This window comes from Enterococcus sp. DIV1368b (assembly GCF_050529595.1).
GTDB classification, from domain to species: Bacteria; Bacillota; Bacilli; order Lactobacillales; family Enterococcaceae; genus Enterococcus_B; species Enterococcus_B mundtii.
The window spans coordinates 2,891,348-2,940,000 of record NZ_CP172883.1; the positions used below are offsets into that span (position 1 = coordinate 2,891,348).

General features: G+C 38.5%; 25 protein-coding genes, 25 tRNA genes, 1 riboswitch and 1 other annotated feature (2 of these 52 running past the window's edge). Of the genes, 4 read left to right on the forward strand and 46 right to left on the reverse strand.

Annotated elements, in window-relative coordinates:
- A protein-coding gene (locus tag IGJ19_RS13300; RefSeq protein ID WP_071867530.1) for a UDP-N-acetylmuramoyl-L-alanyl-D-glutamate--L-lysine ligase crosses the window boundary here: on the forward strand, positions 1-654 show its end. 849 nt of this gene lie to the left of the window's left edge; only the last 654 of its 1,503 coding nucleotides appear in the window; its start codon lies beyond the left edge, outside the window; it ends in the stop codon at positions 652-654.
- A 948-nt stretch (positions 655-1,602) separates the two neighbouring features.
- Here the strand turns inward: IGJ19_RS13300 and IGJ19_RS13305 are convergent.
- The 12 genes from IGJ19_RS13305 to IGJ19_RS13360 all read right to left on the reverse strand — a co-directional run bounded on the left by IGJ19_RS13305 (position 1,603) and on the right by IGJ19_RS13360 (position 24,331).
- Entirely contained in the window at positions 1,603-3,327 is a 1,725-nt protein-coding gene (locus IGJ19_RS13305; protein WP_430604206.1) for a hypothetical protein, read from the reverse strand.
- A gap of 112 nt (positions 3,328-3,439) precedes the next feature.
- The gene (locus tag IGJ19_RS13310) at positions 3,440-4,333 is read right to left on the reverse strand and encodes a hypothetical protein (protein WP_086335575.1); all 894 of its coding nucleotides are present in this window, start codon (positions 4,331-4,333) and stop codon (positions 3,440-3,442) included.
- Positions 4,334-4,480: 147 nt separating this feature from the next.
- Entirely contained in the window at positions 4,481-5,260 is a 780-nt protein-coding gene (locus IGJ19_RS13315; protein WP_115358337.1) for a cyclase family protein, read from the reverse strand.
- Positions 5,261-5,746: 486 nt separating this feature from the next.
- Entirely contained in the window at positions 5,747-7,102 is a 1,356-nt protein-coding gene (gene celB, locus IGJ19_RS13320; protein ID WP_086335574.1) for a PTS cellobiose transporter subunit IIC, read from the reverse strand.
- Positions 7,103-7,621: a hypothetical protein gene (locus tag IGJ19_RS13325; RefSeq protein ID WP_071867525.1), complete on the reverse strand. Its 519-nt coding sequence runs from the start codon at positions 7,619-7,621 to the stop codon at positions 7,103-7,105.
- A 21-nt stretch (positions 7,622-7,642) separates the two neighbouring features.
- Positions 7,643-7,963 (reverse strand): PTS cellobiose transporter subunit IIA, encoded by a 321-nt coding sequence (locus tag IGJ19_RS13330; RefSeq protein ID WP_071867524.1) that lies wholly within the window; start codon positions 7,961-7,963, stop codon positions 7,643-7,645.
- A 12-nt stretch (positions 7,964-7,975) separates the two neighbouring features.
- On the reverse strand, positions 7,976-9,955 hold the full coding sequence (locus tag IGJ19_RS13335; RefSeq protein ID WP_430604207.1) for a BglG family transcription antiterminator: 1,980 nt from the start codon (positions 9,953-9,955) through the stop codon (positions 7,976-7,978).
- A gap of 20 nt (positions 9,956-9,975) precedes the next feature.
- Complete coding sequence (locus IGJ19_RS13340) at positions 9,976-10,290, reverse strand: PTS cellobiose transporter subunit IIB (RefSeq protein ID WP_010734143.1); 315 nt, start codon at positions 10,288-10,290, stop codon at positions 9,976-9,978.
- Between the two features lie 156 nt (positions 10,291-10,446).
- Entirely contained in the window at positions 10,447-14,217 is a 3,771-nt protein-coding gene (locus IGJ19_RS13345; protein WP_430604209.1) for a hypothetical protein, read from the reverse strand.
- 673 nt (positions 14,218-14,890) lie between these two features.
- Positions 14,891-18,940, reverse strand: a complete 4,050-nt coding sequence (locus tag IGJ19_RS13350) for a hypothetical protein (RefSeq protein WP_430604210.1) — start codon at positions 18,938-18,940, stop codon at positions 14,891-14,893.
- A 583-nt stretch (positions 18,941-19,523) separates the two neighbouring features.
- The gene (gene leuS / locus IGJ19_RS13355; RefSeq protein ID WP_260697820.1) at positions 19,524-21,938 is read right to left on the reverse strand and encodes a leucine--tRNA ligase; all 2,415 of its coding nucleotides are present in this window, start codon (positions 21,936-21,938) and stop codon (positions 19,524-19,526) included.
- A gap of 91 nt (positions 21,939-22,029) precedes the next feature.
- Positions 22,030-22,242 (reverse strand) — a binding site (T-box leader).
- A gap of 70 nt (positions 22,243-22,312) precedes the next feature.
- Positions 22,313-24,331: a LysM peptidoglycan-binding domain-containing protein gene (locus IGJ19_RS13360; RefSeq protein WP_430604211.1), complete on the reverse strand. Its 2,019-nt coding sequence runs from the start codon at positions 24,329-24,331 to the stop codon at positions 22,313-22,315.
- Between the two features lie 365 nt (positions 24,332-24,696).
- Between IGJ19_RS13360 and IGJ19_RS13365 the strand changes: the two genes are divergently transcribed.
- From IGJ19_RS13365 to IGJ19_RS13375, 3 genes are read left to right on the forward strand one after another with little or no spacing between them, the layout of a single operon-like run.
- A complete protein-coding gene (locus IGJ19_RS13365) occupies positions 24,697-25,353 on the forward strand; it encodes a phosphatase PAP2 family protein (RefSeq protein ID WP_430604212.1) in 657 nt (218 codons plus the stop codon).
- Positions 25,353-26,315 carry a TIGR01212 family radical SAM protein gene (locus tag IGJ19_RS13370; protein WP_071867919.1) on the forward strand — a complete coding sequence of 321 codons (963 nt, stop codon included), beginning with the start codon at positions 25,353-25,355 and terminating at the stop codon, positions 26,313-26,315. Before IGJ19_RS13365 ends, IGJ19_RS13370 begins: the two co-directional genes overlap by 1 nt.
- Positions 26,309-26,884, forward strand: coding sequence for a class I SAM-dependent methyltransferase (locus IGJ19_RS13375; protein WP_071867918.1), 576 nt, complete (start codon positions 26,309-26,311; stop codon positions 26,882-26,884). The genes IGJ19_RS13370 and IGJ19_RS13375 overlap by 7 nt, the downstream gene beginning before the upstream one ends.
- An 807-nt stretch (positions 26,885-27,691) precedes the next feature.
- Here the strand turns inward: IGJ19_RS13375 and IGJ19_RS13380 are convergent.
- The 34 genes from IGJ19_RS13380 to IGJ19_RS13545 all read right to left on the reverse strand — a co-directional run.
- Positions 27,692-29,461 carry an ABC transporter ATP-binding protein gene (locus IGJ19_RS13380; protein WP_086335567.1) on the reverse strand — a complete coding sequence of 590 codons (1,770 nt, stop codon included), beginning with the start codon at positions 29,459-29,461 and terminating at the stop codon, positions 27,692-27,694.
- Positions 29,462-29,463: 2 nt separating this feature from the next.
- The gene (locus IGJ19_RS13385) at positions 29,464-31,176 is read right to left on the reverse strand and encodes an ABC transporter ATP-binding protein (RefSeq protein WP_071867916.1); all 1,713 of its coding nucleotides are present in this window, start codon (positions 31,174-31,176) and stop codon (positions 29,464-29,466) included.
- 344 nt (positions 31,177-31,520) lie between these two features.
- A complete protein-coding gene (locus IGJ19_RS13390) occupies positions 31,521-32,063 on the reverse strand; it encodes an acyl-CoA thioesterase (protein ID WP_430604213.1) in 543 nt (180 codons plus the stop codon).
- 6 nt (positions 32,064-32,069) lie between these two features.
- Entirely contained in the window at positions 32,070-32,861 is a 792-nt protein-coding gene (locus IGJ19_RS13395; protein WP_071867915.1) for an alpha/beta hydrolase, read from the reverse strand.
- Positions 32,862-32,918: 57 nt separating this feature from the next.
- Entirely contained in the window at positions 32,919-34,397 is a 1,479-nt protein-coding gene (locus IGJ19_RS13400; protein WP_071867914.1) for an MDR family MFS transporter, read from the reverse strand.
- Between the two features lie 185 nt (positions 34,398-34,582).
- On the reverse strand, positions 34,583-35,776 hold the full coding sequence (metK, locus tag IGJ19_RS13405; protein WP_071867913.1) for a methionine adenosyltransferase: 1,194 nt from the start codon (positions 35,774-35,776) through the stop codon (positions 34,583-34,585).
- Positions 35,774-35,854: riboswitch (SMK box riboswitch) on the reverse strand. It overlaps the preceding gene by 3 nt.
- 171 nt (positions 35,855-36,025) lie before the next feature.
- Positions 36,026-38,803, reverse strand: coding sequence for a hypothetical protein (locus IGJ19_RS13410; protein ID WP_430604214.1), 2,778 nt, complete (start codon positions 38,801-38,803; stop codon positions 36,026-36,028).
- A 362-nt stretch (positions 38,804-39,165) separates the two neighbouring features.
- Positions 39,166-42,027 carry a hypothetical protein gene (locus IGJ19_RS13415; protein WP_430604215.1) on the reverse strand — a complete coding sequence of 954 codons (2,862 nt, stop codon included), beginning with the start codon at positions 42,025-42,027 and terminating at the stop codon, positions 39,166-39,168.
- Positions 42,028-42,180: 153 nt separating this feature from the next.
- Positions 42,181-44,982 carry a hypothetical protein gene (locus IGJ19_RS13420; protein WP_161642679.1) on the reverse strand — a complete coding sequence of 934 codons (2,802 nt, stop codon included), beginning with the start codon at positions 44,980-44,982 and terminating at the stop codon, positions 42,181-42,183.
- Between the two features lie 1,459 nt (positions 44,983-46,441).
- A tRNA-Glu gene (locus IGJ19_RS13425) sits at positions 46,442-46,513 on the reverse strand.
- A 20-nt stretch (positions 46,514-46,533) separates the two neighbouring features.
- Positions 46,534-46,607 (reverse strand) — tRNA-Ile (locus tag IGJ19_RS13430).
- An 11-nt stretch (positions 46,608-46,618) separates the two neighbouring features.
- A tRNA-Gly gene (locus IGJ19_RS13435) sits at positions 46,619-46,689 on the reverse strand.
- 4 nt (positions 46,690-46,693) lie between these two features.
- Positions 46,694-46,766: transfer RNA gene (locus tag IGJ19_RS13440), tRNA-Phe, on the reverse strand.
- A 3-nt stretch (positions 46,767-46,769) separates the two neighbouring features.
- Positions 46,770-46,842: transfer RNA gene (locus IGJ19_RS13445), tRNA-Asp, on the reverse strand.
- 18 nt (positions 46,843-46,860) lie between these two features.
- A tRNA-Met gene (locus tag IGJ19_RS13450) sits at positions 46,861-46,934 on the reverse strand.
- Between the two features lie 12 nt (positions 46,935-46,946).
- Positions 46,947-47,036, reverse strand: a tRNA-Ser gene (locus IGJ19_RS13455).
- A gap of 13 nt (positions 47,037-47,049) precedes the next feature.
- Positions 47,050-47,121, reverse strand: a tRNA-Glu gene (locus IGJ19_RS13460).
- Positions 47,122-47,135: 14 nt separating this feature from the next.
- Positions 47,136-47,223, reverse strand: a tRNA-Ser gene (locus tag IGJ19_RS13465).
- A gap of 24 nt (positions 47,224-47,247) precedes the next feature.
- Positions 47,248-47,321, reverse strand: a tRNA-Ile gene (locus IGJ19_RS13470).
- A gap of 12 nt (positions 47,322-47,333) precedes the next feature.
- Positions 47,334-47,404 (reverse strand) — tRNA-Gly (locus tag IGJ19_RS13475).
- A gap of 1 nt (position 47,405) precedes the next feature.
- Positions 47,406-47,481, reverse strand: a tRNA-Asp gene (locus tag IGJ19_RS13480).
- An 18-nt stretch (positions 47,482-47,499) separates the two neighbouring features.
- A tRNA-Met gene (locus IGJ19_RS13485) sits at positions 47,500-47,573 on the reverse strand.
- 11 nt (positions 47,574-47,584) lie between these two features.
- Positions 47,585-47,674, reverse strand: a tRNA-Ser gene (locus IGJ19_RS13490).
- Positions 47,675-47,696: 22 nt separating this feature from the next.
- Positions 47,697-47,770 (reverse strand) — tRNA-Ile (locus IGJ19_RS13495).
- 14 nt (positions 47,771-47,784) lie between these two features.
- A tRNA-Met gene (locus IGJ19_RS13500) sits at positions 47,785-47,858 on the reverse strand.
- A gap of 28 nt (positions 47,859-47,886) precedes the next feature.
- Positions 47,887-47,959, reverse strand: a tRNA-Ala gene (locus tag IGJ19_RS13505).
- Positions 47,960-47,976: 17 nt separating this feature from the next.
- Positions 47,977-48,050 (reverse strand) — tRNA-Pro (locus IGJ19_RS13510).
- A 9-nt stretch (positions 48,051-48,059) separates the two neighbouring features.
- Positions 48,060-48,133: transfer RNA gene (locus tag IGJ19_RS13515), tRNA-Arg, on the reverse strand.
- 10 nt (positions 48,134-48,143) lie between these two features.
- Positions 48,144-48,229 (reverse strand) — tRNA-Leu (locus IGJ19_RS13520).
- A gap of 17 nt (positions 48,230-48,246) precedes the next feature.
- Positions 48,247-48,318: transfer RNA gene (locus tag IGJ19_RS13525), tRNA-Gly, on the reverse strand.
- A gap of 10 nt (positions 48,319-48,328) precedes the next feature.
- A tRNA-Thr gene (locus IGJ19_RS13530) sits at positions 48,329-48,401 on the reverse strand.
- 26 nt (positions 48,402-48,427) lie between these two features.
- Positions 48,428-48,509, reverse strand: a tRNA-Leu gene (locus IGJ19_RS13535).
- 7 nt (positions 48,510-48,516) lie between these two features.
- Positions 48,517-48,589 (reverse strand) — tRNA-Lys (locus tag IGJ19_RS13540).
- Between the two features lie 3 nt (positions 48,590-48,592).
- Positions 48,593-48,653 (reverse strand) — tRNA-Val (locus IGJ19_RS13545); it runs 12 nt beyond the window's last position.

A 48,653-nucleotide genomic window follows, 5' to 3' on the forward strand; every position in this document is an offset into this window, starting at 1 on the left:
AATCAAACACAGGCGTTTCAATTGATCACACATGGTTCTGATTTACCTGTTGAAGCGGAGTATGAGATCAAATTAGCTGGTGGCTTCAATCAAGAAAATGCAGCTAGCGCAATCATTGCGGCGACTTTAGTCGGTGCCTCGATCACCGATGCCCAACAAGGCCTGAGAGAAGCTAGAGTACCGGGACGCATGGATCAGTTGACCCATAAGAACGGCGCCCATGTTTACGTTGATTATGCCCATAACTATTTAAGTTTAAAAACACTTTTAGCATTTGCTAAAAGTGAACATCCCAATGGTCGTGTGATCGTCGTTCTAGGAAGTCCAGGAAACAAAGCGATTTCCCGCAGAAAAGACTTTGGAGAAGTCTTGTCAGAAACAGCCGATATCGTTTTCTTGACTGCAGATGATCCTGCTTTTGAAGATCCACAAAAAATTGCAGAAGAAATCCACGCAGCAATCACCAATACAGCGCTTGCTGTTCATTATGAAATGGACCGTCCCACTGCGATCCAACTAGCATTAGCAGAAAGCCATCCAGAAGACTCTGTTGTGATTGCTGGTAAAGGCGTGGATGCGTATCAAAAAGTTGGTGGCGTAGATGAACCTTATGAAGGTGACTATGACATAGCAAAACGCTTGATCGAACAATGATTGCTTTATAGAAGAACCAGATTTTCTAATTTAGACAGCTAACACCAACTAAAAAGCCAACTCATCATGAGCTTTCCTTTTTTATGATGAGTTGGCTTTTTTATATGGTTATCTCTGTATTTTTTGAAGTGAGAGTAAGTGAATGATTTTTTCTTTAGATTTCTCACCTTTCAATCATTTTTTTATGAATCTTTGCTTTCAAGTTATTGAGAGATGGTCATTTCGAAGCACTGTATTAGGTCGTGCTTTAACGATTTTTTATTCTAAAAAAACGACTATTTCTTTTAATGCAACCTACTAGCGAAAAATATAGCGCAGTTCTTTACACGTATAATCACTTTCGTAATGTCCATAACAATTTTTCTCAGAGATATTGTGCATATTCAGTTTGTCTAGTACAACATATATCCTAAGATTAGAATAGTGGATGGCTATTTCAATGCTGTTTTTACACTCTCTTTCGACAGGCTTATTAAATATTTTTTCTTTTTATACTTGTTGCGATAGTAAAGTGCGCCCTTTTCCACGAATAATCGTCTTTCAAACACCACTTTTTTGAATCTATTCAACAAGCGATTTTTAGGGTTCCATTGCATACACTGCCAGTATCTTTTCCAATGCGGTCGATACTTATGTTCTTCTGCTAATAAGCTAGGCCACACTTTCTCAAATTCTTGCAACTCTTCTACAGTCTTAAATTTTTTTCTAACACTTTACTAACGATCCATTCATATAGCCCTTTATTGTAGTGATCAATGGCATATGCCGATGAGTTTAGCTCTGTCAGAATAGGAGATCCTTTCAGTGTCACTTTTCTCAAATTACACCTTGGTAAAATAGTTTTCGCTGCTCATCCATCCCAAATCATAAAAGGTACACTTTGTCTGTATCTCTTCCACTATCCCACTTTCTTAAACTTAATCATTTACACGTAAATTGATGTTCCTCTTACTTTTCTACCCGAACGGAATGTCTCCTTACTTTTGTTTGAGCTTGTTGTCTGATCCTCTGTTCATTTAGCGCACTTGCCTGTTTGCCAAACATTTCTACTTTTTCCCGAAAGGCTGGATTCATATCTTTTCTCATTTTTTTGACCGTTTGTATGATATTCTCGTCATGAATTGTCTGTATTAATTTATTCATTCGGTTTACTTTTGTCAGAGAAGAGGGGATATTTTTCTGTTCCAGTTTATTTTTTTTACGCTCAAAATATCTTTGCCACTCTAGAACAAATGCGCCCTTGATCCAAGGTGGAGCTACTCTTTTTCCGTTTTCAAAGAAAGTAACTTTCTCCCCTAGTTCTGAATAATTCCGGTAAATTTGTCGGAGTGCACGTAGCAAAAGCTCATTTTTAAGGACCTTCTTAGGGAGTAAATCCACATTGTGTTTTTGAAGTTTAAAACATATCCCACGCAGGTCAATACCATCTAAGGAAATATAAATCGGGATATTCTCTTTTATAGCCATATCCACTGCAATCTCATAAGCTTGTATTTCAAGCTCTTTTACAGGCGCTCTCATTTTATGATCTTTATAACAGTAAAATTCATAATATAGTTTTTTTCCATCTGTTTTTAAACTACCGGGTGATGTTTTGGTAAAAAACACTCCCATTATTTTATTTAATCGATTGAATTGATCTCCCCTCTCTAACCCCATCGTTCGAAGATACTCAGGTACATGTACTAGCTTTTCGCTTTGTGATTCCAACAAAGAAGGTAATTTATTAGAAAAAGTCTCCCAATGTTCCTTGGTTATCAGTTTCCCTTCCTCAACATGTCCCATGATCAACTTTTCGATTGCTTTATTACAAGCGTCAAACATATGCGCCTTATAGTCCTTGTTGACGAGTTTCTCCTCTATTTCAGGGGTTTTAGCTAACGATTCACAGGCGCTTTCATGACCAAAAAATAATATTTTTCTATTATTTATTGGTTCTTGATTCGTTTCTGATTCTGATTTTTTCGTGTCAATTTCTTGCTTAATGTAAGCTTGCCAATCTTTGATATAATTTCCATCAATCCAAGGTGGTGGCACACTTTCTATGTTGTTTATAAAAAGAAACTTTTCTTTAAAATTTTTTAATTGCGAAAATTCTCGATAGATATAGTGAATCGATTCGCGAAAAATAGCTGTTTCAGAGCGGTTTAAAAAATCGTAATCGCTGATATCTCTTTGATTGAAATGACTTAAAGAAAATAAAATAGTTATCTGATGACTCATTGCCATATCTAGAGCCGTCTTGTACCCATGTTCCTTAAGTAGATTGATTGAAATTTCATTTCCAATAGCATTGGTATAGAATAATCTTTGGTCATCTGTCTGAAGATTTCCTGCTTGGATGGCTCCTTCAAAAACGTTTGTTAAGTGATTCTCAGGATAGCGATTCATTGACTCATAGTATTCAGAAAAATAAATTAATTTTTTTTCATTTTGTGGAAATAGTAACAAAGGTAAGTTATCAGAAAAATCCTCCCAGTCTTTTAATGTAAGTAGTTTATTTTCCTTAACAAACTGAATGATCAACTTCTCTATTTCATTATTACATGCGTCAAACATTTGTACCTGATAGTCTTTACCCGGTTGGAATCGTTCCGATTCATTTGACTCAAATAACCATTGATACTCACTTTTCTTCCCAAAAAACAAAATTTTTATTTCATTTGCTATCATTCTTTTCTCTCCTGTTCCCCAGTGACGCCTGTTTATTCTACGAATACACTTCAATAACCAAATATTTGTTGCCGTAACAGCCAATAATATATACACGAATCATCTAAATACTTCACAACGTGAACGCTCGCTGTCTACCGATAGATTTTTCTATTTTTTTTTGGATGTGTCCTTTCTCACTTACTTCTAAAAGCAGTGATTTGAAAGACTTTAATTCATTTTTCTTCTTCTCTTCTGGGAAAACATCATATGTTAGATCGTCCACAGATTTAGAGATCTCTTTCCCTAACTTTTTCTTACGATGCTCATGATACTTTTGCCATTCATGAATGTGATCTCCTTCAATCCAAGGAGCATTTACAATTTTTCGATTTAGGAAAAATAAGACTTTCTCCTTTAATTGATACCAATGTCGGTAAATATAGCGTAATTCTTTACAGGTATACTCACTTTTGTACTTTTTTTGGCGATTTTTTTTCATGACTTCTTTCATCTTTATGCCATCCAACACGAAATAAATGAGAATATTGGGATAATGGATGGCCATATCGATGCCATTTTTACAGCCTCTAGTAATATGGTCATTACAACTTATTATCTCGCCTTCTGCATTTTGAAAATACAATACGACACCTTCTAGTCGAAGATTTTCATGAAAGATTGGATAATTGAACGTTGCCCATAAACAGTTCTTAGGACTCCAGTCCATACACTGCAAGTATTGTTTCCAAAGCGGATGTTCATACCAAAATCGGAATAACACAAAAGGTAGTTGTTCTATAAATAGACGCCACTGCCCAAAAGTGCGTAACCTTCCTGATCTTTTTCGTTCAACTATCGCCATATGTAGCTTGTTATTATAATAATCAATGATATGTGCATGTTCTGATTCACCAGATAAGGTTGGATAGCCTTGTAGATCAACTTTATTATTCTTTACATCGGCAAAAAAAGCTTCACGTTTCTTATATAAGCCATAAAGCAAGATATCTTTTTCTGAATCCATTGATCTATCCCTCCATGAACTAACTGGCTTTGTCTCAGCTTGCCCTACTTGTTCTTGTCCGCAGTTCTTCCATTTACAGATCTGAACATTCAGCGCCCCCACTATAGGCAGACGCTAGATGTCTAAATCCGTTCATTCTTTTTCAAATCAACATTGATTTTCTTCCATGATCGCGACCACTCGTGTCCAACCAGCACTCGCTTTTTTGATTTTAGTTGGGAAACAGCTTAGCTTGAAACCAGTGGATGGCAGTTGATCTAAGTTCGTCAATTTTTCAATATGACAGTATTTCTTTTCGATTCCAGCAAAATGACCTTCCCAAATAATCGAGGGATTGCGAGTCTGTTTAAATTCTTCCGCAATAAACGGTAATGGTCGATCCCACGACCAAGCATCCGTACCAACTAAACAGATTCCTTGTTCTAATAACCAAAGGGTTGCTTCTCGTCCGACACCACATCCACTGATCAAATAGTTTGGCGTCCCCCAAAACGGCGCAGCACCTGTCTGGATCAACACGATATCTTTTTCTTTGAGTGTATAGTTGATATTTTTCAAGGCGTGTTGAAAGTCAGTGATTGTTAACTGATAGCCATTTGGTTTATCTGAAAAATCAAGCATGACACCTTCCCCATAACACCAATCAAGGGGCACCTCTTCAATGGTCCAAGCTGGCTGTCCATTATCCATTGTTGGATGATAATGGTAAGGTGCATCCATATGAGTACCTGTATGCGTAGTGAGCTGGACACTTTCCATCGCCCAAGCTAAGCCATTAGGCAAGTCTTCCTTTTTTGCCGTTTCAAAAAAGCGTAACATATCCGGCACGCTTTTCTCGTGGTCTAAATAGTTGATCATCGGAATCATTTCTTGCGGATCACTTGGCACTTCATTTTCAATCGTGATACTTAAATCAATCAATTTCATTTACTTGTCCTCCTTTTTCTAAACATCTTTATTTCATACTTGTATCTAGTATACGGAGGATTTCCCACATATTTGTCCTTTTTTTTCTGTTATTTGATATAAATATCAAGCATCCTTGAGTTGCTATCGACCATGTTTACATCCTTTTATGACTGTCCATATATGAACCAGACTATTCTCCTTATTTTTATCATGTTGCGCTTTTGACTCTCCTGGCAATTGAAATGTTGCGGCTTCCTTTAAGAGGGGGAGCAACTGTTTTCTACTATTTCATGCCTTACTTTGATAGTGTTCTCCCTCTAGAAGTAACTTTGTAGGTTCTATTGACCAATAGATATCTATTTTTTTGTATACAAGGTTATTTTTACAAGCTTCTCCAATTTTCTCATTATTCAACATATATAGGCTTTCCTTTTTTCATAACAACTCACTAAAAAACTCAGTTACCATCTCTAACGAATGGCAACTGAGTTTTCTTTTGAATCACTAAGCCACTGAACCTTCTCTTGCTAATTCTGCGGCTTTTTCTTGTTCTTCAGTCAATAATTTATTGTCATAAAACTTGATGAATGGCAACCAGATGATAAAGCCGAGAATCGCACATAAGACGGCTAAGACAGCGGCTTTCCAGTCACCTCCACTACCAACAAAGGCGCCGATCCCTACTGGTGAAGGCCACGGCATTTGAGCTAACATTGGTCGAACGATTTCTAGTTTGATGGCAAAGTATGCTAATGATGCGGATGCCATTGGTGCTAAGAAAAACGGTACTGCCAAGTAAGGATTATAAACAATCGGCATCCCGAAAATGATTGGTTCATTGATATTGAAGATCCCTGGTACTAATGAAGCTTTTCCTAATACTTTTAACTGATCGGATTTTGCCATAAAAGCAATAAAGATAATTAGTCCTAATGTCGCTCCAGAACCACCAACTGTTACATAAGAGTTATTAAATTCGCCGGCTAATGGATAATTTGCACCTTGCGCATTTGCTGCCATATTCGCTAAAACGATTGGTGTCAAGAATGAGGTAATAATATTCGCCCCATGAATCCCTACGATCCATAACGCGTGAATCAAGAAATAAATGATCATGATCCCTATCCACGTATTCGTCAATTCTGTTACAAATCCAAATGGAATAGCGATCATTTTGAAAATATCTGTTCCTAAAGCAACTAATGTGCCGTTGACAAGCATCACCACAAAGGCAATCACAAACGTTGGGATCAACGCGGTAAAGGAACGTGAAACCCCAGGTGGTACAACATCTGGCATCTTGATGACCCAGTTGCGTTTTACACACATACAATACAACTCAACTGCAATGTAAGACATGATGATGGCGGTAAAAATACCTGACGTACCTAGACGTTCGACAAATGCGCCCATACGTACACCACTAACAACAGTTTCTGCATCGGTCATACTAGAGATCAAGCTGATTTTTCCGTCTGAAATGATCAACTCTGGAATACACATAAAGAAAGCAAAAACAGATAATAGCGCGCCAGTTAAAGGATTGACGTTCAGTGCTTGTTCATCTCTTTCGATCGACGTTAATTCATAAGCAAATACAATAGCAAAATAAACAGATAATATCCCCATCGTCATCGTGTTGACGATCATATACAAGTCGCTGACTTTAAAGAAAGTTGCATTGAAAAATCCTTCTAAAAATGGAAATGGTAACGGTAAAATATTCAAAACTAAAAACATCGAGCCTACGATCGTAAAGGGAATCGACGCCATCCCAGCAGCCATTACTGCGCGTACGATCTTGAACTGTGCCACTTTCCCCATCGGTCCCATCAAATATTTCTGTAGAAAATCAAACATCTATTTACTCCCCTTTCCAAAATGTACTACACGTTCATACTCTTTGATTCGTTGATAGTGACGATCCGTATTTGCATGGATTTTATTCAAGCGTCGCTGACAAAACAGACAGATTAGCAACCCACTGGCAATCACAAATAAAATCAATGCTTGCCCATTTGAACCATTCGCCATAAAAGGAAACAACTGAGAATACCCTGGTGAAAATACTGCTAATAGGAGAAATACGTTGGTTACCGCTTGCAAGCGGTAATAATTTCGAGTAACCGTTGCATTATTTTTATGTGTGCGATAAAGTGCCACTTGTTCTGCGACGACTGGTAAAAGAAAGAATAATAGCCCTAATGGTACCCAAAACATCTTGCTACTCGCAAGAAGTAAGGCAACCAGCCAATAAAGATTGGTAAAAAAGAACCCAGCCGTTAAGTAGCGAATGATCAAATAACGATTAAAATACAAGACTTTCAAACTAAATGCCTTTTTCTCTAATTCTCGTTGTTTTTTTTCAGCTTCACTCATTTTTTCACCCCCTGTTCTTGTTTATTTTTGATATAGATAGCTCATTTCTTTTGCAACTTCCAATAACGTCATCGTCGTCATCAGATGATCTTGCGCATGGACCATAATGATCTCCATTTCAATTTTTTGTCCACTCGCGTATTCCTTCAATAAATGCGTTTGTGATTTATGGGCTTCTAAAATTTCTTGATTTGCTTCATTTAGCTTTTCTTCTGCTTCTGTAAAATCTTCTGCTCGTAACAAAGCAAATGCCTCGTGGATCAATGTTCGTGCATTGCCACTGTGAAAAATAATATCAAAAGCGGTTACTTGGAGCTCTTCACTCGTCATTTTCTCCGTCATCAAGACTCCTCCTTAATAAATCATTTTTATAAATTGTTCATTAAAATTTTCAAACGTTGGTTCAGCTAAAATCTGCTGCTGTAGATCCAATCGATCAATAAATTTCACGATTGCTTTCGTTACAACAGTGATTCCTTCATTCTCGATACAAGAAGGAGAGACTAGAAAGACAAAATGGATCGCCCCTTGTTCATCCCATTCCATCCCATCAGGAATGATCCCCACTGCAATTTTAGCAGTGGCTCCAACTGGGATCGCTGGATGCGGGACAACGACTTGTTCACTGAAAATGATTTGCCCCATTTTCTCACGACGTTCGATTTGGTGAGACATCTCAGACGTATAATTCTCCGTTTCATCTTCTTGTAAAAGTGCCAACAATTCAGCGATCACTTGATCTTTTGTTGGTGCTGAAGCATAGACTTTAAACCATTTTTTTGAAATCTGCTCTTCGTAAAATGCCCTCTTTTCTTTCATGAGTGAGACAGATTCTTGGGGCTTCACTAAACAACTTGGGCGATGTTCTTCGATCACTTTGCGGATTTTCTGAACATCTTGATCATTCAAGAAAACACTGACATGAAGAACAGGGACTTTGAAAAACATCGTTGACAAGTCAATAGAAGAAATGATCAAATCAACATTTTCTAACGCCTGTTCATCGATTTCGTAATAGCCCTTCACTTGATTCACTGCAATGTTTTTTCCAAATTCACTCAACACTCGATTTTTTAGCAATTGCGCACTTCCATAGCCAGTCGCACAAATGATCAACGCCTGTAGTTTACAATCCACCTTGTTTTTTTCAATTGCTGCCATTAAATGAAGCGCTAAATACGCCCATTCATCCTCATTGATTTTATAATCTTTCAGCGAAGGCATTTGACCAAAATAGTATTTGGTCAATTCAAATGCTCTCGGATCTTCTTTTTTGATTTCTTTTGTTAGGGGGTTTTCTAAAGCGATTCCTCGCTCTAAGCGAACCAGCATCGGTTCTAAATGATTGAGTAAGCCATTCCTGAATTGATAATCTTCGACGATGGACTGACCAAGAACCTGAGCTAACTCTTTAAGAACTGACATTAGCTCTGTCACTAACTCCTGATTCTCCCTTTTATGGTTTTGATTCGATTTAGCCATCAAATGTAAGGCTAAATAAGCAATTTCATCTTTTGGGAAACGAACATTCATGATAGATTCGATCCGTCTGGTTATATTCTTGGCTGCTTGATATTCGGTCTCATGGATTTCTTCTCCGGTGATTTCAGGCACTTGTATCTCAAATCCGGCTCGCATTCGCTTGATTGCCAATGCTAAATGTAACGCTAAATTTTGTATCACAAAATCGGACACCTTTAATTTGGATTCACGAATCTCGTCCAAGATGATGATCACTAATTCTTCAAAATTGATTTCCTTGAAGAATTGACTGTTACCGAGATATTCTTTTAAAGAATTGGTATACTTATTTCCAAAAAAGGTATCCATGATCACATGTCGCTTGTCTTGTTCTTGACCCTCGATCCACATTCCCTGTTTATGTTTCGACACAATTTTCAACGAATATTCGGCTAACTTCTCTTTGATTTCTTGGATATCATTCACTAAACTCGAACGGCTGATATATAACTCTTCTGCCAAATCATCGATCACGATTGCGCGATCTTCCAAAAGTAGTTTATTTAAAATATACTTTTTTCGATCTTCTGAACCGTAGAACTCAGTCACCTGATCGCCATATTCCACAGTGACTTCTCGTTGCTTTAAAAACAGCGCAAAAGCAAGCTTGTTGACGACCTCTAATTGATACCCTTGCCCTTGCTTTGCAATGAGTCTTCCGCCATTGGTTTCGATCACTTCATTCAATGTTTTCAAATAGTTTCGAATCGTACGGTCAGATAATAATAATTCAGAAGCGAGGTACTGGCTTGTGAGGTATTCTCCTTGATGATCAATCAATTGCCGCAATAACTCTTTTTCTGTTTGTTTCATTATTATCTTCCCCTATTCGTCTATATATTTTCCTCAATCAGCTCTGCTAATTTTTGGATACCCGTAGGGATAGGAACATACGCTTGGAATGGTATACTTACGACCGGTTTCCCTACTGTTTTTCCTAGTTTAACAAATTTATCCAAGTACATTGTAGTTTGAGGACTGATCAAGAACAAATCGAAATCACTTGTCTTGATTTGGTTGTCCCCTTCTGTTGCAGAAACCGCGTCAACAAATACCTCTTCGCCTTTTCCTTTAAAATATTCTGTTGTTTTTGATGCCATCATCGAAGAAGACATTCCTGCGGCACAAATAATCAATGCTTTTTTCATTACGATCACTCCTCTATTTTTTTGATTGAATTTCTTACATTCACTATAAAATGAAATCGCTTTCTTTTCAAAATGGATTTTTCCGTATCGCTTAGGAAAATAGTTATAAAATTACGTAAAAAAAAGAAGTCACACGGCTGTGCAACTTCTTCTCAATTATTGCGCACTGAAATTCAAACGCATACTGTAAATCGGATTTAATGGATCATCCAAGCTTTCAAAATCAAAATTTTCGCCAACTGTACCAAATAATGAGAAGGAAAAAGAAGTGCTATGTCCTTCGATCGTTCCTAGTTCTCTGCGGTTATTGAGGTTTTTACCTGATGAGATCAACATGACTTGATTGTCATTCAGATTGTTTTTCACCCCTAGATCGATTTCTGTTAGTTTTTCGGTAGCTGATTGACTAACGACCGAACTCACTGACACTTGGACCGCACGTTCCGCATTGTTTTGAATTTGATAAGTTGGTGAGACAATACCATTACTTTCTTTACTCTCCGCAAAGGATACATTTGTAGGAATCGTCACATCAATGTACTCGGACGTATCTTCTAGAATCGTGACTTGACTGTTCAATGTCCGTGCATTGCCAGCTTCGTCTGTTAAGGTGATCGTTACACCATGATCGCCTACCGCTAAATCGGTAAATTGCACATTGTTTTCATACGCAACTTCGACTTGAATATCTGGTGACAATGACCAGTTGTCGGTCGGATCACCATCTAAAAATTCACGAGGCGCTGGTGCTGTTTGCCCCTTCGTGAACACTAACGGATCTTTTAATGTTCCGTCAGGTGCCGTAGTATCTTCAATCCGTGGCATGGCATTATTAAAAATATATTCATTCCCAGCTTCATCGGTTGCTGTAATATTCATTGGATGGTAGGCATTGAATCCATTCGGAGATAAGTCATATAAGTGACGATGATTTATCAACTGGATATTTTCTAACTCTGACCAATTGTCCGCTAAATCGCTGATTAGTTCCCTTAATTCTTCCTGGGTAAAATCCCGATGACGATTGGCTTCAAACACCGTCCAATGGTTTCTAACTATACCAGTTGGTGCTTGCGTATCGATTACGCGATAGTTAACCGAATAGTCCGTATAGTTTCCTCGGATATCTTCTAGACGAACATTCGCATCATAAACGGTTGTTGATGGGGCAACATTGACAATACTTACGATATCCCCGTTATCATTACACAAGGAAAGATCAATTTGATCGGTTGGTGTCGTGTTGTCCAATGGGTCCTCAGTAAAGAACTGCAATAGCTCATCTTTCGTCAATTCATCTTTTCTTCGTGCTTGAAAATCAACAGGTTGCGTGACGACATTTCCTGTCGGACCTTCGTTATCTCCCGCAAGAAATTTGACTTCTTGTAACGCCGATTGATTTCCTTGTTCATCTTCTAAACGAATAAAGCCAATATATTCTTTGTACTCTAAGTCGTCTAACTCAAATTCGTTCCCTTCACTATCGACTAATTCGATGGTGATGTTTTCTGGCAAGCTCCAGTTATCATCGGGGGCACCGTTGAAAAACTGCAACAAATCCGTTCGAGAAAACGTATTCGAAGTGAGCGTAGAAAAATCAATGACTTCATCTTTGAAGCTAGCGGTTGGCGCCGTAGTATCCACTACCCGTGCCATGGTATTGTCAAAAATGTGTTCATTCCCGGATTCGTCGGATGCCGTGAGATCCAGTTGATGGTAAGTCCCTCCACTATTCGGAGACAAATCATATAAGTGACGATGATTCTTCAGTTGAATATTTTCTAACTCTGACCAATTATCTGCTAAATTATCAATTAGCTGGCGCAATTCTTCTTGGGTAAAATCGCGATGACGATTGGCTTCAAACACCGTCCAATGATTTCTGACTGTTCCTGTCGGCGCTTGTGTATCTACCACCCGATAATTGACTGAATATTCTGTCTTGTTGTTTGCTTGGTCTTGTAAACGAACTTTCGCATCATAAACAGTCGTTGACGGTGCGACATTGACAATACTCACGATATCGCCAACATTGTTACGTAAGGAAAGATCAATCTCATCGGTTGGTGTCACGTTATCTAGAGGATCATCCGTAAAGAAACTTAAGAGTTCCTCTCGCGTCAATTCCTCACTTCTTCGCGCTTGGAAATCAACTGGTGATGTTGTGACATTTCCTGTTGGACCTTCCGCATCTCTTCCCTGGAATTTTACTTCTTGTAGGTTTGATTGATTTCCTTGTGCGTCTTCTAAGCGAATATAGCCTGTATAAATGTTATCCTCTGACTCTAAATTTTGTAAATTGATCACTGAACCATTACTGTCAACGAGTTCGATTTTGATGTTTTCTGGTAATGTCCAGTTGTCATCCAGATCATTATTCAGAAATGCCAAAAGGTCTGTCCGTGAAGGAATAGCCGTTGTTACCCCAGAGAGGTCGATCGTCTCTGATTTCACTGTCCCTGTTGGCGCTATGGTATCAGTAATACGCAACTTCGTATTGAGCAATGAACGTTCATTACCAGATTCATCTGTCAATTTCACCCAATCTTGATAACTTGTACTAGGACTAAGGTTATATAATTTTTTTTCGAAAGTTAATGTGATGTTTTCTAATTCTGACCAATTATCTTTCAATCCGTTCACTAATAATCGTAACTCTTCTTGGGTAAAATCTCGGTGACGATTGGCTTGGATTGTGACGAAATCTTCGACTGCCGTTCCTTCTGGTGGTGTGGTGTCCACCACGACATAGTTTGTCGAAATGCGTTCATAGACGATTGAATTGGAAGAATCTGCTACATTGACTGTCATTGAACCAGTTCGACCTGGATACCACATATTGTTGTTTATCGTACCAGCAACATAGTAATAATAATTACGCGCATACGTAGGTACGGAATCAAACCAAGTATCACGTATTGTATCACTGGGTACACGAGCTGGACGTTGGGCTTCGATCGTCACAGGATTTTTAATTACATAAGTTATTGTTGGATTGATCGTCAATCGTCCAATCGTTTCATTTGAATAACTAAGATTCATCACTTTTCTTGGTGTCGCAATGTTTGGATATAGCGTCGCAACCCCTGTCGTACCTAAACCAACATTTCCGCGAATATCTAACGTTACAGCTTCATTTCCCGCCTGTACTCTTGTTACTGTGAAGTTGATAGTTGCAGTGAAATTGTTATTGATTGTCACCGTTGCTGCTACACTTATAGCAGCATTACTTGAAGAAATATTCGATAAAGTATACGTGTTTCCATGCGTTGAATGGTTCCCATAATACATCTGTGTGTAAAACTCGTCCGGCATTCCGGCATCACTGTCCGTGACGATCGATGAAATCCAACCATTATTTCCATTAACACGCTCAACCAATGAGTGTGTTGGTACAGTGACAGAGAAACTGGCGGTTGAGTTTGCGGCATTCGCTAAATTAATGGTTCGGTTGATCGCATTTTGTAATACACCTTCAAGATAAGAACTCCTACCATGATTCGTTAATTGAGTCACATTTTCTGTGGTCAAATTCAAGCGTGCTAAGTAATTCACCACTAGCGAATTTTCATCAAGTGGTGGTAAAACTGTTGCCTCAGTTGGTATATCCGTCGTTGGTTCTTCTGAGACAACTGGCTCTTCTTCGACCACTTGTGTTTCCTCTACAGTCGCTGGTTGCTCAGAGAGGATCGATTCCTCCGGAGCCTCTTCTTGTACTGTTGGTTCCTGTACTGTTGATTCTTGTACTGTTGGTTCTTCTATAACATCTTCTGGTGTTTCTTCAGATAAGTGGCTTTCTGACTGCTCTTCCATGATTTCCGTACTAGCAATCGTCTCATTTTCTATGGCAAATACTGCCGATGGCAACAATGTATGTTGGAACAATAGGACTGAAGTAGCGATCATCCGAATTTTTTTTGCTTTCAAAAATTCTGTCCCCCTTTCTCTTTCTTTTAGAATGTGCATGTTAAACCTACTGACTGTATGCATCTTTGAGATCAACTGGTAACTATATGTAGGCGTTAAAAAACTATGTGCTTGATCACAAAAAAGCTGCCTAATGGCTCATACAGATAGAGGATGTATCTGTTTCATTCAGTATAAACAGTTCGCAGAATCGCCTTCTCACGATCGAATAATTGTTTTATGTAATTCTTTCACTGAATGTTTTTTAATATCTAACAAAGATAGTACACATTCCACATTAAAATTATCCACAATTCCAGTATAGGAACAAAATCTTTTTTTACCGTTAGAAAGGCAAAAAAAATGGTTTTAACTTTAAATTAGAGAAACAAACATTGAATTTTAATCATATTGTTACCGAATTGCTCGATATGTTTTCTTGATATTCACTATATATTGCTGATTTCTCTTCATGTTTCCGTATTCTCACCCTCTATCTAAAACCAAAATTTCTATAAGTACAAATTAATGTTTTTTTCTATGAGAACTTCCAAACCTTTTCCTCATAAATAATTTTTTTAACTAAAATAAAAAAAACAGTAAGAAAGCATTTACTTTCTTACTGTTCTCTTATTATTCTATAAAGAATGCTAGGTTTTCTCTTCACCTATTTCATTTGATAAAAATTTTTTTATTACTGTGCATTGAAATTCAAGCGCATACTGTAAATCGGATTCAATGGATCGTCCAAACTTTCAAAATCAAAGTTTTCGCCAACTGTGCCAAATAATGAGAAGGAGAAAGAAGTACTATGTCCGTCAATCGTTCCTAGTTCTCTGCGGTTATTGAGATTTTTACCTGATGAGATCAACATCACTTGATTATCATTCAGATTGTTTTTCACTCCAAGGTCGATTTCTGTTAGTTTTTCCGTTTCTGATTGACTAACGACTGAACTTACTGACACTTGGACCGCACGTTCCGCATTATTTTGGATTTGATAAGTTGGTGAGACAATACCATTACTTTCTTTGCTTTGGGCAAAGGACACATTCATCGGGATCGTCACATCGATATACTCGGACGTGTCTTCTAAAATCGTAACTTGACTGTTCAATGTTCGAGAATTTCTCTGTTCATCCGTCAAAGTGACTGTCACACCATACGTTCCCACTTCTAAATCTGCGAACGCGACATTGTTTTCATATGTAACTACCACTTGAATATCTGGTGACAATGACCAGTTGTCGGTCGGATCACCATCTAGAAATTCTCGTCCGCTTGGAGCTGTTTGTCCTTTTGTGAATACTAATGGATCTTTTAATACCCCCTCAGGTGCTGTGGTATCTTCAATCCGAACTTTCGTTTTTTCAAACGTAGTCGTATTTCCTGCTTCATCCGTGGCATCCACCTGTAGCTCATAATACCATTCACCAGGACTATGAGGAGGCATAGTATGTAACGGAACATTATTTGTTAACGTGATTGCTTCTCGTTCTGTCCAATTATCTTCTAAATCAATAAGTAAAGAACGTAATTCTTCCTGTGTAAAATCACGTGTACGCGTCGCTTCAAAGACAGTCGTTGTCTGATTGATCGAACCGGTCGGTGCTTGTGTATCGATCACGCGATAGTTAACAGCGTATTCCGTGTAATTGCCTCGAATATCTTGTAGACGAACGTTGGCATCATAAATGGTTGGCGAAGGTGCAACATTGACGATACTCACAGTTTCGCCAATATTATTACGTAAAGAAAGATCAATTTGATCGGTTGCTGTCGTATTATCCAATGGATCTTCGGTAAAGAACTTTAGTAGCTCGTCTCTCGTCAATTCATTCACTCGACGTGCTTGAAAATCGACTGGTGTCGTGATGACGTTCCCTGTCGGTCCTTCGTTATCTCCTGCAAGAAATTTGACTTCTTGTAGATCCGTACGATTCCCGTGTTGGTCTTCCAAACGAATATAGCCTGTATATTCTTGGAACTCCAAGTCATCCAACGCAAATGCATTTCCTTGACTATCGACTAATTCGATGGTGATATTTTCTGGTAATGTCCAGTTGTCGACAGGGGCGCTACTGAAAAATCGCAACAAATCCGTTCGAGAGAACGTATTCGAAGTGAGCGTAGAAAAATCAATGACTTCATCTTTGAAGCTAGCAGTTGGCGCCGTAGTATCAACTATTCTTGGCATAGTTCCTCTAAAAATATGTTCATTTCCAGCTTCATCAATTGCCGTGATATCCATTGGATGGTATCCATTTGGATCATTCGGAGATAAAACATATAAATGACGATGATTTTCTAATCGAATATTTTCTGGTAATGTCCAATTATCCGAAATACTATGAAATAGTAGTCGTAATTCTTCTTGGGTAAAATCGCGATGACGATTAGCTTCAAAAATTGTCCAAGTTCCTTTAGCACTTCCTGTCGGCGCTTGTGTATCAATTACGCGATAACTGATCATTTTATTTCTATTCGCATTGCCTGCTTCATCTTCTACATTTAAAAATCCTGTATATGTTTGGAGTAAGTTAGGCGCTACTCCAGCAATCGAAGTAGCCGTACCCAGCGAGTCAAGCAATGATAATTTAATCTCATCATTCAAGGTCCAGTTATCCGACATCGAATCAACAAACGGTAATAACTCTGAGCGTTCAAGTCCGCCAATTCGTCGTGCTTGTAAATCTCTAGTAGTTGTATTGGTCGTAACGTCTGGAGATATTGTATCTATTACACGATACGTAACTGGTAAATCACGAAAATTACCAAATTCATCAGTTAGACGGATTGCTGCGTCATAGACATTTGTTATTGACGGAGCAACATTTCTGATACTTACTGTATTCTCAGAACTATCGATTAATGAAATATCGATTTGATCCGTTGGTGTACTATTATCCACTGGATCATCGATAAAGAATTTCATAATGTCTTCTTTTGTCAAATCATTCACTCTTGTGGCTTCAAAATCTACTGGCGTAGTCGTGACATTTGCTGTTGGTCCTTCGATATCTCTCAGATTAAATTTCACTTCCTGTAGCGCCGATTGATTCCCAAATTCATCTTCTAGACGAATATAACCTGTATGAACGCTATTTGATGGTTCTAGATTTTGCAAATTGATAACTTCCCCATTACTGTCTAACAGTTGGACGATAATTTCATCTCTTAATGTCCAATTGTCCTCCAAATCATTATTCAAAAATTGCATGATTTCCGAACGAGAGGGAATGCTTGTTTCAACATTAGAAAGATCGATTATTTCTGATTTCACTGTCCCTGTAGGGGCTAATGTGTCTATAATACGCATTCTTGTTTCGTAAAAATTTTGTGTATTTCCACTTTCATCTGTTGCATTTAGATTAATTAAATGAGTGGAGTTAGGTTCTAATTCCATCAAGCTTCTTGTAGATGCCATTCTAATATTACTCAACGTAGACCAATTATCTTGAAGATTATTTATAACCGAACGTAATTCTTCCTGGTTAAAATCTCGGTGACGATTTGCTTGAATATTTGTCCATTCAGTTTTTTCCATACCTGTAGGTGCTTCAGTGTCTACGACCGTCACATTTGTCCAAAATCGTGTGATCCCACCAGTGGAATTATTGATAAGATAAACTGGTAATTGATTAGTATAACCAGGAAACCAACCAGATCCAAGGCTTGTCGTGGAGAAACGCCAATTTCCTGAACCTGGTAATGTATGGAACCAACTTCGGATCACTTCTTGTGACAACGTTTGATTTCTTGTGGCCTGAACCGTCACATTCTCATGAACACCGACTTCTTCCTTTTCTTCCTCTTCTTCTCCCTCATCTTCCGCATTCACTGTCAATTGTCCAATCGTTTCCCCTGTATAACTAAGATTCATCACATGTCTTGGGGTCGCAATGTGTGTAAACTGAGTCGCAACACCTGTCGTACCTAAACCGACATTTCCACGGACATCTAACGCTACGGTCGTACTTGCCGCCTGTACTCTTCTAACTGTAAAATTGATCGTTGATGTAAAATTGGAATTGACGGTCACAGTAGCGGATACACTCACCGCTGCGTTACTTGACGAAATATTTGTCAGTGTGTAGGTATTTCGGTGAGTCGAATGGTTTCCATAATACATCTGTGTGTAAAATTCGTCGGGCATTCCGGCAGGACTATCCGTGACAATAGAAGAAATCCATCCATTACTATTGCCTACTCGCTGAACCATTGAATGTGTCGGTACGGTCACAGAGAAAGTCGCTGTTGCATTCACCTCGTTGCCTAAAGTAATGGTTCGATTGATGGCATTTTGCAAGACTGCTTGAATATAGGAGCTTCTCCCATGATTGGTTAGTTCTGCTACGTTCTGTGCAGTTAAATTCAGCCGTCCCAAATGGGCAGATAGCGGACTTTCATCAAGTGGTGGCACTTCTTCTTGTGTTTCCACCGTCTCTATAGTCTCCTCCGTCGCTGGCGCTTCTGGAGGTGCTTCCATCGGTGGCACTTCTTCTGCCACTTCTGGTGGAGCTTCAGGAGTTTCCACTACTACTTCAGGCTCTTCGTGAGTAATTGGTGCTTGTTCTTCGACCACCTCTGTTGCTTCTTCAGATAAGTGGCTTTCTGGCTGCTCTTCCATGATCTCTGTATTAGCTATCGACTCGTTTTCTATTGCCATTACCACTGAAGGTAGCAATGCCTGTTGAAACAATAGGAATGAGGTAGCGATAATCCGTATTTTTTTTGCTTTCAAAAATTCTCTCCCCTCTCTTATTTTTTGACAATGCATGTAATCATCTATCTTTTTGGATAAGCTGATTGAGACAAGTAATCGTTTAAAACGAGCTACTCGATCGTAAGTTTTCTGCAAAGTTCAGCTATAAATAAAAGGTATGTAGTTAGTTCAGGCACCTTCGCAAAAATCATTGCGAGTTTATGCAGGATTTTTATGTGGAATCAATGGTGCAAACCCGCTAAAAATGAAAAAAAACTCAAAAAATAATAATGCAAATGCCATACAAATATTATCCATAATTTCAAAATACTAATAAAATCTTTTTTTACCGTTAGCAAGGTAAAAAAACACCCAAGACGTGAACGCCAGTTGATCACTATTTTTTTCGACTTTACCTTTTACTTGTCTACACTAGATTAGTTACTATTCCTTGAACAAAAAGGGATAACTATTATATAGAGTAAAAATATGAAATTATCACTGATAATAAAATTTCCCTCAGATGGAAATTTATAAAAAAAACCACATTCTCATGAAATCCAAATGATTTTCATGAGAATGTGGCATCTCGTTTTTACTTTTTTCTATTGGTCCTTACTTATTAATTTGCGACGATGTTGACTAATTTATTTGGAACCACGATCACTTTTCTGATTGTTTTTCCTTCTAATTGTTCTTTGATACTATCATCGTCCATCGCTGTTTTTTCTAGTTCTTCTTTTGATAAGTCACGTGCAACACTGGCTTTTGCACGAACTTTTCCATTGATTTGGAAGACGACTTCTACTTCATCTTCAATCAAAGCAGCTTCATCATAAGTCGGCCATGGTGCATAAGAAAGATCTTGTTCATTGCCTAGGATCGCCCATAGCTCTTCGCCGATATGTGGCGCGATCGGCGCAAGTAATTGTACGAATCCTTCGATATATTCATAAGGTAAGGCATCGACTTTATATGCTTCATTGACAAAGACCATCAATTGAGAAATCGCTGTATTGAAATGTAGATTTTCGTAATCTTCTGTGACTTTTTTAACTGTTTGGTGGTATACTTTATCAAGTTTACCGTCATTCAGTGTCGTGATACGATCACGCATTTTATTGTTTTCGTCCACGATCAAGCGCCAAACACGATCTAAGAATTTACGGCTACCTTCTAAGCCATTTTCACTCCAAGCAATCGATGCGTCTAATGGTCCCATGAACATTTCGTAGAGACGTAACGTGTCCGCACCATATGCTTCTACGACATCGTCAGGATTGACAACATTGCCACGAGATTTAGACATTTTTTCGTTGTTTTCTCCAAGGATCATTCCTTGATTGAACAATTTTTCAAAAGGCTCTTTTGTTGGTACCACGCCAATATCGTAAAGGAATTTATGCCAGAAGCGAGCATACAATAGGTGAAGTACCGCATGTTCTGCCCCACCGATATAAATATCTACTGGTAACCATCGTTCTAGTTTTTCATAGTTAGCTAATTCTTTTTTATTATGTGGATCGATATAGCGTAGGTAATACCATGAGCTTCCTGCCCATTGTGGCATCGTATTCGTTTCACGACGGCCTTTTTTACCTGTTTCAGGATCAACGACATTGACCCACTCGTCAATGTTTGCTAATGGTGACTCCCCTGTTCCACTTGGTTGGATATTGCTTGTTTTTGGTAAACGTAGTGGTAATTCTTCTTCTGATACAGTTGTCACTGTGCCGTCTTCCCAATGGATGATTGGGATTGGTTCTCCCCAATAACGTTGACGAGAAAACAACCAATCACGCAAGCGATAGCTGACTTCTTTTTTCCCAACGCCATGTTCTTCCAACCATTGATTCATCGCATCGATGGCTTCTTCTTTATTCAATCCGTTCAAGAAATCAGAATTGATATGCGCACCATCTTCTGTGTAGGCAGCTGCTGAAGTATCTCCACCTTCGATGACTGGTAAGATTTCTAGATCAAACGTTTGTGCAAACTCGTAATCACGTTCATCATGTGCCGGTACTGCCATGATCGCACCTGTGCCATAAGAAGCTAACACATAATCAGCGATCCAGATAGGGATTTCCTTGCCATTTACTGGGTTGATCGCATACGCACCTGTAAATACACCTGTTTTTTCTTTAGCAAGATCTGTTCGTTTAAGATCTGATTTTTTCGCTGTTTCTGCGATATACGCTTCGACTGCTTCTTTTTGTTCTGGAGTTGTGATCTCACGAACTAAGTCTAGCTCTGGTGCTAGCACAGAGTAGGTTGCCCCAAATAACGTATCTGGACGTGTGGTAAAGACCGTATATTCTTTGTCTGTGCCAGCCACTTTAAACGTGACATTTGCTCCGACTGAACGACCGATCCAGTTACGTTGCATTTCTTTGATGCTTTCGGGCCAATCCACAAGCTCTAGGTCATCGATCAAACGATCTGCATAAGCGGTGATTTTCAGCATCCATTGACGCATTGGTTTGCGGATGACATCATAGCCACCACGTTCACTTTTTCCGTCGATCACTTCTTCGTTTGAGATCACTGTACCTAGTTCAGGTACCCAGTTCACTGCTACTTCTGCTTCATAGGCTAAACCTTTTTCATATAATTTAGTAAAGATCCATTGTGTCCATTTGTAGTACTCAGGGTCTGTTGTGTTGACTTCACGATTCCAATCGTAACTAAAACCAAGTGAATTGATTTGGCGACGGAAGGTTTCAATATTTTTTTGCGTAAATTCTGCAGGGTCATTCCCTGTATCCAATGCGTATTGTTCTGCTGGTAGTCCAAATGCATCCCACCCCATTGGATGTAATACGTTGAAACCTTGACTACGTTTGAAACGAGCTAGGATATCTGTTGCAGTATAGCCTTCTGGATGCCCAACATGTAGACCTTGTCCTGATGGATATGGAAACATATCCAACGCATAGAATTTTGGTTTACCTAGTTCATCATGCGTATTGAAGGTGTTATTTTTTGCCCAATATTTTTGCCATTTTTTTTCAATTTCTTTGTGATTATAGCTCATCTTGAACCCCCTATTTTGATGTAATGATCTGTTTTTTCTTTTAGCATCTGGCCTTGAAAAACAAAAAAATCCTATAAAAAGATTGCTCTTTTTATAGGACGTAATCTACGTGGTACCACCTAATTTTGCCTTACTAAACAAGGCCTTGAACGTTGTAACGGTCGTCACCGCCTCTGCTTACTGGGAGAACTGTTCAGCAGGTGCAACTCAAAGGCGAGTTCAAAAGCGTCCGTACACATTTTCACCAACCATGTGCTCTCTAAAACTTTCGACTTTTTACTACTTCCTTTTCAAACGTTGGTCAACTAAATTTTTAGTAGCTTCATAGTAACAAATATTATTGAATCAATCAACTATTATTTCAGTCAGATCGATTATTTTGCAACGATCAAACTTTGACCTGGGTAGATAAAGTTATTTTTGATGTTGTTCCACTCGATCAATTGCGCCATTGAGATGCCATGGCTATCAGCTACGCCCCAAACGGATTCACCTGCTTTGACTGTATAACGTTTGCCATCATTAGACGTAGGTGCTGCTGTTGTATTTCCTTTTTTCACGACCACTTTTTGGCCTGGATAAATGAAATTATTTTTGATATTGTTCCATTCAATCAGTTGATCCATCGTGATGCCGTGTTTATCAGCTACACCCCAAACGGATTCACCTGCTTTGACCGTATAGATCGTATCACCAGAAGTTGATGTGTTCGTTGCTGCTGACGTATTCGGTGTGCTTGGCGCAGCTGCCGGCGTTGTTGTCGGTGTAGATGTTGGTGCTGCTGTACTACCACCTTTTACGATCAGTTTTTGACCTGGGTAGATGAAGTTATTTTTGATATTGTTCCATTCAATCAATTGGTTCATCGAGATCCCATTTTTATTTGCGACGCTCCACACCGATTCCCCTGCTTTGACCGTGTAGGTGCCTGAGCCTTGGCTTGCTGTGTTTGAAGTCGTTGGATTATTCGTCGGTGTTGAAGGTGCTGGATTCGTTGATGCAGTGCTTGATGCGCCACCATTTGAAACAACCAACTGTTGTCCTGGGTAAATAAAGTTGTTCTTGATGTTGTTCCATTGGATCAACTGTGCCATTGAGATGCCATGGGCATGAGACACACCCCAGACAGAATCACCTGCTTTGACCGTATATTTTGCACCAGAAACTGAAGCACCTGTACTTGGTGTTGATGGAGTTGTGCTTGGTGTCGATGGTGTATTTACAGAAGCAGACCCACCATTAGAAACGATCAAGCTTTGTCCTGGATAAACAAAATTATTCTTGATATTATTCCATTGGATCAATTGTGCCATTGAGATACCATGGGCATTCGAGATACCCCAAACAGAGTCACCTGCTTTGACTGTATAACGCGTACCGGACGAATTGTTTGTTGTTGTTCCAGCAGAACTGCTACCTGCAGAAGCTGTATTGTTTCCTGAATTTGTTGTTGAAGATCCGCCAGCTGTACCACCTTTGATCGTCAATTTTTGTCCTGGATAAACAAAATTATTTTTAATATTATTCCATTCAATCAATTGTGCCATTGAGATGCCATGAGCATTTGAGATGCCCCAAACAGAATCACCAGATTTTACTGTGTACGTCGTTGAACCAGTAGTCGTACTTCCACCAGTATTTCCTGTATTCGTGCTTCCTGTATTTGTACTTCCTGTGTTACCTGTATTAATCGTATTGCCGCCGCCAGTAGTCGCACCACCGCCTGCATTTCCAGTTGCTGGTGTGTCATATTTGGTCAAGCCATACGTCATGATAAGATTGTTTAATTTTGTCGCATAACTTGGGTCTGTCGCATAGCGTCCTGTCAAATGGGCAGTAGCATCCGTATAAGAACGAGTATTACTCTTCCAAGCACCTGCATAGTAGTAGCCATTACCAAATGAAGTATTTCTAAGTACATAGGCATTGTCACTAAAAGACTCTGCGAAAGAAGGATATTGACGGAAAGGTTCTTTTTTCGTCACCCATTGGTTGTTCAAGAATTCAAGCGTGTCCATATAAACAGTTTGTCCTTGGTAGCTTCCTTTGATCCCAAATAAGTTATGATACGGTGCACGTGATAATGTACTGCCACCCCAACCACTTTCGACGACTGCTTGAGCGATCATTACTGAAGCATACAAATCATTCGCGTTTGCGATCGGTTGTGCAAATGTTGCAATTTCTGTGATAAATGCAGCGGTATTGATCCGAGAGTTCATTTGGATCGGTGTTTCATCCGCATTGACAGCGACTGATTGTAATACTGGTGCTACAGCTGAACAGCCCACCATTGCGGTTCCGACGATTGCCGCACTTCGCTTTACTTTACGGTAACGCTTTGCTTGTTCCAGACGTCTGCGTTCTTTTCGTCCTACTAATTCCTTTTGCATATACTATCCCCCATATTTAATTACTTTTATCTAGCCTTATCAATAATTATAACTTCTCTTAATATTTATTAAAAGTTATTTAAGACTATTACGTTGTTTTGTAATCTTTATGTAATCTTTCGTAATTTTTTGATTTGACGCTTTTGTTAACCCTTTAATCAAACGATTCCGAGTTATTAAATTATATATGACCACCTATTTTTTTAATTAAATATGTCGGTTATATTACTTGAGGGTTGCTATTACATTACAACTTGCATAACAATATATTTTTATTCATTGATCCAAGTGAACAGGAATAGAAAACTCTTGTTTTTCGTTCTTATAATAAATGCTATAATGATTGGGCATGAAGGAGGAGTTAAATGAAAAATAAAAGAATCTTCCAAATCTCAGCCGCAAGTTGCTTTTTGATTTTTCTAGCGTTGAGTCTACTTGTCTTATTTCGCGTGGATCTATTGTCTAGTTTTGACCAAACGCTGACCCATTGGATTCGTATTCCTTATCCTGATTGGAATCCATTTCAGCGGTTGATCACGACATTTGGAAATGCAATAACTGTCATTTTAGTATTTGGATTAGTTGCTCTTTGGTTATGGCACAAGAAAAAAAGAAAAGAACTGTATTGGTTCATCTTCAACTTTGTGCTAGTTGCTGGGATATTAAATCCACTAATCAAGCTTTTAGTGATGCGTGACCGTCCAAGTCTGCAACATTTAGTTGTCGAAACGACGTATAGTTTTCCCAGTGGACATGCCGCAACGAGTATGATCTTGTATGGCACATTGATTTTTTTGATGCCATCCTTGATCAAGACGAGAGAATGGGCATGGATGATCCAAGTATTGTTAGGTTTACTGATTCTGAGTATTGGCGCTAGTCGTGTCTATCTGGGTGTCCATTATCCTAGTGATATCCTCGGTGGTTATAGCTTGAGCCTATTTTGGTTATGCTTGACTTATCCTTGGTATTTCCAACAACGCTTGCCATTTACACAATCAAATAGGAAGAAGGGATTTTAATGGAATTTCCTTATGCTGAAGGAAATAAACGTTACCATTCTTGGAATTATGCGTTACGCCATGAATTTGGTGGGAAAATTTTTAAAGTACCGATTGATGGTGGCTTTGATTGTCCCAATCGTGACGGAACAGTTGCCCACGGTGGTTGTACCTTTTGTAGTGTTTCTGGCTCTGGTGATATGATCGTTGCTCCAGAAGAGCCACTACCGATCCAATTTCAAAAAGAAATCGATATGATGCACAAAAAATGGCCACAAGTGAATCAATACATCGTTTACTTTCAAAATTTCACAAACACCCATGCGCCAGTCGAAGTCATTCGTGAACGATTTGAACAGGTCATCAATCTACCGGGTGTCGTTGGTTTATCAATTGGTACTAGACCAGATTGCTTACCCGATGAAGTCGTTGATTACTTAGCTGAATTGAATCAACGTTTATATTTATGGGTAGAATTGGGCTTACAAACGACTTATGAAGAAACCTCCATCCTGATCAATCGAGCCCATGATTATCAGACGTACCTAGACGGTGTTGCGAAATTACGGAAGCACGACATACGTGTATGTACGCATTTGATCAACGGTTTACCGGGAGAATCCTTGGAAATGATGCGGGAAAATGTTCGTCGCACGATCTTAGATTCTGATATCCAAGGAATCAAACTACATTTGATGCACTTGATGCGTAAAACGAAGATGTTACGAGACTATCATGAGGGCAGACTGCAGTTGATGAGTCGAGCAGATTATGTATCTGTCATTTGTGACCAACTGGAAATGATTCCTCAAGAGATCATCATCCATCGTTTGACTGGTGATGCACCTTGGGACTCCTTGATCGGGCCAATGTGGAGTTTGAAAAAATGGGAAGTCTTGAATGCGATCGATGAAGAAATGATTCGTCGCAATAGTTACCAAGGAAAGTACAATATTCGAGAAGGAGTCAAAAGCGGATGTTAAAAACGGCACTTCATTTTAGCCATACGCTATTGGAGGAAATCATCCAACCGGGAGATCATGTGATTGATGCGACGATGGGTAATGGGTATGACACCGTTTTTCTAGCAGAAAAAGTCGGAAAAACCGGTCAGGTATATAGTTTTGATATCCAAAAACAAGCATTGGCGTCCACGCAACAGAAATTGTCAGAAAACGGCTTATTGGAGCGGACGACCCTGTTTTTACAAGGACATGAAACCATTGGTGCGGTCATTTCTGAACAACAACCCATCAAAGCCGGCATCTTCAACTTAGGCTATTTACCCAAAAGTGATAAATCCGTCATCACGCTACCTGAAACGACAAAAACAGCGATGGAAGAAATCTTGAAACGTTTAGTTCCACAAGGTCGCATGATCATCGTCGTTTATTATGGCCATCAAGGTGGCGAAGCAGAACTAGATATGGTACAAAGCTTTTGCCAAGCGTTGCCTCAAGAACAATTCAATGTTTTGAATTATCAATTTATCAATCAAAAAAATAATCCTCCGATCTTGTATTGTATCGAAAAAAAGAAAAGCCACAACTAATAAAAACCTCCTTATCTTCTAGTGTGATAAAACTGAGAAGATAAAGAGGTTTTTCATTTTTTTACCAAAACCTAACGACCAATTAGAATGCCATTTTCTTAATGGTATTCACTTGATTACATTTGTCCTATGATTTAGTGAAATACTGTTTTAGCACACGAATGATCAATATTGTTACGCCTACTGCCAAAATAAAACTGATGATGGCTATTAGGATTCCTAAAATACCCATAATGTTCTCCTTACTATGTTCTATGTAACACGCTTAGACAAAAACCACTAGCCCGCCAGCTAGTGGTTCTTGGTCGTAATATGAACCTGTTCTTTGTTGAATAAATTATACTATAATACAATTAACATTCAAGTGTGTCTGTGTATTTAGAATAGAAATTCATCGTCACTCCTATTGATCAAACGATTATCAAGAGGAATACTTGATTAAGTGCTTTTTATTGTACGTAGTTATGGTTCCTAAAATCATTGACCTGACTTAATAAGAAATCACAGATTCACTTCCCAATAACTGAAAACTATTTGCCACAACTTTTGTTACATAAATACACTAGCCTTGCTAATTTTCCAAGGTTCATGTTTGGATTCATCCAAAAGCGCCAATCAGACTGCATTACATGAAAAACACCAAACCAAGGGCTTCTTGATTTGGTGTTTTTCGACTTCCATTTGAACATTCGTTACACAATGACGGGAGTGAGACATTCGTTCTCTCCCACCACCTAAAACCGAATAAACGGCGGTAACAGAAGGAACCTCTTCGGAAATAAGGCTGAACACTTCTGTCCCAAGCGCCTACTCAAACACAAACTGATTATGATACAACTCCGCATAGAAGCCATCTTCTGCTAATAGTTGGTGATGGTTTCCTTCTTCGATCACTTTACCATCACGTAAAACGACGATACGATCAGCATTCAAAATCGTCTTCAAGCGATGGGCGATCACGAAACTTGTCCGACCTTTGATCGCTTCATCCATTGCTTTTTGGATTCTTGCTTCAGTTACTGTATCCACGTTACTTGTTGCTTCATCTAAAATCAATAGGTCTGGATTCGTGATGATTGTTCGCGCGATACTGATCAATTGCTTTTGCCCCGTACTGAACAAATTATTTTCTTCAGAGACGTGAGTATCATAGCCGTGTTCTAGCGTCTGGATAAAGTCATGGATATTTGCTTGTTTCGCTGCGCTAACTACTTCTTCATCCGTTGCATCTGGTTTACCAAAGACAATATTGTCTCGAATCGTGCCAGAAAATAGAACTGATTCTTGTAGAACGATTCCGACATGTCGACGCAAATCGTCTAAATCATACTCGCGGATATCTGTTCCGTCAATGCTCACAGAGCCACCGTTCACATCATAGAAGCGATTCAACAAGTTCATGATCGTTGTCTTACCTGAACCAGTTGGACCTACTAAAGCAACCATCTCGCCTTTGTTCACATCAATGGAAACATCATTTAAGACTAATTTCTCTGGACTATAACCAAAATCAACATTCGTTAATGATAAGCCTTTTTCGATTCCAGCAAATGGTTTGCCATTTTGTGGCTTCACTTCATCTTTTTCAGCAAACATTTCATTCAGTCTTCGCGCTCCAGTGATCGCTAATTGGATCATACTGTAGCCAGAAGAAATTTGCATCAATGGTTGATAATATTGTTGGGAATATTGGACGAAAGTAACTACTAATCCTAGCGCTACTGAACGTTCCAGATCACCATTCAACGCTAACCATCCACCAAAGAAAATCACGATCGCGGTGTTAACTAAAGACATGCCTTGCATCATTGGGAAAAGCAACCCTGAGTATGCTTGTCCTTTAAATGTTGCTTCACGAACAGTTTGATTATGGGCTAAGAAGCCTTCGATTGTTTCTTCTTGCAGACCATTCGTGATGATCACGCGTTGGCCACTAATTTTTTCATCCATGTAACCATTCAATTTACCGACTTCATCTTGTTGGATGTCTACATATTTGCGGGCTTTTTGAATGACTAGGACAGCAATCAAAATCGCTACCGGTGTAGAAGCAATCGTCGCCCAAGCAAGTTGGACATTTTGGCGGAACATCATGATCAAGATACCAACTAATAGAACCGCATTCGTGATCACTTGAAGAAGTGCTTGGTTCAAACTATTTTGGATATTATCCAAATCGCTAGTGAAGCGACTAAGAATTTCTCCGTCTTGATGGGAATCAAAAAAGCGGATCGTTAATTTTTCTAATTTATTGAATAGACCAATACGCATCCGGTTCGTTGATTTCCCTACCACTTGTGTAAATAAAATACTGTAAATAAAATTTGCCGCACTGGCTAAAACATAAAACATCAAAAGCTTCCAAATAATCGAAAGGAAATTACTTTTATCATCGACACCTTGCATCAAAGCACCGATGTAATTTGCTAATTCTTGGAAAGCTTCCCCGATATATTGAGGTGCTTTTACCTGTAAGTAAGTTGCTGCAATCACAGTAATAAAGATAAAGAAGAAGGAAACCTTGTACCGCTTTAAATAATGATAGAAAAACTTACTTGCTTTAATCAAATCAGTCATGGCTACTCCTCCGTTCCTTTTTGAGTTTCGAAAATCTCTTGATATACCTGATTGTTCGCAACGAGTTCTTCATGCGTTCCTTCACCCACTAGTTTTCCTTCATCCAATACCAAGATGCGGTCTGCTTTGACAACAGAAGCAATCTTTTGGGCGATAACGATCGTTGTCGTGTCTTTCAACTCACGATCAAGGGCTTCGCGAACCAGTTTTTCTGAACGGGCATCTAATGCACTGGTACTGTCATCTAGAATCAGGATCTTTGGATGACCGATCACACCACGTGTGATAGATAAACGTTGTTTTTGTCCACCAGAAAAGTTACTACTACGTTCTTCGACTGGTGCTTCATAACGATCAGCTAATTTCTCGATAAATTCTTTGGCTTGAGCGATAGAAGAAGCATTCTCCATATCCTTTTCTGTTGCATTCTTGTTCCCTTGACGTAGATTCTGGGCAATCGTGCCTGAAAAAAGAATCGCTTTTTGTAAAACAAACGAAACGGTATTTCTTAAACTGTGTTCATTCACTTGTCGTAGATCAACACCACCAACTTCTACTTTTCCTTCTGTTGGATCGAACAAGCGTGGAATCAATTGTGCTAAAGTTGACTTTCCTGCTCCGGTTGCCCCAACAATACCAATCATTTCACCAGGCTCGATCGAAAAAGTGATATTTTTGAGTGTGTCTGCATCATCACCAGGATACCGGAAAGACACGTTTTCAAAACGAACAGAACCAGTCAATTCTTGTTCAGGTACATCTAGATAAGTTAAATCTGGTTCAGTATCCAAGATTTCTTTGATCCGTTTCAATGAAACGGCAGCTCTTGAGGTCATCATCATCATCATACCGCCAATGATGATCGCCATCATGATCTGCATCAAATAGTTCATAAATGAAGCAATACCACCAATCAGGGTTGGATCATCTTTTGCAAGATCACTGACGAAGAAGATTGCGCCCACCACAGCTAAGTTCGCAGCTAACATAAATGAGGGAATCATGACTGAAAATAATGTTCCAACAATGATATTGTGCTTTGTTAAATCTTCACTGACTTTACTAAACTCATTCAACTGATTTTCTTCTTGGACAAACGATTTGACTACTCGAATCCCCATTAGATTTTCTTTTGCGATACTATTAACTTTATCGATCAGTTTTTGGATGATCATAAAGTGCTTGCCCATACGTGTAAAGGACAGCGCTGTGATCAAGAATACAGTAACGATCAAAAGAACGATGATCCACCACAACTGAGGCATTGTTGCCATCGCAAGAATAAATGCACCAATAAACAGAAACGGGATACGGAACAAAGATTGCAAAGAAATCATAACTAAGTTTTGGATCTGCGTAATATCGTTCGTTAAGCGCACCACCAAATTTCCAGCAGAAAACTGTTCAATATTACCAAATGAGAAGGTCTGGATCTTGCGAAACGCTTCCTCCCGGATATCTGCACTGACACCTTGTGCGACTTTAGCAGAAAATATCGTATTCGTGACTCCAGCTGCTAAACCTAGGAGTGCTAAACTAATCAAAGAAATGCCAATCGTACGCATTTCATCGCTGTCTTCCGTGATGATTGCTTCTAGTACTTGTTGCAACAACTTAGGTTGCCAAAGCGTAGCTGTCACCATAAGTGCGACAGAAAGCAAAGAAACAAAAACAGCTAATCGATAGTTTTTTGCATGTTTTAAAATAAGCTTCATATTTGTGACTTACACCTCTCTTTTTTTATAATAAATCGTCCTATTTTATAATTCGTAAAAATAGACCGACTAACAATTTACCATGTTTGAAAAAAGAAATCAACCTGTAATTTTTTAACGCTGGAACTACTTTTATAATAGAAAGAAACTTTAAAGTGTCTGTTTTTAAATACACCTTCTTTCTTCTTGAGTCTATCTTCCTCTCACTATAAAAGGTACGTTATGGAATTCTTCTTTATTATGCTTATTTCCAATCCGTTTAGCACCTATCTTGCTCGCCACAATAAAAAAGAAGTGATCTTGATCGATCACTTCTACATTTCTTCTACCATTCATAAGTAGACTTATTCGCCTTCTCGTTCTCTTGTCCAAGGGAGGTCCAAAGATAAACTAGCGGCAAATGCTTTATAGGCTGTTCTCTCCTGCTGTCTCGTAGCACGTCGTTCATCATATCCCTTGCAGACTAATTGTTCTTCTGCTGATTCAGGCATGACATGTGGCACCGTAAACTCTTTTTCAAGGTTCATATGTGAAGGAACCGCAACGAATGTCGTAAAGCAAGTAGCAGCCAAATAGCGTTCACCTGTCGTTAAGTTTTCACCGATGATCTTCACAAAAACCTCCATTGATTTCTTATGGGCACCCGACACGTAAGATTCCACACAAACGGAATGATTTTCATGCAAAGGCTTCAAAAAATTCAAACTATCTAAAGAAGCAGTGACTGCCCCTCTGCGGCAATGACGGGTGACCGAAATCGACGCTGCATCATCGATCATTGCCATTAGTTTCCCTCCAAAAAGATACCCAAATGGATTCAAATCAAAGGGAAAGATCCGATGTGTTTGGATAACCATCGAGTCTTTGCAATACTTTGTTTCTTCCATACGGTGTCAGCTCCTTTTGTTGAACAACCAAGCGAGAGCTCGTTGGATCCATTGGTCCCAAAAAATCCAATCATGTTCACCAGGACCATGTTCGAATGTCACATCGATGTTGTTTTCTTTTAAAATTTCTGCCATTTCTTGGTTGGCTTGATAGAGAAAATCGGATTCACCACAAGCAAGATACATACGTGGTGGTTCTTTGTCACTTTTTGCTAAGGTTTCAACAAGGTAAGCTGGATCATTTACTGAACCTTGGATGCTATCTAGTGGACCAAAAATCCCTTCCCAGAACTTGGCTTGACGGATCATCAATAAGTCGTCCATTCGATTACCAACTGAGACCGCACCTGAGAGAGAAATAATAGCTGAAAAATGTTCGGGCTTTGCTAACCCTAATTTCAATGCACCATATCCGCCCATTGAAAGACCGGCTGCATACGTTTTTTCTCGTTTCGTTGTCAGTTGTGGGAACAATTCGTGACAGATTTCTGGTAATTCTTCTGAGATAAACGTCCAGTACTTCATATCATACGTTGTGTCTGTGTACCAACCTAAATCCGTTGATGGCATGATGACGGCTAACCCGTAATCCGCCGCATATCTTTCAATGGAAGTCCGTCGTTGCCAGACACTATGATTACCTCCCATACCATGTAACAGGTAAAGCACTGGAACATCCGTCATATTGGCCGACGTACTTGTCCCAATCACTTTTTTGGTTGTCTGAGGTAAGATCACATTTAGATTGACTTCCATTTCTAATACGTTTGAATAAACATTTGCTTGGATAAATGCCATATGTTTGTCGCCTTCTTTACTTTATTCAGATCGTTTTTCTGACAACAATCTGTAAATTTACTTGTATTCTTTTATTGTAGCATTTTTTTGACGAATTAAAAATGTTAGCCCTAGCGCGATGATGACTAATAACAAGCCCACCAGATAGACTTGGTGTAACCCATGATACAAAATTTCTCGTAATGGTGTTAATATTTCTGCGTCAATCATTTTTGCTGTTTGTGGATTGACTAATTTGTTCATAATATCCGGATCGTCTGTCAATTGTTTGGCAGCAAGTTCAGCTTGCGTGACCCGGTTGATCAATAATCCAAAAACTGCGACCATCACTGTTTGCCCAATGGTGCGGACTAACGTATTAAACGAAGTGGCAACACCCATTTGTTCTGAAGGCACACTGTTTTGTGCGCTGACAGTCGATGTTGTCATTGTGATCCCTAAGCCGACACCGATGATCGTTGAAATCAGGAAGAACCATAAAAAATTACTTTGAAATGGCATCAGCCAAAGTCCTGCACCACCGATAATGGTAATGAACAACCCAATACGTAACACTCGATAGGTGGTCATCTGGGTCATCCACTTACTTGCTAAGAACGAACCAACCATCCAAACAAGAGAAAGTGGTGCCAAAACTAATCCACCAATTGCCGCATTAAGTCCTAATACTCCTTGCATCCACATTGGGATATAGACATCGATCCCCATTAAAAAACCACTTGCTAAAGCTGCTGCTGCATTCACAACGACAAAAAGCGGGTTTTTAAATAGGTGTAGCATGATGACAGGATCTTCTGCTCGTTTTTCGACGAACAGGAATAAGAAAAAGAATAAAACACTACCTATCAATAATGCCAACACAAATGGTGTCAGCCCTTGATCACCTAATAATTGAAAACCTAGTAACAGCAGAACCAATGTGAACATCAAACTAAAACTACCTTTAAGATCCATCGGTTTTGCTTCACGAGTTGTTTTTGGTTCATTGAGATAGAGCCAAATCAGTACCATCAGTAATAACCCAATTGGCACATTAATGAAGAAAATCCAGTGCCAACTCAATGCTTCCACAATAAACCCACCAGCTAATGGACCAAACACACTAGCGATTCCCCAAGCTGAACTATTTAAACCCAATACTTTTGCTCGTTTTTCAATCGTGTACAAATCGCCAATGATCGTCAATGCGACTGGCATCATTGCTCCTGCACCCATCCCTTGAATTGCCCGCGAAATAATCAAGCCAAGCATAGATTGAGAAAGCCCACAAAAAAGTGAACCGATAATAAATAATAGCGTACCAAAAATAAAAATCGGTTTTCTTCCAACTTTATCTGCAAGCTTCCCATAGATGGGTGTCAACATGGCATTCGTCAATAAATAAATCGAAAACACCCAGTTCATCATTTCCATGCCGTGCAGTGAACCAACGATCGTTGGCATTGCAGTCGTAACGATTGTCCCCTCAATCGCCGTCATAAATGTAGCGATGAACACGCAGATCGTTACGACTTTCACGTTTGTTTTTCTTTCCATTCTCAAGCCCACTCCTTATCGTAACTTCCGTTATTTAAATGGCATCATCTGCCTAATAAACTTCGACTCTGCTAAAAAAGCCAAAATACTCTAAAAGTAGCATAAGCTACTTTCGAATATCCCGGCTTACTGGTCTACATTTGATGTGCGTCACACGTAGCGAACACATTCAATTCAAACATAAATTATTTAGCTAAACTAGCTTTTAATGCATCTATTTTATCTGTTTTTTCCCATGGCAAGTCAACATCTGTACGTCCAAAATGACCATATGCGGCTGTTTGTTTATAGATTGGACGACGCAAATCAAGCATTTCGATGATTCCCGCAGGACGTAAGTCAAAGTTTTCTCTTACCGCAGCAATCAACGCTTCTTCTGGCACTTCTGCTGTTCCAAAGGTATTGATTGAGATCGAAACGGGTTGAGCGACACCGATTGCATAAGCCAATTGGACTTCTACTTTACGAGCAAGTCCTGCTGCTACGATATTTTTCGCAATGTAACGTGCCGCATAACTTGCTGAACGGTCAACTTTCGTTGCATCCTTACCAGAGAAAGCACCGCCGCCATGACGGGCATACCCACCATACGTATCAACAATGATTTTTCGTCCTGTCAATCCAGCATCTCCTTGAGGTCCGCCGATTACAAAACGTCCAGTAGGGTTAATATAATATTTTGTTTGTTCATCCAGTAGTTCTGCTGGAATAACTTCTTTGATCACTTTTTCAATGACATCTTGACGAATCGTTGCATTATCAACTGCATCATCATGTTGTGTCGAAATAACGATCGTATCGACTCTTTCTGGTTGTCCTTGGTCATTATATTCTACAGTGACTTGTGATTTTGCATCTGGGCGCAAATATGTTAATTCTTTTGATTTACGCAATTCAGCTAAACGACGTACTAAGCGATGACTTAAAGCAATTGGTAAAGGCATCAATTCTGGTGTTTCGTCCACTGCAAAACCAAACATCAACCCTTGGTCACCAGCGCCGATTTCATCTAATAAATCTCTTTCTTTTTCGTCACGGATCTCAAGTGCTTCATCCACCCCTTGAGCGATATCTGGTGACTGCTCGTCAATTGCTGCCAATACTGCTACAGTATCACCATCAAAGCCGAATTTTGCACGAGTATAACCAATTTCTTTGACTGTCTCACGTACCACTTTTTGGATATCCACATATGCTGTCGTAGAGATTTCGCCAAATACTAAAACTAACCCCGTTGTTACAGACGTCTCACAAGCTACTCTTGCATTTGGATCTTGTTCTAGGATCGCATCTAAAATCGCATCACTGATTTGATCAGCGACCTTATCCGGATGTCCTTCTGAAACAGATTCTGATGTAAATAAATGTCTTTCTACCATAATTATGATTCCCCCTAGTTAAATTCGGTTACAAGGCATCTCCGTTCGTACGGATCCTCTCGGGAACTTGCAACGAGTCAAGTATAGCAGATAAACAGATTTTACGCTCGTTTTTTTGTTACTTTTTAGAAAAAAGAGAAAGTTGTAAAAATGATAAGGAAACGAATTTTTTAGAATAAATAAATAGAAGGAGTTCGTGTGTTTTAGTTCGTAAAATCAGTTATTGAACGTATTTAATTGGCTCTTTTTCTATTGCCTTTTTAGTTCATTTATTGCTGGCTTTCTGGCTAGATCTTTACTTGTTACTTTTGCCTGATGTTTGACTTGAGAAAGCATATAAGAGAATCGATTTTCTCGTGAGGAACAAATAGCAACTTCTTCCGAAGCAGTTGCCAGTGTGTGAACAGCTTGCCTACTGGTATTATGCCAAGGTAAGGGAATCCATTGTTTACTTATTTGATTTGTGTGATTAAATTTTTCAATTCTGTTGCGGTGATTGATTTCTTTCTGAATTTCTATTGTTTTTTCCTGAAGAAAATCAATCGAAGAATCGATTATTTCTTTTGCTATTGGTATCTGGGTATAGGTGTTTCGATCTGTTATGAGACTTATTTCATGTCTAATACTTAGAAGTGCGCGATGCAAGTCCGACAAATCAACTTCACTGATCTCACGTTGATATAATGTCCCCGGTGCCTCTGCTACTTTTAAGATTTTTTCTGTTATTTGTTCGTCGACTGTTGGTGGAATACTGCCACCTCTATTCAAGATTACCTTTATATAAGGATCTTCTCTGTATAATGAACGGATATTTCGATACCATTCATCTTTACTAAGACTACTACCCGATTGTTGCGCATGCGCATATATCGAATTTCTAAATCGACAATAACCAAAAACATAATCAAAGTTTTTATTCCATTCCCGATTGTGTTCCTTCATTGCATGAAGAAATCTTTTCTGCATCTCAAAAGTTGCGTTCTTATGCTTATTATTCCACGTTGGCGTTATTTTAGGGCCATCAACTAATTCAAATAGGCAATCATTACAATTGAACAAAATCAATCTTAAAGATGTTTCGATTCCACTTACTCCATAATTATTAGTCGTTGGCGGTTCCAATTTTATGGCAGGAATCTTTTTGAATTGGAGAGAGAGAGCTTCGATTTTTATTAATGTTCCATATGGATAGAAATTTAATAAATCCCGTGCAGAAAATAAAATATTACTCAATTCTTCAGCTTTAGTAGCTGATACCATCACATAAGATACAGCCCCCGCACCAATCTCTTTTTTCTTATCTACTTGCATCACCAGAAACTGGTCATCCTTTTTATAGACAGTTAACCCACAGACATGTCCAGCTTGGTCAGAAGCTAACGTAGGATAACTCGTCGGAAAAAGCATAAAATCTGTCGGATCATTATTTCTCAAATTCTCTAAAACAATTTTTAACTTCTCCATTCGGTCAAAACGATACAACGCAATCGTTCGTTCCAATGACTGAATGATAGATAGTTGCCTTTTTTTATCAATAAAAAAGCCATCTTTGTCATTTTTGAGCATTTTTATGTAAGTTGAAAATAATAATATGTAATTTTCCGGTCTGACAAAATAATCCTTATTACTCTTTAGCGACAAAGTTAATGCTAACATATCCATTCTTCTTGCAAATTCATATAACTGTTTTGTTTCCCCCATCTCTGATGGTAAAAAATAGGCGCTAGTCCTTGGTATCCACTTCTCTGCAAACTGAACCAACCACCCTTTATCACTTAGCAATCCCCATTCTTTTTTTCTTAATTCTGTTCGTCTCTTTATTTCTGCGTAGTTTTCTTGAAAACGCTCATCAATCCTTAAAAGTAGATGTTCATTCATTTTTTTAGCTACTGGAATTTTTATGAATGCTAATCGTTCTTTGATGATGGATCGTAAACATCCATCAAATTTGAGCATGAGCACTAACTTATCATCAGCAACCTCCTTAATATCCTCTTCATAAAGTTCACTTAATGATTCTACTGCTCGATCAAGTCTTTTGATTAATTTCGCTTCATTTAGAATTGGAAGATCTCCATTACCATTTTGTATAGCGAGGATATAAGGATCCAATTTAAAAACCGTTTCAATAAGCTTATACCAAATTTTTTCTTGTCTGTGGTGATGGATGATCGTAGTTTCTATAGCATACCCTTTTCGGTATAAATAATAGCCAAAGATATAATCAAACTGAGCATTCCATTTTTTGTTTTTTCCTTTGACTACTTTAAGAAACCTTTCGCGCATTTCTACTGTTGGATTCGGATGAACTAGGTTCCATGTCGGTGTCACTCTCTCATTTATATCAATCGAAAATATATCTCTTTGGCAGTGATATAAGGCTAATTTTAACGTAGCCTCTAATTCCAGAATCACACAATTCCCTGTCATCTGTTCTTTCATTTGTATTGTTGGAATAGATTGAAATGCTGCTGAAATTGCTTCGATATCTTTAAATATATCAAAAGGTTTGTGTCCGTAATGATCTCGATTAACAAAGAGTATTTTACTTAAGTGCTCGATCTTCGTTAGCGGTATCTGGGTATAGGAAACAACGGTCTGTTTAAAGTATCTTTGTTTGTCTACTTGGATCGCCAATAAATGATTGTTTTTCCGATAGAAGATCAAGCCACATAGATGAGCAGATAGATTATGCTCAAACACAGAAAAAGTAGCCGGGAAAATTAGAAAGTCTGTGGGGTCATCACTTCTCAAGTTTAGTAATAATTCTTGTATCTTCATGGGTTTCTTGATCTCGAAAATCTGTTTCGAGTATTTTAATGATTCAATAATGTGTGCCTTTCGTTCCTTATCAATGAAAAAGGCATCTTGATCATTTTGGATCATTTTTTCATACAGTGCAAAAATCATTTCTAGTCCGTCATAAAAGCGATCATTTTCTTTCAAAGACAGATTCATGGCAAGTATATCAATTCTTTTCTTAAAATCATTTATTTCCATTCGTTCTTTTTTCGATTGTTTTTTCATTATTCATAGTTACCTCCAAAATAAATAATTTTAGTTTTTGTTGCAACATTCATCGTATTGCTAACAAAATATGACACATTTTATAGCCCATTTTGGGCTGTTAAAAAGATAGAACGGACGGACAAATACCTTGCATATTATGGTAGGTATTTAAATCTATCCTTTCTCGTATGTATTTCTTTATATGCTCACTTGATATATCAGTTGTAATCAGCAATCTATGCTCTTCGAATGAATCAAAACTCTTGTATCTTTTTTAGTGCCAAGCTTAAAGCGAACTTAGCTGATTTTTTATCCATTCATTTCCATAGTTATTGTTTTCGATCCTCTCATCACTTTCCATTAAAATAAATAACGCAAAATCACTTTTCTTGTCTATGATTCTTCTTGTTTGTTGCTTCTCTTACTAGATTATTGCTTACAGAACCAGATAAATTTTTTGCTCGATCACATAGTTCCGAAAAGTGCCCTTTTAGAGTATCACCAAAATTTGTACTTCTCGCTAGCAAATTAGGTGAGGTACGAGAGCTGTGTGCAACTGGACTTGATGTTTCTGTAATTGGCATAGTGGTAGAGCGATAGATTGGTTCTTCCTTTTGTTTCTTTTGTGCGAGATCCACACGGCGCTGATACTCTCTTTGCAATCTGTCGTTCTTTATTTCGGTACAATAAACCATGTGTTCAGACATTTCTTTGGCTACCGGAATTTTGATAAATGGGATGCGTTGTTTTATAAAACCTTGCACATACGTGTTAATTAGAATTTCTTGCTGGATCTTAGATGTCTCCATTACTCTCAGGACATTCTCAGGTACCGATCCCATTGATTCAACCATTTTCTTTACTTTTTTTCTTAGTTGTTCATCAAAGATCGTTGGAATCTGCCCCCCGCTGTTTACCATTTCTTGAATATAAGGATCATGCTGAAAAAGATATCGGATATTCTTAAGAAGGGCTTGTTTTTGATCAATTCCTGAATGTTCCATTTTTTTACATATATTTTTAAAATAAAAATAATAGTCGTAGATATATCGCAAATTCTTATTCCAATTTCCATTAATTCCTTGAACTGCCAAAAGAAATCTCTCTTTCATTGTTAAAGTTGTTCCAAGATCTTCCATCCACCAATTTTGGTGTCTCTGAGGCCTTGCTAAAATAGGCTCATTCAACTTGCCCCATTTTGGTGTTACCTTCTCCTGGTCATTCAAACGAAATATATCTTTTTTACAATTAAACAGGATAGTTCTCAACGATGCTTCTATTTCACTAATGACGGAATTATCAATGGTTTGCTCTTTGAGTTGTATTGCTCGAATCGGGCGAAACTCATGTGATAATCCTTCAATTTTTTTAAGTATATCGTATGGTTTTTCATTTGAAAAATGACGTTCTGAAAAAAGCAATTGACTTAGCGCTCTTGCCTTTTCAAAAGGAACTTTCACATATGATACCGCACCTGTACGATAGGACTGTTCTTTATCCACTTTCATCACAATAAAATTATTTTCTTTTTTGTAAATCGTCAGACCGCAAACATGACCAAAATACTTCTGTGGATGATCAGTGGAAAAAGCTACCGGAATAAGCATAAAATCGGTAGGGTCATAATTCTTCAGTTTTTCGAAAATAGTTTGGAGACTTTCTGCGCCATCCATGCGATACAACTGTATTGTTCTATTTAACGAATGGACAATATTCATTGTTTGTATTCGATCAACAAAAAAATTATTATAATCTGTTCTGATCATCTTCGCATAGATTGAAAATAGTAATTCGTAACTTTCCGGTGAAACAAATGATTGATCATTCGGTTTCAACGATAATGACATAGCTAGCATGTCCACTCGTTTTGCAAATTCTTGTCTTTGCTCCATTGTCTCTTGGTTCGGAGTGATATAATCCATGATACTAGTTGGTACTACTTTGGAGACAAACTGCGTGATTCTACTGCTTTCATCCAGTTTTCTTCTTATTGTCATACGACGCTTTAATTCACCCTCTATTTCTTCAGAGCGAACTTCCATTTTTGAAAGACAAAGTTGAGTCATCTCCTTAGCGATCGGAAGTCTGATTAGAGGTAATCGTTCTCTATAAACGCTAATGATTTCGCGATTCTTATGAAGCCCATTTACTAACTCATTAAATGGTAAATCGATGACCTCTCCCCCATCTAATTGGTCTAATGTATCTAATACATCTACTACGGACATTTCCATTCTGTTTCTTAGATAAGATAGTTCCGTGCTAACAGTCCTTGAAATATCACCGTTGCTTTTACGCAATGCTACTATATAGGGATCTTCTACAAATAGGAATTCAACGATGTTCGGCCACGGTGGATAAAAACTCTCTGTTGCTACGACAGAATTTTCAATCAATCGATTTTTCTTATATAAAAAGTAATCAAAAACATAGTCAAACTGTTCGTTCCATTCTTGCTTCTTACCTTTGACCGCTTCAAGAAATCTTTTTTTCATTTCAATATTCGGATCAGGATGTTTCATGTTCCATGTTGGGAGCGGTTGTATAGTGGACTCAATAAAAAATTCATTTGTGCGACAATTGGACAAAATGATCCTCAAAGCACTCTCTACTTTACCGATCCAATGATCATTGAACGCTATAGTTTCTTTTTTATCAACGGGCGTAGACGTAACTTGGTATTGGTCTGAAATTCCTCTGATTTCATCAACTATATTGGGTACTTCTGAATCAATTGACCCAAAAGCATCCCGATCAAATGTGATAATTTCACACAAACTAACTACGTCCATTAAAGGTATCCAAAAATAATCCAGTTGTCTTAGCTCATCCTGTTGTCCATTCTCTACCTTCGTCACAACAAAATAATCTTCTCTTTTATAGATTGTTAAGGTACTTAACTGAGGCATCATATATTCGCTAATCGGACTCTTAAGAGGAATAGGAAATATCATAAAATCTGTTGGATCATTATCCCTCATATTTTCCAACAATTTTTTCAGGTTCTCTCTATTTTCAATGCTACAGAATTCTTTTGATCGTTGTAATGATTCAAGTACTCTCGCCCGTTGCCCTTTCTCAGTGAAAAATCCATCAGGATCGTTCTTGATCATGTTGATATACGTTGAAAAAACCAATTCATACATTCCTAATGATGAACGAAAGTTTTCCGACATTGTATCCAGTGATAGTGCTAAAGCTAGCATATCTAGTCTTTTAATAAATTCATCTTCCGTGTCCATATCATTCTCTCCTCCTAGGTAGTGATTTTGGATTTCCCATACCATATTACGAACTTATCGTTATCCGTCAATTTATTAAGTAAGTTCACAACTAAAAGAACTCTATTGTTTGACTTATTAAAACCACAATTTATATTTTTCAAGATCCATCAGTTACTTTGTCAATGTATTCTGCACTTTACATTTGACTTGTTTACTGACTAAACGCTGATTTTTATCTTTTGACACCTGTTTTACTTGATCAATCATTGAAATAAAACGATTCGACACAGATACCATAGTCCCTGTTGTTCTTTGAGAAGTAGGTGATGATAGTGGAGGGCTTTGAACGCTAGCAGGAGGGGATATTATTGGCAGACGTTCCATCATTTGGCAGGTAGATTCTTTTGGTTCAATGCCGATACGTCGATTGATTTCCTTCTTTATTTCTATATTCTTTATCATTATGCGAGCAATATAGTAGTCTAACATTTCTTTTGCCACAGGGATTTTGAGAAAGGAGAGTCTTCCTTTTAATAATTCTAGTTCATAGGTATTCTCTCGAATTTCTTTGTATAGGTCAGATAACCCGACTGCTTTGATTTCTCTGTTCAACAATATACCTGCTTTTCCTACGAGTTCTATCATTTTCTCTTTTAAAGATACATCAAAGTCAGCTGGGATCATTCCCCCGCTATTCAGTATTTCTACAATGTAAAGATCATTAGAATATAAATGACGTATGGTTGTATACCAATAATCTTTATGTATAGATAATTGTGCTTCTCCCCATTTTATCGATTGTTTTTTTCGATAAAGATAATAACCCAATACATAATCAAAATTTTGATTCCATTCTTGATCTGTTCCTTTCATTGCCTCAACAAATCGTACCTTCATCTCTATGGTTGCTGAATATTGACTATCTTTACCCCATTTTGGTGTGATTCGATCACACGTTTGTAAAGCAAAGAGATCCTTTTTACAGTGGAATAAAATCAATCTCAAAGTAGCTTCGATTTCAATAATTCCACAATTACCAGTAGTTTGATGGGCTAATTTTATCGATGGGATCGCTTTAAATTTATGAGAAATAGCTTCGATATTTCTTAAGATACCATATGGCTTAAAATCAAAAAATTCTCGTGCAGAGAAGATAATTTGACTTAACTCCTGAATATTTTTTAACGGTGCTTTAACATAAGAGACTGCACCTGATTCAAAAAAAGACTCTTTATCTACTAGCATAATCATAAATTCATTGTCTCTTTTATATATGGTCAATCCACAAATATGCCCGCCTTCTTTTGGATCTAACATATGAAAATAAGCTGGAAACAGTACAAAGTCCGTTGGATCATTATTTCTTAAATTCCCAAAAATATTATGTAAGTCTTCTATGTTTGTTAGTTTATAAATCTCTATCGTTCGTTGTAAGGACTGTATAATATGTGGTTGCCGTTGCTTATCAATAAAAAAATCTTCTTGGTCATTTTTGATCATTTTAATGTAGGTCGAAAATAATAGATCATAAATTCCTGGGAAACAATTGATATCATCATTGGATTTTAACGATAACGTTAAAGCCAACATATCTATGTTTCGTGAAAAAACATATTTTTTCTGTTGTTTCATTATTTCTGTTTGAACAAAACTACTATCATTTGTTGATACTACGTTTGTTCCTAGCTGAACTAAACTATAACTATTACTTTCCAGAGTTAGTTCTTCTGGTTGATTCTTTATGATACGTCGTTTCATTTCTTTATTTATTTCTTGGTATCGCTCTTGTAGTCTTGAAAGGAAACGTTGATTCATTTCTTTTGCTATAGGGTTCTTGATCATAGTCAACCGATCTTCATAGATAGTGATCATTATTCCATCATGATAGAGTGTATTCATCAATTCAATCGAACTGACTAATGGGAGTTCTCTATCATACAGTACATTTAATGGTTTGACGGTTAAGACAAGATTTTTTTGCAATAGCTCCTCATCTATATCCAAAATCTTTCCATCACTACTCATCAATGCAAGGATATAAGGATCACTATTAAAACTTTTTTTGATACTGTCCCGCCACTCATTTTGTTTATTACTAGGTAAAATTGCATTGATTCCAATATTTCCAGTTTGATACAAATAATAGTCAAAAATGTAGTCAAATTGGTCATTCCAGATTTGATTGTCCGTTTTTATCGCTGCAAGAAGACTTTCACGTATTTGTATAGTCAGCTGAATATTAGCCCCATGCCAGAGTGACCTTATCATATCAGTAGTATTTAACGAAAAAATGTCTGCTATATAATGGAACAATAGTATTTTTAAGATATCTTCTAAGGCACTGACCGGATTGTCCATTCCTTTTTTTACTTTATTATTTAAAACAGGAATTTCCTGAAACCCAGCTGAAATTGACTTGATCCCATGGAATAAAGAGAACTCATCTGAATTTTGCACGTTCAACTTCAAAAAAAATAGTTCACTTAAACAAGCTGCTTTTGTTAGTGGAATCCTAGCATATGACACCTGTCCTACACCAAATTTCTCTTTTCTATCTACTTGAACAACAAACAAATCATTTTCCCTTTTATAAACGATCCAGCCACAATAATGTTGTAAATTATTTCCATCTTTATCTAGATTATTCAAATTTTGGAAAAGCATGAAGTCTGTTGGATCATCATTGGTCATTTTTTCAATGATTTTCTGTAGAAAACTTGGATGATCACTGCTATAAAAATCCATAGATCTTTTCAGTGAATCAATCACTTTTGACTGGTTTTCTATATCAATAAAGGATTGATCATCATCATTTTCTAGCATTTTTATGTACGTTGAATACAGTGAACTATAAAAATCTGGTGAAGCAACTCTTTGATTATTTTCCTTTAACGACAGTGTTAATGTTAATATCTGTAGTTTTTGGAGAAATTCATTTTTATTGTTTTCTTTCATCATTTTTTCGGTATTCATATTTTCCTTTGCCAAAATTCTGTAAATAGTTCTACCCAATTTTAAAAGTTATCAGATCAATGTTTATTTTCTGTTTCTACATTTCCGATTCTACGGCTGCTGACTACGCTCATTTGGTTCAATACGAGACGTCTATTCAGATAAAACAAATTCGATACACCTACTTTTTTGTTTGATGAATGCTCGTATAACCGACACTGTAACTAAATCCAAACTAAGATCGTCATCTCTATTCGCTGTATGTCCAGCATTGTCACATTGATAGGTACAACAGGTTTCAATCATTCGGGATATGATTTGAAGTTAGGGTAGAGTCGCTTCTGCTTCTATGGATACAACGCCATTATCTTCAAGCTTCATTTCAGTTGACGGTTAATAGGGGGATAGTGCGGACGAAAATTGGTTTGTTTTCGATGTATCTATCGAATCTTCTTTTCTAATTTATAGATATTACTTGTTTTGACTAAACAGGTTCCCTCCCTACTCATCGTATCTTTTTACTTGCATTTACTTTCTTATTTGAGCGCTGACTTTCAAGTTCCGAGTCTCTTTTTGCTTGATAATTTTTGTACCAATTTGTTCCTAAGGAATGAAAAAATCTTCTGACCTACAAGGTAGCCTATTTATTTCTTTTTTAAAACCAGCAACATTTCTATGGTTTTCTGTTGCTTCTTCTCCTACCATATAATCCTTCTAACTAAATTTTTCTATCATCTAGTTAAAAATTTATGGATTTATGACGTCATATTTCGTACATTCTAACTAATTATAGTATAGTGACTACTCCTATAAAAATTACCCATTTATTTTAAAATCACGAAAAAAATACTCTCCCATAACATCAGCAAATTGATAGGTTTAAGAAAATAGTAGATTTATATGATGAGAATAATCATTTTCTCAGCTCTACAGCCAAAAGATGATACAGGCTCTGATGATACAGTCTCTATAATGAAGTAAACTGATAAAAACAAAGCTGCTCAAGAAAGGATATCTCCATGGATGAACCTACAAAAAATTACTTAGTTTAACAGACAAAAAAATCATTTTCCAAAGAATTGGCTTTCTGAAAAAAGAAGGTAGACCTTCTCCTACATGATTCATGTAGGGTTAGATAATCAACCAACAGCGGGTTATATGAGATGTAGGATGAAAGTGATCAAATATAGAAAGGGAATCAAAAATACCTTCTAAATACCTTATAGTAACGGGACATTGGAAGGAACAATAATATTAAGGTCAGCAAACGAGTGACTGATAGATACCGCCATTCCTTCCATTTTTTTTACCATATTGACTTGATCCAGGGCTAGGTTTTCCAAGATCGATCCAAAAAAAAAAGAATCAATCGAAGCCTATTTCTGCTTCGATTGATTCTCGATGAAATTCTTCTAATTTGAACTCGCCAACACTACTTGTCAAAGAGCAAAAAAAAGATACTTACATGAAGTATCTTCGATGACCCGTACGGGATTCGAACCCGTGTTACCGCCGTGAAAGGGCGGTGTCTTAACCGCTTGACCAACGGGCCAGGTAAAAATATGAAAGTAATGGGCCTAAATGGACTCGAACCATCGACCTCACGCTTATCAGGCGTGCGCTCTAACCAGCTGAGCTATAGGCCCATAAAAACTAAAGCGGGTGACGAGAATCGAACTCGCGACAACAGCTTGGAAGGCTGTGGTTTTACCACTAAACTACACCCGCAGTATGGCGCGGGACAGAATCGAACTGCCGACACATGGAGCTTCAATCCATTGCTCTACCAACTGAGCTACCGAGCCAAACGGTTCCGACGGGAATCGAACCCGCGATCTCCTGCGTGACAGGCAGGCATGTTAACCCCTACACCACGGAACCAATGTTTTTAGTTTTTAATTGCGGGAGCAGGATTTGAACCTACGACCTTCGGGTTATGAGCCCGACGAGCTACCAGACTGCTCCATCCCGCGATAATATGAAAAAGGAGGATAAGGGATTCGAACCCTTGCACGGTTTTACCCGCCTGACGGTTTTCAAGACCGTTCCCTTCAGCCGGACTTGGGTAATCCTCCAATATAAAGCTAATGACCCGTACGGGATTCGAACCCGTGTTACCGCCGTGAAAGGGCGGTGTCTTAACCGCTTGACCAACGGGCCAGATAAAAATGAAACGGAGAAGGAGGGATTTGAACCCTCGCGCCGGTTTCCCGACCTACACCCTTAGCAGGGGCGCCTCTTCAGCCACTTGAGTACTTCCCCAAAACCATTAAGATTTTGAATAAATGGGCCTAAATGGACTCGAACCATCGACCTCACGCTTATCAGGCGTGCGCTCTAACCAGCTGAGCTATAGGCCCATAAAAACTAAAAGCGGGTGACGAGAATCGAACTCGCGACAACAGCTTGGAAGGCTGTGGTTTTACCACTAAACTACACCCGCGTGGCGGTCCCGACGGGAATCGAACCCGCGATCTCCTGCGTGACAGGCAGGCATGTTAACCCCTACACCACGGAACCAATGTTTTTAGTTTTTAATTGCGGGAGCAGGATTTGAACCTACGACCTTCGGGTTATGAGCCCGACGAGCTACCAGACTGCTCCATCCCGCGATAATATGAAAAGGAGGATAAGGGATTCGAACCCTTGCACGGTTTTACCCGCCTGACGGTTTTCAAGACCGTTCCCTTCAGCCGGACTTGGGTAATCCTCCAATATGAAATACAACGTCGCTATGGACCTTGTAGGACTCGAACCTACGACCGGACGGTTATGAGCCGTCTGCTCTAACCAACTGAGCTAAAGGTCCAGGCTCTTAAATAATCGCGGCGGAGGGGATCGAACCCCCGACCTCCCGGGTATGAACCGGACGCTCTAGCCAGCTGAGCTACACCGCGAAAAAAAGTATTCATTATTTAAATGAAATGGAGCCTAGCGGGATCGAACCGCTGACCTCCTGCGTGCAAAGCAGGCGCTCTCCCAGCTGAGCTAAGGCCCCTTGAAACTATTTACTAATCGGGAAGACAGGATTCGAACCTGCGACCCCTTGGTCCCAAACCAAGTGCTCTACCAAGCTGAGCTACTTCCCGTAAAACTAACGCGCCCAAGAGGAGTCGAACCCCTAACCTTTTGATCCGTAGTCAAACACTCTATCCAATTGAGCTATGGGCGCATATTTGTAATGCCGAGGACCGGAATCGAACCGGTACGGTGATCACTCACCGCAGGATTTTAAGTCCTGTGCGTCTGCCAGTTCCGCCACCCCGGCGCGTAGTACATTGGCAAAGCGGAAAACGGGGTTCGAACCCGCGACCCCCACCTTGGCAAGGTGGTGCTCTACCACTGAGCTATTTCCGCGTATTTACGATGCCGGCTAAAGGACTTGAACCCTCGACCCTCTGATTACAAATCAGATGCTCTACCAACTGAGCTAAGCCGGCGTAAAAAAATAGAATAAATCATATGATGCGGGTGAAGGGACTTGAACCCCCACGCCGTAAGGCGCTAGATCCTAAATCTAGTGCGTCTGCCAATTCCGCCACACCCGCAAAAATATGAGCCGTACAGGGCTCGAACCTGTGACCCTCTGATTAAAAGTCAGATGCTCTACCAACTGAGCTAACGGCTCATATGGAGGTTAACGGGATCGAACCGCTGACCCTCTGCTTGTAAGGCAGATGCTCTCCCAGCTG

Excerpts from the sequence above, each read along its gene's own strand:
- IGJ19_RS13305 (WP_430604206.1), bottom strand. The coding sequence starts at position 3,327 with ATGATAGCAAATGAAATAAAAATTTTGTTTTTTGGGAAGAAAAGTGAG.
- IGJ19_RS13310 (WP_086335575.1), bottom strand. The coding sequence starts at position 4,333 with ATGGATTCAGAAAAAGATATCTTGCTTTATGGCTTATATAAGAAACGT.
- IGJ19_RS13315 (WP_115358337.1), bottom strand. The coding sequence starts at position 5,260 with ATGAAATTGATTGATTTAAGTATCACGATTGAAAATGAAGTGCCAAGT.
- celB (WP_086335574.1), bottom strand. The coding sequence starts at position 7,102 with ATGTTTGATTTTCTACAGAAATATTTGATGGGACCGATGGGGAAAGTG.
- IGJ19_RS13325 (WP_071867525.1), bottom strand. The coding sequence starts at position 7,621 with ATGAGTGAAGCTGAAAAAAAACAACGAGAATTAGAGAAAAAGGCATTT.
- IGJ19_RS13330 (WP_071867524.1), bottom strand. The coding sequence starts at position 7,963 with ATGACGGAGAAAATGACGAGTGAAGAGCTCCAAGTAACCGCTTTTGAT.
- IGJ19_RS13335 (WP_430604207.1), bottom strand. The coding sequence starts at position 9,955 with ATGAAACAAACAGAAAAAGAGTTATTGCGGCAATTGATTGATCATCAA.
- IGJ19_RS13340 (WP_010734143.1), bottom strand. The coding sequence starts at position 10,290 with ATGAAAAAAGCATTGATTATTTGTGCCGCAGGAATGTCTTCTTCGATG.
- leuS (WP_260697820.1), bottom strand. The coding sequence starts at position 21,938 with ATGAGCTATAATCACAAAGAAATTGAAAAAAAATGGCAAAAATATTGG.
- IGJ19_RS13360 (WP_430604211.1), bottom strand. The coding sequence starts at position 24,331 with ATGCAAAAGGAATTAGTAGGACGAAAAGAACGCAGACGTCTGGAACAA.
- IGJ19_RS13365 (WP_430604212.1), top strand. The coding sequence starts at position 24,697 with ATGAAAAATAAAAGAATCTTCCAAATCTCAGCCGCAAGTTGCTTTTTG.
- IGJ19_RS13370 (WP_071867919.1), top strand. The coding sequence starts at position 25,353 with ATGGAATTTCCTTATGCTGAAGGAAATAAACGTTACCATTCTTGGAAT.
- IGJ19_RS13375 (WP_071867918.1), top strand. The coding sequence starts at position 26,309 with ATGTTAAAAACGGCACTTCATTTTAGCCATACGCTATTGGAGGAAATC.
- IGJ19_RS13380 (WP_086335567.1), bottom strand. The coding sequence starts at position 29,461 with ATGACTGATTTGATTAAAGCAAGTAAGTTTTTCTATCATTATTTAAAG.
- IGJ19_RS13385 (WP_071867916.1), bottom strand. The coding sequence starts at position 31,176 with ATGAAGCTTATTTTAAAACATGCAAAAAACTATCGATTAGCTGTTTTT.
- IGJ19_RS13390 (WP_430604213.1), bottom strand. The coding sequence starts at position 32,063 with ATGGAAGAAACAAAGTATTGCAAAGACTCGATGGTTATCCAAACACAT.
- IGJ19_RS13395 (WP_071867915.1), bottom strand. The coding sequence starts at position 32,861 with ATGGCATTTATCCAAGCAAATGTTTATTCAAACGTATTAGAAATGGAA.
- IGJ19_RS13400 (WP_071867914.1), bottom strand. The coding sequence starts at position 34,397 with ATGGAAAGAAAAACAAACGTGAAAGTCGTAACGATCTGCGTGTTCATC.
- metK (WP_071867913.1), bottom strand. The coding sequence starts at position 35,776 with ATGGTAGAAAGACATTTATTTACATCAGAATCTGTTTCAGAAGGACAT.
- IGJ19_RS13410 (WP_430604214.1), bottom strand. The coding sequence starts at position 38,803 with ATGAAAAAACAATCGAAAAAAGAACGAATGGAAATAAATGATTTTAAG.
- IGJ19_RS13415 (WP_430604215.1), bottom strand. The coding sequence starts at position 42,027 with ATGGACACGGAAGATGAATTTATTAAAAGACTAGATATGCTAGCTTTA.
- IGJ19_RS13420 (WP_161642679.1), bottom strand. The coding sequence starts at position 44,982 with ATGAATACCGAAAAAATGATGAAAGAAAACAATAAAAATGAATTTCTC.